This is a genomic window from Pseudomonas aphyarum (genome assembly GCF_028657055.1).
GTDB classification, from domain to species: Bacteria; Pseudomonadota; Gammaproteobacteria; order Pseudomonadales; family Pseudomonadaceae; genus Aquipseudomonas; species Aquipseudomonas aphyarum.
The window spans coordinates 113,906-155,353 of sequence record NZ_JAMDGS010000019.1; the positions used below are offsets into that span (position 1 = coordinate 113,906).

The following is a 41,448-nucleotide window of genomic DNA, read 5'->3' on the forward strand; positions in this document are numbered from 1 at the left end:
AGGCCCAACGGCCGAGCGCATCGGCAGTCACGCGGTAGCTGCGACGGGTGCCGGGCGGCATGTCGATGGTGTGTTTGCGCACCTGGAAGTCGCCGTTTTCGTCTTCCAGATCGCTCCACATGCCGTGCAGGTGGATGGGGTGGGTCATCATCGTGTCGTTGACCAGCACCAGGCGGATCCGCTCGCCGTACTTCAACAGCAGCGGCTCGGCGTCGGAGAACTTGATGCCGTTGAACGACCAGGCGAATTTCTCCATGTGACCGGTGAGGTGCAGTTCGATGGTGCGGCTCGGGTCGCGGCCGTCCGGGTCTTCGAAAGTGCTGCGCAGGTCGGCGTAGGTCAGCACCCGGCGACCGTTATTGCGCAGGCCGAGGCCAGGGTCATCGAGTTTCGCGGCGGTGGTCATGGCTTGCATGTCCACCAGCGGGTTGTCCTTTTCGCTGTCGGGGTGCGACTGCATCGGGCCCATGTTCATGCTCGAGTGATCCATGCTGCTCATGTCCATGGAACCATGATTCATTCCACCAGAGCCCATGCCGCCCATACCCATGTCGTCCATGGTCACCAGCGGGCGCGGATCCAGAGCCGGCACCGGGGCTGACAAACCGGCGCGGGTGGCGAGGGTACCTCGGGCGTAACCGGTGCGGTCCATGGCCTGGGCGAACAGTGTGTAGGCGTCAGCGGCGGGCTCGACGATCACGTCGTAGGTTTCCGCCACGGCGATGCGCAACTCGTCGACGCTGACCGGTTTGACGTGCAGGCCGTCAGCGGCGACCACGGTCATTTTCAAGCCGGGAATGCGCACGTCGAAGTAGGTCATGGCCGAACCGTTGATCAGCCGCAGACGCAGCTTTTCGCCGGGGCGGAACAGGCCGGTCCAGTTGTTATCCGGCGCGTGGCCGTTCATCAGGAAGGTGTACGTGGCGCCGCTGACGTCGGCGATGTCGGTGGGATTCATCTTCATCTGCGCCCACATCGTGCGATCGGCGACGGTGGCGCCCCAGCCTTTTTCGCCGACGTCGTGGATGAAGTCGCCGACGGTGCGTTTGTGGAAGTTGTAGTAGTCGGACTGTTTTTTCAGGGTCTTCATCAGGCTGGCCGGGTCTTCGTCGGACCAGTCGCTGAGCATCACCACGTAGTCGCGGTCGTACTGGAACGGCTCCGGTTCCCGGGCATCGATCACCAGCGGCCCGTAGACGCCGTCCTGTTCCTGCAACCCGGAATGGCTGTGATACCAGTAGGTGCCGTGCTGGCGAACCTTGAACTGATAGACGTAAACGCCACCCGGCTCGATGCCCTTGAAACTCAGCCCCGGCACGCCGTCCATGTTGGCCGGCAGCAGAATGCCGTGCCAGTGGATCGACGTGCTGTCCTTGAGCCGGTTGCGCACCCGCAGCGTCACGGTGTCGCCTTCGCGCCAGCGCAGTAGCGGGCCGGGCAGGCTGCCGTTGATGGTCAGTGCCGTGCGAGGTTGGCCGGTGAAGTTGACCGGTGTTTCGCCGATGAACAGCTCGAAGTCGGTGCCGCTTAACTCGTTCACTTGGCCGGGGCTGTTCAAGGCCCAGACCGGCGTGCGCCACAGGCCGAGGCCGCCGAGCAGACCGCTGGCGGCGAGGCCTTTGACGAAGGTGCGTCTTGAGGTGGTGGAAGGCATGCGCTGGAAGTCCCCGTTTGACCAATGACGGGGAGGCTAACCAGCGGCAGCTTTCAGCTGGCTGAGGGGCGGATTACAGTTGTGTCAGGTTCGGCCTACAAACCGAGTCCTTCCTGGACCACCAACAACAGGTTGTTTTCCGTCAACGCAATCGCATCCAGCTGTTGCCCGGTCTCAAGCGTCTGCAACCACCAATGGCTTTCGCCATGTTCATCGACCGTGCGCAGCAGCGATGCTTCGCGCCCCGGCAGGACGATTTGCACACGCCCCGAGCCGTCCTCGGTGAAACGGGCGATGGGGTCGAATGTCAGGCTGTGGTGGTTGGCTTCGATGATCAACTGGTCGATGGCGTAGTCGTGGGACTCGCCATCCGGTGAACTTTCGCAAACATGGGTAGGATTTCGCCGAATCTTCAAGCCGACTTCGGTGACCGGTTGCAACCAGCATTCGATTCGGTGATACAAGGCGTAGACCTGAGCCGGCCAGCAATCGATCTCCAGTTCGGCGCAGGTGATTTCGTCAGCATGGGTGTGCCGTGTTTGTTTGAGTTTCGCGGCGAGTTCGTCTGCTTTACTCATGTCGGTTCCCTGTGGTGATTTCAACTTCATCGTAGTCCTTTCAAAGTAATGCAGGTTTTGCCCTGCGTCATGCGCTTGCAACACGGGCATGACTCAATCAACGCCTGACCAGGTGACGGTCAGACCATAGAAACCACGGACGCACGCGTCCCAAGGAGCGGGAACATGAAAAAGCTTTTTACAATTATGGCGCTGATTGCGCTGACGGTCGGTAGCATCGGCCTGAGTTCGGCACGCCAGTCGTCTGCCAGCAAGGCGGAATCGGTGGCGGGGGTATTCGATTACTACCTGCTGACGTTGTCCTGGTCGCCGACCTTTTGCCTGACCCACAAGGACGACCCTCAATGCACCGGCAAGGGCTACGGTTTTGTCCTGCATGGCCTGTGGCCGCAATACGCCAAGGGCGGCTGGCCGGAATCCTGCCCGCCGCTGACCAACCTGTCGGCTGCCGAAACGGCCAAAGGACTGACGCTGTTCCCGACCAAAAAACTCCTTGATCACGAATGGAGCAAGCACGGCACCTGCAGCGGCCTCGGCGCGATGGGCTATCTGGACGAAGCGGACAAAGCCGTGGCCGCGGTGAAAATCCCGGAAGAGCTGCAACCGTTCAGTAGCTCTTATTACTTTGAAGCGCAGGAAATTGCCGACCTGTTCCGCAGGAGCAATCCGGGCATCCCGTCAGACGGCATCGCCGTGATCTGCAACGGCCCGGAACTCTCGGAAGTGCGCGTGTGCATGGGCAAGAACCTGCAATTCGGCGCCTGCGGCAAGGGCGTGAAAACCCAGTGCCGGGCGGGGGATATTCGAGTGCCGCCGTCGCGCTGACCGGAGCGGTTACCGCCCACAAAAACAGGCGCCTTTTCAGGCGCCTGTTTTTTTGTGTGCGGGTTTGAACAACGCCGCAACTTTGTTCATGCTTGCGCGCCAATGGATGATGACGCGACACCGCAAGGAGCTTTCATGAGCGGAAAACCCGCTGCCCGAGTGACCGACCCGACCGCCTGCCCGTTGCCGGGGCATGGCACCAACCCGATTGTCAGTGGTTCGCCGAATGTGAATTTCGACGGGCTGCCTGCTGCACGAATGACGGACAAGTCGGCGTGCGGCAGTCCGATTACCGGTGGCGTTGCCTCGACGGTTTTTATCAATGGCCTGAACGCCGCAACCCTGGACAGCACCGGTGGTCACGGGAATGTGGTGGTGGGCGGTTCCGGTACCGTCATCATCGGCGATACCGTGGTGAACGCTCCCTTCAGCGGCCTGCTGCCAATGCCGGTGCATTTCACTGACAAATTGCAGTTGGTGAATGACACGACCGGCGAACCGATGCCGAATCATCCGTACATGATTCAGCGCGCGGACGGTCGGATGGAGCATGGCGTGTCTGACTCCGCCGGTTTTACGCACACGATCAGTTCGCATCTTCCTGAAACAATCAAACTGTTTCTGGAGGAATGAAGCATGGGTGCGGAAACGGTTACGTGCGAGAAAGGCAACAATTACAAGCTGCACAAGGAACATGCGCTGACGGACAAGAAGGATGTCAGTGTGAAGGCTGTGCCGGTGGAGAGTACCAAGGCGGTTGTTGTGTTTGTGGGAGGCGCTGGGGATAAGGAGAGCTATTACTTTTCAGGGCCGTATGGAAACATTCAAGAAGCACGTAAGTACTTCGATCAGCGCGTTCAGGATTTGGCAACGGAGGGGAAATATAAATCGGATTGGTTGGGGTACAACGAAGTCAAAGGAAAGAAAGATATTCAGCGGTATGTTCTAAGCCTGATCCCTTACAAAAGCTGCCCCGTATATATCGTCGGTCACAGCCTCGGTGGTTGGAATGGCGCGCACCTGACGAAGATCATGTCCGAATGGGGATACCGGGTTCAGATGCTGGTTACCCTTGATCCGGTGGGTGAGGGCGCTTTGGTCTGGTTGGGCTCAGATATTTATTTTGACCGTCCTGATCCGGTTGCAGCCAACTGGGTCAATATCAAGGCAACGCCTAGCAACAGAGACCCTTCAGATGGGGTCGCCGACTTTGGCGAAAAATGGCTTATCACTTGTGGCCCATCACTGAACGTGAATGTGGATACCAATCATGCAAACGCTTTGGGTCTGTTTACCGCACGTATCGCGGGAAACAAGTCTGCTGGTGATCTGCTGTTTGACTCGATCATGGAGGAATTTTCCTGATGTATAGACTGTTCGTTTGCCTGCTTTTCGTGATTTGTTCTGGTTGTGCAAAAGACCATGTATGGCCTCCGGCGAATTTGAGCTACGTGTCTGTTGAGAGAGACAGGTCTCTATATGTAATCAGGTATCAGTCGAATGTTGATGTCTTGGATCTTTTTGGTCGGGGAGAGAGGGTAGGAATGGCTTCAGGCATGCTTCATTGTGCTTTGGCTGAAGATCAGGATTTCTCGGTTGGTAAAGCCATTCGGTTTTCAGCGTTTGGATTGATATCGCCGGATAAAAGAGACGGAGCCCCGGCGGGATACTCTTATCTGACCCATGCTTTCATTTCCGAGACCTCTAGCAACCGAAGCTCGGAAAGATACTTGTCAGTGGCAGAAATCAACCAACTCCTCTCAGGCAAACAACAAATCCCCTGCAAAGTCGTCGTCACCGCTTACGGCTACAAACCCTACTACTCAAACACCATGAACCTCCCGGTCGCAGACCTGCTGCGCGAAGTCAACAAGCCCTGAGCTCAGCGCCCATCGGGGGGATCAAGCAAATCCCCCCGCATCAACCCCCAATTCCCCCCGCAGAAACTCCACCAACCCCCGCTGCAATCCACTCAACACCCCCTCGCGACTGACCAGCGCCAGCTCCGTCGGCGGCAGCGGCGGCAAGTCCGTGCACACCCGATGCTCCGGCAGCACTGCCGACGCCGGCAGCACCGAAACCCCAAGCCCGGAGGCCACCGCCGCTTGAATGCCGGTCAGGCTATGGCTGCCGAAGGCCACGCGCCAGGGGCGTTGCGCCACGTCGAGCAGGCGGATCGCCCGTTGTCGGTAGAGGCAGCCCTGTGGAAACAGCGCCAGCGGCAATACGCCACTGGAGGCATCGAAATCCACGCCTTTGACCCACATCAGTCGCTCCGGCCAAGTCGCCCAGGCAGGGCCGCTGTCGGGTTCGCGTTTGATCAGGGCGATGTCGATTTCGCCGCTGTCGAGGCGTTGGCGCAGGTCGAGGCTCATGCCGCTGACGGTTTCCAGCCGCGCTTGCGGGTGGCTGCGGGTGAAGCCGGCGAGGATCAGCGCCATGCGTCGGGCGTCGAAGTCTTCCGGCATGCCGATGCGCAGGATTTCCAGATCCAGATCACTGGCCAGGGCTTCGCTGGCTTCGGCCGACAAGGCCAGCAGGCGGCGGGCGTAGTGGATCAGCAGTTCGCCGTGCTCGGTGACGCTGACGTTCAGGCCGGTGCGGTCGCGCAACAGCAGGGCGTGGCCGACCAGGTCTTCGAGTTTGCGCACCTGTTGGCTGACCGTGGATTGGGTACGGTGGACGCGTTCGGCGGCGCGGGTGAAGCTGCCTTCATCGACCACGCAGACGAAGGTTTTCAGCAGTTCCAGATCCAGCATGGCGGCGGTCTCGATATTTGTTTAGCAACTGACTGTCGTCTATTTATTTAATTTCACACTATCACCCCGAGTTCATAAGCTGAAGCCCTCACTTGCAGAGGAATGCCCCCATGACCTTGATCAACACACCGCGCCCGCAATGGCTGACCTTCGATTGCTACGGCACCTTGATTCAATGGGACGAAGGCCTGCGCGCCGTGGCCGAGCGGATCCTCAGCGAGAAGGGCGAACACCGGGTCGACGCCGGGCGCCTGATCGAGGTCTACGATCGCCACGAACATCGCCTGGAACAGACGCCGCCGCATCGCTCGTTTCGCGAACTGAGCACCCTCGGCCTGCAACTGGCCCTTGAGGAACTGGGCCTGGCGAGTGCCAGTCAAGACAGTCAGCGCCTGGCCGCTGCGATCCCGCAGATGCCGCCGTTCCCCGAAGTCGTCGAGACCCTCGCGCAGCTCAAGGCCAAGGGTTTCAAGCTGTGCATCGTCTCCAACACCGATGACGACATCATCGCCGGCAACGTCGCTCAACTCGGCGGCCACATCGACCGGGTGATCACCGCGCAACAGGCCGGCGCCTACAAACCGGCGCCGAGGCTGTTCGACTACGCTCATGAGCAATTGGGCGTCAGCCGCGATCAGGTGGTGCACATCTGCGCCAGCCCGATGCTCGACCACACGGCGGCCCGCGACATGCATTTTCGCTGTGTATGGATCGACCGTGGCACCGGTCGTCAGTTGCTGCCGGACTATCGGCCCGACGCGATCCTCAACACGCTGGACGAAGTGCTGCCGCTGTTCGCGTCCCTTGGCTGGTAATAGAGGAGTTTCGCCATGGCCCACACCCTGACCGGCAGCGCCCGACCCGCGCGTTCCGGGTCGTTGAACCTCGACAGCGAAGCCATCATCACTGCCCGTCACGAACTGGCGGCGTGCTTTCAACTGGCGGCGCTGCACGGGCTGGAGGAGGGGATCTGCAATCACTTTTCGGCGATGTTGCCGGGGCACGCTGACCTGTTTCTGGTAAATCCCTACGGCTATGCGTTTTCCGAAGTGACGGCGCACAACCTGCTGGTCTGCGACTTCGACGGCAACGTGGTGGACGGCGAGGGTCAGCCGGAGGCCACTGCTTTCTATATTCACGCACGCCTGCACCAGCGGCTGCCTCGGGTAAAAGTCGCATTTCACACGCACATGCCGAACGCGACGGCGTTGTGCCTGCTGGAGGGACCACCGCTGTTGTGGCTGAGCCAGACCGCGCTGAAGTTCTACGGGCGCACGGCGGTGGACGAGCATTACAACGGGCTGGCGCTGGATGAGCGTGAAGGCGACCGGATTGCCGGGGTCATGGGCGACGCCGACATTCTGTTCCTGAAGAATCACGGGGTGATTGTCGCGGCGCCGACCATCGCCGAGGCCTGGGACGACCTGTATTACCTGGAGCGTGCCGCGCAAGTGCAACTGCTGGCGATGGCCACGCAACGGGTGTTGAAATCGGTGCCGCACGCGGTTGCGCAACGGGCGTACGAGCAGATGCGCGAGGGCGATCCGGAAAGTGCGCGGGCGCATCTGCACAGTGCGATGCGGCGGTTGGCCCGTCAGGGTTGATGCAGGCAAAAACGGGCAGGTAAAAATAATTTGTGTCGCAGGTCATCCAATTGGCCTGCGCGCCGATAGCAACAGGGTCGGGATTGTCGCGGTGGCACTTGGTTGCCCCACACAATCCGGTGGGCTACGCTCACAAAAAACAAGGGTTTCGGGCCTTTGCCCCTGTCGTACCTGCCCAGGACACGCTTTTGCCTATCCCCATTCACGATCCGCATCAGGCCCCCGGCGGCACCCTCAAGCGTTTGCCCCTGCGCAAAGCGGCGGTGTTGTTCATCGTTGCCGTGTGTCTGTGCCTGTCCGGTCTGCTGTATTTGCAGATCGAACAGTCGCGGCGCCAGGATCTGGCGAGCGCGCAAGTCTCTTCGGCCAACCTGACCCGGGCGATGGCGCAGCAGGCTGAAGACACCTTTCTGGCTGCGGATCTGGTGATGACCAGCCTGGTCGACTGGGTTCAGGAAGATGGCTACGGTGCGGCGCAGAAGCCGCGATTGCAGAGAACCTTCGCGCGGCGGGTGCAACAACTCGAGCAGTTGCACGGCATGTTCCTGTTCGATCGCGAAGGGCAGTGGGTGATTACCTCGTTCCCGGATCTGCCGCGCGGCAATGGCGTGGCGGATCGCGAGTACTTCAAGTTTCACCAGCAGAACGTGTCGGGTGTGGCGCACATCGGCCCGGCGATCCGCAGCCGCGAGAACGGCGAGTGGATCATCCCGATCTCGAAACGGGTCAACGACCGCGCGGGCAATTTCCAGGGCGTGTTGCTGGCCGGGATCAAGATGTCGTACTTCGACAAGTTCTTCAAAAGCTTCAGCCTGGACGACAACGGCACCATGTTCCTTGGCCTGACCGACGGCACCTTGCTCGCCCGGCGGCCGTTCGACGAGGCCCTGATCGGCACCTCGCTGGCCAAGGGCGAGATCTATCAGAAGCTGCTGCCCAACGCCTCCGCCGGCACAGCGATGATCGATTCGGTGGTCGACGGCGTGACGCGTCTTTACGGTTACCGGCAGTTGGAAAGTTATCCGCTGGTGGTGTCCGCCTCTTCATCGCGGGACACGATTCTTCAGGGCTGGCATGACCGGGCGTTCCAGTCCAGCGTGATCGTGGCGCTGGTGATGCTCGGCGTGGGGCTGTTCGGCTGGGTGTTCATTCATCAGGTGCGCGATGGCGAGCGGATCGAGAAAAACCTGCGCAAGGCCCAGCGGGCGCTGGAGCAGATCGCGACTCACGACAGCCTGACCGGGTTGGCCAACCGGCGCCTGTTCGAGCGTTCGCTGGAAGTGGAGTTTGCCCGGGGCGCGCGGCAGTCGAGCCCGGTCAGCCTGATCATGCTCGATATCGATTTCTTCAAACGCTACAACGATGCCTACGGCCATGTGGCCGGCGACCATTGCCTGACGCAGGTCGCGCAGGTGGTGAAAAACTGCTGCCAGCGCAAATCCGATCTGGCGGTGCGCTATGGCGGTGAGGAGTTCGCGGTGTTGCTGCCGGACACCGACATCAACGGCGCGCTGGCGATTGCCGGGCAGATTCGCCGCAGCGTCATGGACAAACACATCACCCACAGCGGCTCTCCCACCGGTTATCTGACGGTGAGCCTGGGCTGCTATTCGTTTATTCCGCTGGGCAACGACAGCCCCGAGCTGTTCATTCAGCGCGCGGACGCGGCGCTGTATCAGGCCAAGAACGCCGGCCGCAATCGCGCGGCCGTGTTGTCAATGGACGTCGGCCTCGGCGAATTGCTGCGCTCGGATCGCTGACAAAAAGCGCGGTCGGGTTCAGACACAGGCCATGGTCTTCACCATGACCTGCTCTTGTTCGTTCAGCCGCCAGTGCCACCGCCGGCACCGCCCGTGCCGCCACCGGCCGAACCGGTGCCACCTCCCGCTCCCGAGCCCGAACCGCTGGCGCCGCCGTTGGTGCCGGTGCCGCCACCCGCACCGCTGCCACCGGACGGCGAGCCTGGCGTGTTGTCCGGTGGCATCTGCGAACCACTGGTGGAACCGGATTTGGTGCCCGTGGCATCGGCGCCGTCGTTGGCGGCGAACGTGGCGGCCGAGCCGCCGGCCAGCAGGCCGATCAGCAACAGCGAGGTGAGTTTGCGCGTCATCATGGTCTGTCTCCGGAAAGGGGATCTACCTGATATTGGTCTGACGCGCCGAACCCTTGGTGCCGGCCGGATGACGAGCGGTCAGAAATCCACGGTCGCCGACACCTTCAGCGTGCGCGGCGTGCCCTGGGTCAGGTAACCGCCGTTGGCCGAGGCCCAATAGGCTTCGTTGGCGACGTTCTCCAGATTGGCCCGCAGGGTGATCTGCTTTTCATCCAGTTTGAAGGCGTAGCGCGAGCCGAGGTCGAAGCGGTTCCACGCCGGAATGCTCTGGGTGTTGGCCGCGTTCAGGTACTGGCCGCCGGTGCGCAGCATGCGCGCGCTGAGGGCGGCGCCTTCGAGGCCTGGAATGTCCCAGTCCGCGCCAAGGTTGAACTGGAAGCGCGGCACCCCGACGGCGCGGTTGCCGTCATTCACGCCGTTGCTGCTGCCTTCCAGTTCAGTCTTCATCAGCGTTGCGCCGCTGAGCAGGCGCAGGCCGTCGAGCGGTTCACCGTAGACGTTGAGCTCCACGCCTTTGTTGGTCTGCTGGCCGTCGACCCGGAAGATTCCGTCCTGGGTGTAGCTCGACGGTTGCTCGATGCGATAGACCCCGAGGTTGGCGCCGTAGCTGCCCATGTCCAGGCGCACGCCGGCTTCGATCTGCTTGCTGCGCACCGGGGCGAAGGTTTCGTCGCGGTTGATCGCCGTGGTCGGCGGCGTCGGGCCCTTGGCCAGGCCTTCGATGCGGTTGGCGTAGAACGACACGTGTTCCCACGGCTTGATCACCAGACCGTAGACCGGGGTGGTGATCGACTCTTCATAACTTGAAGTGCGGGCGCCGGTGGCGGTGCTCCAGCCGTCGACTTTCAGTTCCTGGCGACGCACGCCGAGGGTCAGCAGGATGCGGTCATCGACGAAGCCGAGGGTGTCGGAAATCGCCTCGCTGCGCAGGATGTTCTTGCCGGTGATGCGCGGATCGTTGATGTCGCTGGCAAACGAGGTAGGCGCCGGGCGCGGCTTTTCGGTGACGTTGTACAGGTTGGTGCTGTAGCGCCCGGCGGCGCCGACGGTTTCGAACGCCGAGCGCTGCTCGCCCCAGATGCCCGCCCAGCCGAGGTTCAACTGGTGCGTGACGGGGCCGGTGTCGAAGCGGCCGTTGAGCCCGGCCATGGCGCTCTGGTTGTCTTCGTCGTGGGGCGAATAGAGCATGCCGCCACGGGCGTTGCCGTTGAGGTCGGTGACGGTCAGCGACGAGTACACGCCGTTCTCGCGGGTGTGCTTGGCGCCGCCGGACACGTAGGCCGTCCAGTTGTCGTTCAGGTCGTATTCGGCGCGGGCCATGCCGAAGGTGTCTTCGAGTTGCGAGTAGCTCCAGCTCTGGGCGTAGCTGGCATTGGCGTGCGGCACTTTGGGGGCTTTTGTCAGGCTCGAATCGACATAGATCACCGAGCGGCCCTGATTGATGACCTGCTTCTGATAGCCGAAATCGGTCGAGACCCGCAGGCGATCGCCGCGATAGTCCAGGCCGACGCTGAACAGCGACGAGCGCTGGTCTTCGTCATCGACCGCGGTGTCGCCTTCGCGCTGCATCAGGTTGACCCGCGCGCCGAAGCGGTTGTCCTCGCCAAAGCGCTGGCCCAGATCCAGATGCCCGCCGACCCGGCCGTCGGCGCTGTAATCGAGGGTGACGCTGCGCGTTGGCGTGTCCATCGCGCGTTTGGGTTGCAGGTTGATCCCGCCACCGATGCCGCTGCCGCTCGGGGTCACGCCGTTGACGAATGCGTTCGGACCCTTGAACAGTTCCACCCGATCCAGCGCTTCGACGGCGATGATCTGCCGGGGCAGCACGCCGTACAGGCCGTTATAGGAAATGTCATCGGAGGCCAGCGGCAGGCCACGGATCATGAACATCTGCGAGAAGTTGCCGAAGCCGTTGGACTGGCGCACCGAAGAGTCGTTGAGCAACACATCGCCGACGGTCTGGGCCTGCTGATCGGCCATGGTTTTGGCGGTGTAGCTGGTGACACTGAAGGGCAGGTCGTTGACGGCCTGGTTGCCGAGCATGCCGATCTGCGCGCGGCGGGCGACCTGTTCGCCGCCGTAGGTGTCGCCGCTGTCGTCGTGCAAGGCGCTGACATTGGTGGCGCCCAGTTCCAGCGCGCCGTCCGCCGCGACTTTCGGGGCCACGGTGTAACCGTTGTGGCCGGTGCTGATCAGCTCGAAACCGCTGCCTTCCAGTAACCGGGCAAAACCGCTCTGCGCGGTGTAACTGCCTTGCAGGCCGGGGCTCTGGCGATTGCCCAGTTGCGCCGGATCGAACGACAGCGGCACGCCGACGCTGACCGCAAATTGCGCCAGCACATGGCTGAGCAGGCCGGGGCCGATGTTGACGGCGCGGCTGGCGCTTTCACTGACGCTGTCGGCGGCGTGGGCGGCGGTCGGCAGCAGTGCGCTGAAGGCCAGGGCCAGGCTCAGGTTCAGGGCCTTGAGCGCAAACGTGGCGGGACGGGGCGATGGCATTGCGGTCATTCGGTGTTCCTGTCGGGGGCGTGGAATTGAAAGGTCTATCCACTCACCGGACGAGTCGCGAAAAGGTATCAGCAAATATCGAAAATATTTTTCGAGGGCTCAGACTCGCGGTTCCACCGACAGCCAATAGCGGGTCAGGCTGTTGATGTTCAGCGGCAACGTATCGCTGAGCAAACGCAGGCTGGCGTCGGTGTCGCGCAGGGAAAACGCCCCGGACACGCGCATCGCCGCCACATCCGGATGACAGCGCAGCACGCCCCGGCGATAGCGGCTCAACTCGCCGAGCAATTCGTCCAGACGCATGTTGCTGGCCAGCAGCATGCCTTTGTCCCAGGCCAGGGACGCGGTGTCGAAGGTTTCGGCGCTGTCGAAGCTGTTGAGCTTGAAGCGCTGGCGTTCGCCGGCCTGGAGAATCGCACTCTGCTTGAGCAGTTGCGGGGTGATCTGGACCTGGCCTTCGAGCACCGACACCTGGCTGCGCGAACCTTCGGTGCGCACGCAGAATCGCGTGCCCAGCGCGCGGGCCACACCCTGCGGGGTTTCGACAATGAACGGGCGGGCGCTGGCGTCTGCGGCGGTGTTGATCAGCACTTCGCCGTTGAGCAGCAGGACGCGGCGCTCCACCGGGCTGAAAGCGATGTCCACGGCGCTGTCGGTGTTGAGCACCAGTTGAGTGCCGTCCGGCAATTGCAGATTCTTTTGTTCGCCGACGGCGGTGCGCTGGTCGGCGGTCCATTGCTGCCACGGCACATGTTGCGAGGCGATGCCCAACGGCCCGGCCATCAACAGCAAGCCGAGGCGAGTGAGGGTCTGGCGACGGCTCAGGCCTTCTTTGCGGGACGCGCGTTTCAAGGTCTGGATCGCGACATTGGCCGGCACGCTGCGCAAATCCCCCAGCAGGGCTTCGGCCCGTTGCCAGGCGATGGCGTGCTCGGCGCTGCGGGTGCGCCATTGGGCGATGGCCTGATGGTCGGACGGGGTTGCGGTGCCGGAATGCAGTTGCACCAGCCAGTCGGCGGCTTCGCCGAGAATCTGCGGGTTGATCATCGACGAATTCATCAGGCGACACTCAGGCAGGCAATGAACGCGGCACGCATGTGCCGTTTGACGGTGATCAGCGAAACGCTCAGGCGCGTGGCGATCTGCGCGTAGGTCAGGCCTTCGATCTGCGACAGCATGAAAGTCTCGCGGGTCTGCTCGGGCAGTTCGCGCAACAGCGCTTCGATGCGCCACAGGGTTTCGAGAATCAGGTAGCGGGTTTCCGGCGACGGCACTTCGGCGGCGGGCAGGTGCGCGATGGTTTCCAGGTACGCGCGCTCCAGGTCCTGCCGACGCCAGCGGTCGATCACCAGACCTTTGGCGATGTGCGTCAGCAGCGCCCGGGGCTCGCTGCCCAGCGGCTTGATCACCTGACGGGTGAGCAGGCGCAGGAACGTATCGTGCGCCAGGTCGGCCGCATCGCAGCGATTGCCCAACTTGCGCTGAAGCCAGCCCTGCAGCCAGCCGTGGTGTTCGCTGTAGAGCGTCTGGACTTGCTGATTCAACGGCTGATCGAGGGACGACATGAAGGGCAGATACTCGTTTCGGGCGTCCGTTGCCAAGGGTGCGGTCGTGAGTGCGAAAACTATGCAATTAAGAATTGATCGCATTCTAGTGGCACAGAACGAGCGCTGGCAATTGCCCTTCTACACTTTCTTTTCTGACGCCAGAGGAGTGGCCTACCCGTCTTCCGGGAGATTGGCTATTTGCCTGGCCCGGCCCCGGGACTAACGTAGCCACACATTCACTTGCCCCGGAGAGTCGCCATGAAACCTCGTATCGATTTCTACACCGCGTCCCCAGATGCCCTGAAAGCGATGATCGCCCTGGAAACCGCCGTCTCGAAACTGCCGCTGGAAAAGACCCTGATCGAACTGGTCAAGCTGCGCGCTTCGCAGATCAACGGCTGCGCGTTCTGCATCGACATGCACACCGCCGACGCGATCAAGGGCGGCGAAACCCCGCGCCGGTTGTTCGCCGTGACCGCGTGGCGTGAAGCCCCGTTCTTCACCGAACGTGAACGCGCCGCGCTGCTGTGGACCGAAACCCTGACCCAACTGAGCCTGACCCACGCCCCGGACGAAGACTACGAAGTGGTCGCCGCCCAGTTCTCGCCCAAAGAAATGGTCGACCTGAGCGTCGCAATCAGCACCATCAACAGCTGGAACCGTCTGGCCGTGGGCTTTCGTAAAACCCCGCAAGCCTGATCGATCAATGTGCATCGGCACTCGGCGCGGCCGGTGGTTGCACCTTGCGCATCAAGGGCACCATCGCCGTGGCGATGCCGAAGCACACCATGATCATCAGGAACGTGTCGCCGTAGGTTTGCGTCTGCGCCTCACGGTAGGTCAGCAGCCATAGCTGACGCAGGCTGGCGGTGAGGCCGACATCGCCGCTCTGACCCAGCGCGGCAAAGTTGCCGCCAACCTGGGCCAGCCACTGATTCACCGCTTCGTTGCTGCTGTTCAGATGCTCCGCCAACCGGGTGAAGTGCAGGTTGGTACGGTCATTGAGAATGGTTGCGCACGCGGCAATCCCGATGGCACCGCCCAGATTGCGCATCAGGTTGAACAGGCCCGACGCATGCTTCAGCCGCGCCGGTGCCAAGCCACCCAACGTCAATGTCACCGCCGGTGGCACCGCCAGTTGCTGGGCAATCCCGCGCAAGGCTTGCGGCAGCATCAATTCTCCGGCACCCCAGTCGTGGGTGATCGGACTGAATTCCCACATCGACAACGCGAACAACGCCAGGCCCGCCATCATGATCCAGCGCAGATCGACGCGGTTGGCGAGAAAGGCGTACAGCGGAATCGCCATGATCTGGAACACCCCGGTGGAGAAAACCGCCAGACCAATGTCCAGCGCGCCGTAGCCGCGCACCCGGCCGAGAAACAGCGGCGTCAGGTAAATCGTCGCGAACAGGCCGATGCCGGTGACGAACGAAAAGAAGCAGCCGAGGGCGAAATTGCGATCCTTGAGCGCGCGCAGGTCGACGATCGGATTGGCTACATGCAACGTGCGGCCGATGAAGGCCAAGCCGGCGAGGCCACTGATCCACGCGGTGGTCAGGATGGTCTGGTCGCTGAACCAGTTCCAGCGCGGGCCTTCTTCGAGGGTGTATTCCAAGCAGCCGAGAAACAGCGCCAGAAACACCATGCTCAAATAGTCCGCGCCCTTGAGCAGCGACAGTTCCGGCTGATCGATCTTCACCAGCATTGGCACTGCCACGGCGACAAATATCCCCGGCACCAGATTGATGTAGAACAGCCAGTGCCAGGAGGAAATGTCGGTGATCCAGCCGCCGATCACCGGGCCCAACGTCGGTGCCAGCGAAGCCACGGCGCCGATAGTCGCGGCGGCAATCACCCGTTGTTTGCCGGTGAAGAAAAAGAACGCCGTGGTGAATACCAGCGGAATCATCGACCCGCCGAGAAAGCCTTGCAGCGCACGAAAGGCGATCATGCTCTGGATGTTCCAGGCGATGCCGCAGAGCAGGCTGGCGAGGGTGAAGCCGACCGCTGAAGCGCAGAACAGCCAGCGCGTGGAGAACACTCGCGACAGCCAGCCCGACAGCGGGATCACGATGATTTCGGCGATCAGGTAACTGGTCTGCACCCACGCCGTTTCATCAGTGCCGGCCGACAACCCGCCGCCGATATCGCGCAGTGAGGCCGAGACGATCTGGATGTCCAGCAGCGCGATGAACATGCCGATGCACATCGTGGCGAAGGCGAACACCTTGGTCGCCGTCGCCATCTCGGCGGCATTGAATGGCTGCGCGGAGGCGGTGAGGGCGGTGCTCATGGCGCGCTGGCCACGGCGGTGGTTTCAGGCTGGGCGCGGGTGTCGACTTCAGCGGTCACCGACAGGCCCGGACGCAGATGGCCGAGCACGCCGTCCACCGGGTCGAGCAGGATCCGCACCGGCACGCGCTGGACGATTTTGGTGAAGTTGCCGGTGGCATTTTCCGGCGGCAGCACGCTGAATTGTGAACCGGTGGCCGGGGCGAGGCTGTCGAGACGACCGTGGAATTCCTGGCCTGATAAAACATCGGCGCGGATGCTCACGCGCTGGCCGGGTTTCATCCGCGCCAGTTGGTCTTCCTTGAAGTTGGCATCGACCCACAGACCGCTGGCCGGCACCACCGACAGTTGCTGCGAACCGGCCTGCGCATAGGCGCCGACCCGTGCGCGGCGGTTGCCGATCACGCCGTCGACCGGGGCGCGCAGTTCGGTGTAGCCGAGGTTGAGCTGCGCCAGATCACGTTCGGCCCGGGCTTGCTGAAGGGCGGCGCGGGCCTGTTGTTTCTGGGTTGCGATCACGGTGAGCTGGCGTTGCGCGGCCAGCAGTTCGGCCTGGGCTTTGGCGCTCAAGGCTTGCGCGGTCTTGAAGGTGGCGTCGGCCCGTTGCGCGCTTTCCACCGAGACTGCGTTGGTGGTCACCAGGCGTTTGTAGCGTGCGTTGTCGTCCCTCGAACGGGCGGTTTCGGCGCTGGCGGCATCGATGCCGGCGCGGGCCTGACCGATCACCGCTTGTTGCAGTTGTTCGGTGGCGTCGAGGTTGGCCAGCAGCGCTTCTTCGGCGGCGACCGCGCCTTCGGCCTTGGCCAGATTGGCGCGGTAGTCGCGCGCGTCGAGGCGGATCAGCACGTCGCCGGCCTTCACCTTCTGGTTGTCGCTGACCAGCACTTCCTCGATGTAACCGGCGACTTTCGGCCCGATCACCGTCACGTCGCCACCGATGTAGGCATCGTCGGTCTCTTCGAGAAATCGCCCGGCGCCCCACCAATGCACGGCGTACAGTCCGGCGAACACCAGAGCAGCCAAGCCCGCAGTGGGCAACAGCAGGCGTTTGAGCAGGGGAGGTTTGCGAGCGCTGACCGGAACGGCGAGATCGGGTTCTACGGTGGGCATGCTGGTCATGGCGTAATACCTGGGAAAGCGGTTCGTTATTACGGCTGTAATATGACGCGAGTAATATTTTGTGGCAATTGATTTTTGTCGCCGGTCGTCAGTTGCCTTGGATGTCCGATTAATTGCGCAAGAGCCTCAGGGTTTGGAGCGTGTTCGAACCCACGGCGCGACTGCCGCGATCAATCAAGCGGGCAACGACGGCACGATGCCAGGGCGGTTTTATGACCTGCTGATCAATGCGTGATTGATGTTGGTGAAATGAACTCAGCCCCTCGGGGAAACCCTGATGATCTGCAACTTGCTGGCGTTATCGCTGGCGATCCGCGCTAAAAGGGCATTTGTTTAAGAAATGTAAGCAGCGTAGGAAGCGTCTTGCAATTGTGTAGGAAGGCTCTGACTATCACCGCTATTGATGGGGTGGCATTAAGCCAGTTGATTGCAAGGATGTTGAGTGCCGTATTCGCTTCGCGCTGTTTCTCGTAGTCGTTCCCTGCCTCGCCCGCTGTTGTCGGCCTTGTTGTTGAGTGTGTGTGCGCCCAGCGTTCTCGCCGCCGAAGCTCCAGCCCCTGGCCAGGAAGTGCTGCGCCAGCAACAACTGCAACAGCGCGATCTGCAACAACTGCAACTCGAACAGCGCAAGCGCCAACTGGAGCGCGGCGCGTTCGGCCCGGCGCCGGCCAATCCCGCCATTCCTGAATCGATCAAACCCGACGAACGCTGCTGGCCCTTGAGCGGTACGCGCATCGGCGGCGTCACGCTGATCGACAAAGACAAACTCAACGCCCGGATCAAGCCGCTGCTGGCGCCGTGCATGGGCGTCGGCCAGATCAACCATCTGCTGGCGACCATCACCGCGCTGTACGTGGAGAAGGGCTACATCGCCAGTCGGCCGTACCTGAGCAGCGCGCCGGCAGCGGGGCAATCGCTGGATATCCTGATCGACGAAGGTTACATCGAGTCCATCGAACTGGCGGACCAAAGCCTGCCAGTGTCACTCGGCGGGGCGTTCCCCGGCATGCTCGGCAAGCCGCTGAACCTGCGGGATCTGGAGCAGGGGCTGGATCAGTTGAACCGTCTGCGCTCAGTCGATTTGACCGCCGACATCGCTCCCGGCAGCCAGCCCGGTGCTTCAAAAATCATCCTGCGTTCGCGTACCTCCGGGCAGTCGCGCTGGAGCTTGGGCCTGGGCGTGGACAACCTCGGCAGCGCCAGCACCGGCCGGGATCGCGACACGCTGAGCCTGACCCTCGACAGTCCGCTCGAACTCAACGACCTGCTGAGCCTCAGCGCCAGCGACACCCTCAATCAGGGCGACCGCTACAGTCGCAACGCCAGCCTCTATTACGCGATTCCCTACGGTTACTGGACGTTCAGCACCTTCGCCAGCCACGCCGAATACCGCGCGCCGTTCAAGCTCAGCACGCTGACCTTTCACAGCACCGGCATCACCGATCAGCTCAGCCTGCGCGCCGACCGCGTGTTGTGGCGCGACCAGAGCCATCAGCTCAGCGCCAACCTGCAACTGGCGCACAAGGACGTCGACAGCTATCTGGAAAACGTCCGCCTCGGCATCCAGAGCCCGACCCTGACCGTGGCCGAGGCCGGGCTCAATCTGTTCTGGCTCGACCGCGCGGTGTGGAACCTCGACGTGAATTACGCCCAGGGTTTAAGCGGGTTCGGTGCCGACGACGATGCCGATCGCCAGGTCAAAAACCTGCCCAAGGCGCAGTTTCGCAAGTACCGCGCCGGCCTCAGCCAATGGCGCAACGGCCAGCTCGGCGCACAAGCCTGGCAATGGCAGAGCCAACTCAATTTGCAGTACAGCCCGGATCCGCTGCCAGCCATCGAACAGTTGCTCGGCACCGACGATTCCGCTGTGCGCGGTTACCGTGTCACCAGCGCGTCCGGCGCCAGTGGCGCGATCTGGCGCAACACCCTGCGCCTGCCGCTGCGCACCGATTTGCCGGTGCAGCTCACCCCGCGTATTGGCCTCGACCACGGCTGGATCAAGGCCGATCACGGCGCTCCGGTTCAACGCCTGAGCGGCGCCAGCATCGGCCTCAATCTGGGCTGGAAAAACCTGCAAGTGGACGTCGATTACCAACGCAGCCTGAACACCCCGACCGGCCTGCACCGCGAGCCTGAAACCTGGCTGATGCGGGTCGGAGTACAGATATGAACGTCAGTGAACAACAGCCATCGGACCTGAGCGCGACAGCCGTGGCCTTCAACTCAACGCGCGACGTGATGCCGCACTACATGGAGAGTTTTTTATGCCAATGAATACCTTTGCGTTTCATCTTTCCCCACGGGGCAAACTGCGCTGGGCCATCGCCAGCCTGTTCCTGGTCGCTCACCTGCCGGGCGCCATGGCCGGCGGTGTGGTGGTCGCGCCCGGCCCCGGCGGCACCGCGCAACTGCAAACCCAGGGCGGCGTCCCGATCGTCAATATCGTTGCGCCTAACGGCTCGGGCCTGTCGCACAACCAGTTCCTCGACTACAACGTCGACCGTCAGGGCCTGGTGCTGAACAACGCCCTTCAGGCCGGACAATCGCAGCTCGCCGGGCAACTGGCGGCCAACCCGCAATTGCAGGGCCAGGCCGCGAGCGTGATCCTCAACGAAGTGATCAGCCGCAATCCGACGGCCATCAACGGCGCCCAGGAAATCTTCGGTCGCGCCGCCGACTACGTGCTCGCCAACCCGAACGGCATTTCGGTGAATGGCGGCAGTTTCATCAACACGCCGAACGCCAATCTGGTGGTCGGCCGTCCCGAGCTGAACGACGGCAAGCTGCAAGCGCTGAGCACCCGCGACGCCACCGGCCAGTTGCAGATCCAGGGCGGCGGGCTGCGCAACGGCGAAGGCTCGATCAACCTGATCGCGCCGCGCATCGACAGCCAGGGTGCGATTACTGCGCGCGATCAACTGAACCTCACCGTCGGGCGCAATCAGATCGACTACGCCAGCGGCCAGGTGAAAACCGTGGATCCGGCAGGCAACACCACCGATCAACGGATCGACGCCAGCCTGTTCGGCGCGATGCAGGCCGGACGCATCAACATTGTCAGCACCGCTGAAGGCGCAGGCGTGAAAGTGGGCGCGGTGCAAGTCGCCGGGCGCGACGGTGTACAGATTCGTTCGGCGGGCGACTTGAGCGTCAGCGGTCAGGCGATTCCGGACAGCCTCGACGTGACCCGCGCCGGCATTCGCAGCAGCCAGGGTGACGTCGGCCTGCACAGCGGCAAGGACCTGACGCTGGCCGCCACCGATGTCAGTGGTCGTGACGTGAAGGTCGAGGCCAAACGCAATCTGACCCTGACCACCGTCGAAAGCCGCAAGCTCCAGGAGCAGCGCGAGAACTGGAACAACAGCACCATCGGCATCACTTGGGAAACTTACGAGCGCACCAAGACCGACAGCGATTCGCGCCAGCACGGCAGCCAGATCGTCGCCAGCCGCGACGTGCAACTTTCGTCCGGCAAAGACACCGAACTGAAAGCCGCCAAGGTCGACGCGAAGAACAACCTCAGCGTGCAAAGCGGCGGCGACCTGCGCCTGACCGCCGCCACTGAAAGCCACACCCAGACCGATCAGGGCAAGCACCGCAAACACCTGTGGAAAGCCGACTGGGACAGCAGCAGCGAAGAACAGCGCAGCATCACCAGCCAGCTGAAGGCCGGCAACATTGCCCTGCAAACCGCCGCACTGTTGCGCTCCGAAGGCGCTGAATTGAACAGCGCCGGCGATCTGCAACTGGCCGGCAAGCAAGTGGAAATCACCACCGCGACCCGCACCCATCGCAGCAGCGACAACCGCTATTCCGGTGATCTGGTTGGCGGCGGTTTCTTCGGCAAGACCGGCGACGCCGACAAGGGCCAGACCCAGCATCAGGGCAGCAAGGTCAACGCGGCCGGCAAACTGGTGGTCAAGGCTGACGACGTGCGCATCAGCGGCAGCCAGGTGCGCGGCGGCAAAGACGCCAGCGTGATCACCGACAACGGTTCGCTGACCATCGACGGCGTGCAGGACACCTCGCACAGCAACAACCACGACAAGGACAGCAAGTTCTTCGGCATCACCAAGGACGAGTCCCGGCAGAACAGCAAGGACAGCACCACGGTGCGCAGCGAGCTGGTGTCGGACAGTAACCTCAAGCTGAAAAGCGCCAAGGACATCGAAGTCGCCGGTTCCACGGTCAAGGCCGGTGGTTCGCTGACGGCGGAGGCGGCGGGTGATGTGAATGTGCATTCGACGCAGAACACCCACGACAGCAGCAACAGCACGCAGACCCGTGGTTTCGACGCCTACGCCAAGGAGCAATCGGCGGAGCAGTATCGCGCCGGCGTGCATTACGAAGACAAGGCGCAAACCGTCACCGCCAACGACGTCACCCAACAGGGTTCCAGCCTCAGCGGCGGCACTGTGCAGGTGAAGGCGGGCGGCGACGTGACGCTCAAGGGCGCTGAGGTGAAATCCACCGCCGGCGACACCAGCCTGAGCGGCAAGAACGTCTCGTTGCTGGCCGAGCAGGACAGCCACAGCACCTCGACCGAAACCCGCAGCACCGGCGGCGGTTTCTACTACACCGGCGGCCTCGACCGCGCGGGCAGCGGCGTGGACTTCTCGCACAGCACTTCGCAGGACACCACCGCTAAAACCACCGCGCAAACCACCGGCGTGCAGAGCAACGGCAGCCTGAACATCAACGCTGACAAACTCGCCACCGAAGGTGCGCAACTCAAGTCCGGCAACGGTCTGAACGTCGCCGCCAACGAAGTCGACAACCGTGCCGCCAGCAACACCGAAGGCAGCACTCACAGCGAGAGCAACTGGTCGGCGGACATCGGCGCCAACGTCGAGTACAAAGATATCGCCCGGCCGATTGCCGGCGCGGTGAAAGACGTGCTCGACGGCAAGGTGCCAGACAAGGATGCACTGACCAATCTCGGTCAGCCGAACGTCGGTATCGACGTGGCAATCGGTCATGCCAGCGCCGATAAAACCGAGCAGACCAGCAGCGCTGTGGTCAGCCGGTTCGACGGCAAGACCGTGGACGTGAAGGTCGGCGGCACGCTGCGCGACCAGGGCACCCAGTACAACGCCAGCGCCGGCAAAGTGAACATCAGCGCCGAAAAACTGGTGGCCGATGCGGCGAACAACACCCACAGCAGCACCGAAAAATCGGTGGATGCCAAGGTCGATGTGCGCGTCTACACCAAGACCGGTGAAGACGTGAACGTGGCCGGCAGCGGCGCGGGTGGCAGCAGCCAGTCGAGCAAAAACAACTCCACGGCGGTGGTCGGTGGTTACGCTGGCAATCAGGGTGTGAGCATCAATGTCGGCGGCGATGCCCGGTTCGAAGGCAGCCGCTTCGACGGCGGGCAGGGCGGTGTCAGCGTCAAGACCGGTGGTGACCTGGCCCTCAATCAAGCCAACGACCGTCAGAGAAGCGACAGCTCCAGCCTGCGCGGCAACGGCTCGCTGACCGTCGGCACCTTGCCGGGCACCGACGGCACCAACGTCGATCTCGGCGCCGGGTTCCAGCTCGATCACAAAGGCAACCAGACCACCGACACCCAGGCGCATGTCGCCAGTATCAGCGGCAACGGCCCGGTGCAACTGAGCAGCGGCGGCAATCAGGTTCAACAAGGCACGAAGATCGACAGCGCTGGCGCCATCGACCTGAAGGCCGACGGTAAGCTTGACCTGCAAGCGGCCACCGATTCGCACGTCGCCACCGGCAGCAATCTCGGTGGCGGCCTGAAGGCCGGCGGCAGCAAGACCAGCAGCGAGAAGAGCCGCGATCAGGGCGGCAATCTCAGCGGCAACTTCAACATCGGTCGGGTCAACGAGAACACCCAGACCCTCAGCGGTGGTCAGCTCAACAGCCAGACCGGCATCGCGTTGAGCGGCGATTCGGTGCACCTGCAAGGCACTCAGGTCAGCGCGCCAAACGTCAGCATCGACGCGCAGAAGGGCGGTTTCGTTCAGGAGTCTGCGCAGTCCACCGACAGCCGCAACAACTGGAACGTAGCGTTGAACGCCGGCGGCAATCTGAGCAAAAGCACACCGACCGCCGCCGATGAAAAAGTCAGCAGCGATCACGGCTTCAATGCCGGGGCCAAAGTCGGCGTGGACTACCTGCAAGGCACCACCCAGCAGAACAGCCAGATCAAGGCTGACACGGTGGTGTTGAACAGTGGCGGTGATGCGAGCCTGAACGGTGCGCGGATCGATGCGCGCAATGTCAGCGGCAACGTGGCGGGTGATCTGTCGGTCGAAAGCCGTCAGGACTCCAGCACTCACGCCAAGGTGGATGTGGATCTGGGCCTGACCGCCAAGAAGACCCCGGCCGACGACAAGGGCAAACTGGCTGGCACCGACTACAAACCAACGCTGAAAGTCGACGGCGAATACGCGCACAAGGACAGTGTGAAACAGGCGTCCGGCATCAACGCTGGTCAGGGTGTGAACCTCACTGTCGGCGGCGCTACGCAGCTGACTGGTGCGCGGATTTCCGCCACCGAAGGCAAGGTCGATCTGGGTGGTTCGAAGGTCAGCAGCAGCGATCTGAGCAACCTCGACTACGGCGTAAAAGCCGGCCTGGACCTGCCACACAAAACCGAAGAAAACGCACCGAAGGTTTCCCTTGAAAACGGCAACCTGAAAGTCGGGCCGGTGACCCTGAGCGGTCATCTGGACAGTCAGCCCCTGCAAGCGGGGATCGACGAAAAAGGTTGATTCACCGTCAGTGAAACCGGCGGGAGCGAGCCAGCTCGCTCCCGTTTCTGATGGATGCCCCGCTCAAAACGGCAGCCACTGTCGTTTCCCGTCAAGTCGATGAAAACACGCGCTCTACACTCGGATGAAACCGGGAGGCCGCGCCATGCACGACAACGTCCAACACCTGAGAATCCAGCTGGCCTGCGCCCTGCGCTGGGCCGCGCGCTTGAACCTGCACGAATCCATCGCCAATCACTTCAGCGTGGCCACTTCAGCGGATGGTCGCGAGTTTCTGATCAACCCTTACGGCAAACATTTTTCGCGGATCCGCGCCAGTGATCTGCTGCTTCTCAATGCTGACGATCCGTCCAGTCTCGACCGCCCGGATGCTCCGGACATCACCGCGTGGGCCTTGCACAGCGCCTTGCACCGCAACCAGCCCCAGGCCCGTTGCATCCTGCACACCCACAGCAAATACGCGACGACGCTGGCCTGCCTGAAGGACTCGCGGCTGCCACCGATCGAGCAGAACAGCATGCGGTTTTTCGAGCGGGTGGCGATTGATGACGGCTTTGACGGCATGGGTCTTGGGGAAGAGGCGGAGCGGGTGAGCAGGCTGCTCGGTGACAAGCCGATCCTGCTGATGGGCAATCACGGCTTGCTGGTCGCGGCGCCGAGCGTGGCTCAGGCATTTGATGATCTGTATTACTTCGAGCGGGCGTGCGAGGTGTACATCACCGCACTGGCGACCGGGCGGGAATTGCGGGTCGCGAGCGATGAAGTGGCGCGCAAGACTTGCCGGCAATGGCTGGATTATCCGGGGTTCGCCGACAAGCATTTCAACGCATTGATGGGCATTCTTGATGAGGAGGAGCCGCAGTATCTGCGGTGACTTCAGCCCCTTAGCCCTCACCCTAACCCTCTCCCAAAGGGAGAGGGGACTGACCGAGGTGTATCAGGCTATACGTCGACCTGAGACATCGAGTCGATTATGGATTCAATACAACTCGATCACGTCGGTGAGTTTCTCCAATTTTCCCCAATCAGTTCCCTCTCCTGAGGGAGAGGGCTAGGGTGAGGGGGCTTTTTTGCTCAACGGCTGGCGCATCACCGGAGCGCTCCACGCCTGACGCCGATCCTCGCTCGGCGGGCAGCCAAACCGCGCGCGGTAAGTGCGGGAGAAATGCTCCAGCGAGCCAAACCCTGAACACGCCGCCACCTGGGCCACGCTCATCTGCGTCTGTTGCAACAGGTTGTGCGCCCGGGCCAGGCGCAGGGTGATGTAGTACTTGAGCGGCGAGAGCCCGGTCTGATGTTTGAACTGGCGTTCGAGCTGTCGCCGCGACAGGCCGACTTCGCTGGCAATCGCCTCGCAGTCCAGCGGTTCTTCCAGAGCCTTTTCCATCAACTGCACGGCGCGGCGGATCTTGTTGCCGTACATCCCGCTGTTGCCCAGACCGCCGTCGAGCTGATTGTCCGCCGGCGCGCGCATCTGGCCCATCAACAAGTGCAGGCCGATTTCCCGGGCCAGATCAGGATCGATGCGCTGGCCGATCCAGCCCAGCAGCATGTCGAGAATGGTGGTCGCGCCGGCGCAGGTCAGGCGCTGGCGTTCGAGAGTGTAAAGCTGCGGTCGGGCGCAAACCTTGGGGTAGCTTTCCTGAAAACCCTGCAGGTTGTCCCAATGCACCGCCGCCTCGTAGCCGTCGAGCACGCCGGCGGCGGCCAGCAGTTCGGTGCCGGTTTCCACGCCGATCAATACCGCGCCAAACAGCGCCTGCTTGCGCAGCCAACTCTTGAGCGCCGGATTGCGGCTGTGTTGATGCACCTCGAAACTGGCCAGCACCACGCAGGCGTCGAAGGCCTGCTCGCTGTTCAAGCCGTCCTCGGCGATGCTCGCCAGACCGTTGCTGGCCGTCACCGGGCCCGGCTGCAATGACAGCAACGTCCACTCGAACAGCGTGCGCTGGCTCAGCCAGTTGGCGATGGCCAGCGGTTCCAGTACCGCCGCCAGACCGAAATTGGAAAACGCCGGCAGCAACAGCACCGCCACTCGCAGCGGTTCTTGATTGCGCGGTACAGCTTCAGCGGATCGGGTCATCGCCATCTCTGCTTTATCGTTGTTCGGTCTGCCAGTGCGGGTTGATCCACACCGGTACATCGAGGGCTGGCAACGGCGCGAGGTTGCGGATCAGGTCGCTGGCCTTTTCCGCGATCATCACCGTCGGTGCGTTGGTGTTGCCGCTGACGATCACCGGCATGATCGACGCGTCCACCACCCGCAAGCCGTCGAGGCCATGCACTCGCAGTTGCGGATCGACCACCGCTTCAGGGTCGCCCGCCGGGCCCATTTTGCAGGTGCCGCTGGCATGGTAGCCGGTTTCCGTGACTTGCCGCGCCCAGGCGTCGAGTTCGGCGTCGGTCTGCACCGAACGGCCCGGCACCAGTTCTTCGCCCTTGAACGGCGCCATTGCCGGCTGCTCGATGATTTCCCGCACCAGCCGTGCGCCGGCGCGCATGTCGGCGCGATCCTGCGCGGTCTTCAGGTAGTTGAACAGAATCCTTGGCGGCCGCCGGGGTTCGGCACTGTGCAGGGTCACGCTGCCGAGGCTGGTGGGGCGCATCAGGTCGATGTGGATCTGGAACGCATGAGTCGGCACCAGCTCGACGCTGCCCGGTTGCACGGCCAACGGCATGAAGGTCAGTTGCAGATCCGGGTGTTCGACGCCGGCCCGGGAGCGCAGGAACGCGCCGGCCTCGAAATGATTGCTCGCCGCCAGGCCATCGTGGCGCACGAACCAGCGCGCGCCGACCCACCATTTGCCTGGCGCGGTGGTCCAGCGATACAGCGACACCGGTTGCTTGCAGCGAAATTGCACCACGGCATCCGGGTGATCGTTGAGGCGTTTACCGACGCCGGGCAGGTCGTGAATCACGCTGATTCCGAGGTCGCGCAATTCCGCCGCCGGGCCCACGCCCGAGAGCAACAGCAACTGCGGGGAGTTGATCGCCCCGGCGGTCAGCAACACTTCCCGACGGGCGCGGACGGTGTTCGTTTCGCCGTTCTGTTCATAGTCAATTCCGACGGCTCGCCGACCCTCGAACAGGATGCGCAACACCAGCGCATCGGTGACCACGCGCACGTTGCCCCGAGCCAGCGCTTCGCTGAGATAGCCGCGTGAAGTGCTCCAGCGCCGACCGTTGCGCGTGGTGCGATCCACCGGGCCGAAGGCTTCCTGACGATAACCGTTCAAGTCCTCGCTGACGCCATAACCGGCCTCGGCCCCGGCCGCGATGAACGCCGCGCACAACGGTGTTTCGACATCGCCGGGAGTGACGTGCAAATGGCCGCCGCCGCCGCGATAGTCATCGCCACCGCTGGCGTGAGTCTGCGCTCGCTTGAAGTACGGCAGCACTTCACGATAGCTCCAGCCGGTGCAGCCCTGTTCGGCCCAGCCGTCGTAATCCCGGGCATGGCCACGGATGTAGACCATGCCGTTGATCGACGATGAACCACCGAGGGTTCGGCCTCTCGGCGTGCCGATTCGGCGGCCGTCGAGATACGGCTCGGGCTCCGACTGATAGCTCCAGTTATAGCGCGACCCGCCCACCACAAGGCCCACGGCGGACGGCATGTCGATCGTCCAGCTCTTGTCCTCGGGCCCGGCCTCCAGCAGCAGGATGCGCACGTTCGGGTCTTCGCTCAGGCGATTGGCCAACACGCAACCGGCCGAGCCGGCGCCCACGATCAGGTAATCAAACCCGGTGTCGTCCATGGTTTGCTCCGTTCTGACAAATGACGAGGGAAGGGCGGATCAGTCCACGCAATGGCCGTGAATACCGTTGAACACCAGGCGATGAAAGTGATGCACCAGATGCTCGCTTTCATTGCTGCGCTGGGCGTCGATCATGTAGCGACCCTGGTCGTAGCCGAGCGAGCGCAGGCCTTTTTGCACCGAGATGTTCAGGGCGATGTCTTCGGGGCCGAGGTCTTCGTTCATCCACTTCATGCACGCGGTGCTGACGGCAGCGGTTTCGGGGTTGCTGGAGTAGTAACCGAAGCGCAGCAACGAGCGTTCGGCATCCAGCGGAATCATGATGAACGAGCCGAGAAACTCGGAGAACGGGAAGGTGTAGAAGGTGTTGTTCGGCCACAGGCCGATGTTGAAAAAGCATTCCTGCGGGTTCAGCTCGCTTTTCAGCGGCACGCCATAGGCCTCGGTCGCCGACAGATTGGCCGGTGCGGCGTAGGTCCACCAGTTGTCGCGTTTGATCAACTGGTAACCCTTGAAATCAATCAGCCGGGCGAGGTCGATGTGGCACGGGCCCGACAGTTTGAAGTGATAGCCTTCGATGGAATTATCCATGATCACTTTCCAGTTGGCCGGCACGATCACGTCCTGTTCCTCGATCAGGCGCATGTCCGCCAGATCCGGAAACACCCGGCGCATTTCCTCGTCGGCGCCGGGGAACAGATCTCGCAGCGACGGTGCATTCGGGTCGAGGTTGAAGTAGATGAAACCGCCAAGTTCTTCGGTGCGCACCTGTGGAATGTTGAACTGCGCCAGCTCGAAATTCTTCATCCGCTCGCAACGCGGCGCACCGCGCAGGCTGCCGTCCATCTCGTAACACCACGAGTGGTAGGCGCAGCGAACCACGCCGCCTGTGGTGCCACGGCGTTCTTCGAGCAAGCGATTGCCGCGATGCTGGCAGACGTTGTGAAAACCATGGATCTGCCCCTGCCGATTCTTCGCCACCACCACGCTCTGGTCGAACAGATCGGTGACCACAAACTGCCCCGGCTCGGCGAACTCACTGACATGCCCGGCGACATGCCAGGCCTTCATGAAAATGTTGTCGCGCTCGGCACGGAACAGGCTGTCGTCGTAGAAATAACGCGAGGGCAGGGTGAAGGCCTGCTCCGGATCCTGCTGATCCCAGGCGTCGACCGGGCTGTGCTGCTTGCGGGTCTGGAAACTGTGCATGAGGCGATCTCCACGGCGTGTTGTTGTGGGATCTAATCTAGGGCGCAGCGCAGGTGTGGGGTTGATGGATTGCGACCAGTTGATGGGTGGAATGATCAATCTCAGGCTGTACCGGGGAGGTCTTGACAGCCCTGCGATAATGAAACTTCACCGTGATCATGATGCAGAGGAAGGTTTTCCATGGACAATCAAGCACTCAAGGCCCTGTTCGACCAGCAATCCGCTGTCTATGACAAACAGTGGAGCGGCATGGCGCCCCTTCGTGATGCCCTGTATCTGCTGCTGGATTCAGTGTTCGCGGGCCTGCCGGAGAATGCCCGGATACTCTGCGTCGGCGTGGGCACCGGTGTGGAAATGGCCCATCTGGCGCAGCAGTTTCCCGGCTGGCAGTTCACCGCAGTCGACCCTTCGGGTGCCATGCTCGACGTGTGCCGTCAGCGAGCGACAGAGGGCGGTTTTCTCTCCCGTTGCCGGTTTCACGAAGGCTACCTCGATACACTGACGGATGAATCCGGTTACGACGGCGCGACCTGTTTTCTTGTGTCGCAGTTTTTGCTCGATCCTCAGGTTCGTATCGACTTTTTCCGTGAGATTGCTCGTCGTCTGCTGCCGGGCGGGGTTCTGGCGAATGCTGATCTGGCCTCTGACACCGAATCACCGGCCTATGAAGCATTGCTGCGTCACTGGATGACGCTGATGGCATCGGCGCAGGTGCCTGCGGAAATGCTCGAGCGAGCGCGGTTGGCCTATTCCCGGGATGTGGCGATTCTGCCAGCGCCGCAGATCGCCAGTCTGATCGAGTCGGCCGGGTTCGAGACGCCGGTCCAGTTCTTTCAGGCGGGTTTGATGCACGGGTGGTTCTGCTCGCGCAAGGTAGAGATTGCCGCGGGTTAGAGCACTGGAATTATTGGGGAAAAACAGTTTGGTCGGCATTCCCGAGGAATCCATTGCTTCGGCTTAATAGGAAGCATTACTATTCACGCCCCTTTCCTCAGCACGCCGCAATGATCCCCATGCTGCCCCGCAGACCCGGCTTTCTCGAGCATTACGAAGAGTTGATCGGCACCTGGACCCGTCGCCTGCGCAATCGCGCGCAGGCCGAGGATCTTGCGCACGACACCTTTGTGCGGGTGCTCGAATCCGATTCGTCGGCGGTGCAGCAACCCCGGGCGTATTTGCACCAGACCGCGCGCAACATTGCGGTGGACGGCTATCGGCGTGAGGACCGGCGGGGCGCCATGGAGTCGGAGGCGATCGATCTCAGTGAGTCGCCGACCGGCGATCCGGAGCATTACATGCATGCGATCCAGCTGGCCGATTCCATCGAACGCGCGCTCACGGAGCTTCCCGTCAACTGCCGACGGATTTTCGTCTGGCAGAAGATCGAAGGCCTGACCCAGGCGGAAATCGCTGAACGCCTGGGCTTGTCCAAGAACATGGTGGAAAAGTATATGATCCGCACCCTGCGGCATCTGCGTGATCGCCTGGACGGGGCGCAATCATGAGCCGCGGCGTCTTTTCATCCCCAGCCAAACAGGACATTCCATGATGGATACTCGTGATTGCGCGTGCGGGCAAACAACGGTGCGCGATGACGCGGCACGCTGGTTTGTGCGTTTGCAGGAGCCGGCCGTCAGTGCCGACGAACAGCAGCGCTTCGACGCGTGGCTGAACGAACATCCCCAGCACCGTGACGAATTCCAGTTGCTGCAGGGCTTGTGGACGGCGGCGGATCTGCTGCCGGCGCCACGGCTTAAAGCTTTGTGCGAAACCCCGCCGGCGCGGCGCGAACGCCGTCCGTTATTGCGTTATGCCGTGGCGGCCAGCGTGGTCGCGGTGGCGCTTGGGCTCGGTCTGTTCAGTGGCTTGAATCATCCGGCGGGTTACAGCGCCGAATTCGCCACCGCGCTGGGCGAGCGCAAGCATGTCGCGTTGCCGGACGGTTCGGTGATCGACCTCAACAGCCGCAGCCGTCTGCAGGTGCGTTTCGAGAAGGATCGACGGCTCATCGAGCTGACTGAAGGCGAAGCGATGTTCAGCGTCGAGCACGACACTTCTCGCCCGTTCGTGGTCGAGGCCGGCAGCGGCAAGGTCACGGTGACTGGCACCCGTTTCGATGTGCGCCGCGATGTGACGCAGACTCGGGTCGCGGTGGAGCAGGGCACGGTCAAAGTGCAGGGCCGTGATGCGACCGATGCCGATTTCATCAGCCTCACTGCCGGCCTCGGCACACGGATCGATGCCCAGGGCAAAGTGGCGCCGGCCTATGCGGTCAACCCGGCGGAACTGACGGCCTGGCGCAGCGGCAAACTGGTGTTCAACAACGCCAGCCTCAGCGAAGTTGCCGAGGAAGTGTCGCGTTATCGCGACAAGCCGCTGAAAGTCGCCAACCCGGCGGTGGCCAATTTGCGTCTGACCAGCGTGTTCAAGTCCGACAACACCGATGCCTTGCTCAAGGCCTTGCCGAGCATCCTTCCGGTGGCCGTGCGCACCCTTGCCGACGGCAGCCAGGAAATAATTTCAAAATAAAATTCAGGTTTTTTTCGAGTTCGTCGTCTTCCTGTTCAACTGCAACTGGTTTGCATTAACAGCCGCACACTCTTGCGATCCACAGGACTCCGTTCGACGTGAAAAACTCCACCGCCAAAAACAAAAAATCCCCTTGGTTGCCGCTGGCGCTTGCGCTGGCGGTCAACGCCGCCGTGCCGATGGCCTTCGCCGCCGAAGCCATTCACATCCGCGCACAACCGCTGGGCCAGGCCCTGAGCGAACTGGGTCAGCAAACTTCATTGCAGGTGTTTTTCAGCCCGGACCTGGTCGCCGGCAAACAGGCACCGGCGGTGGACGGCAATCTTTCTCCGGAACAGGCCTTGCGCCAATTGCTGCAAGGCAGCGGTCTGGATTATCAGATCAATGAAGGTTCGGTGACCTTGTCCCCAGCCCCGACTTCCGCCGCCAACGGCCCGCTGGAACTGGGCGTGACCGACATCAAAGTGGTCGGCGACTGGCTCGGCGACGCCAACGCCGCCGTGGTGCAGAACCACCCCGGCGCGCGCACGGTGATCCGCCGCGAAGCGATGGTCGAGCAGGGCGCGATGAACGTCGGCGACGTGCTGCGACGCGTACCGGGCGTGCAGGTGCAGGAAGCCAACGGCACCGGCGGCAGCGATATTTCGCTGAACGTCGGCGTACGGGGTTTGACGTCGCGCCTGTCGCCACGCTCCACCGTATTGATCGACGGCGTGCCGGCCGCGTTTGCCCCGTATGGCCAGCCGCAACTGTCGATGGCGCCGATCTCTTCCGGCAACCTCGACAGCATCGATGTGGTTCGTGGTGCCGGCTCCGTGCGTTACGGGCCGCAGAACGTCGGCGGCGTGATCAACTTCGTGACCCGCGCGATCCCGGAAAAAACCACCGGTGAAATCGGCACGACCCTGGAAACCTCGCAGCACGGTGGCTGGAAACACATCGACACCGCGTTCCTCGGCGGCACGGCCGACAACGGCATCGGCATGGCGCTGTTGTACTCGGGCGTGAACGGCAACGGTTACCGCGAGCGCAACAACGGCAACGACATCGACGACGTGATCCTCAAGACCCACTGGGCGCCGACCGATCAGGACGATTTCAGCCTCAACTTCCACTACTACGACGCCAGCGCAGACATGCCCGGCGGCCTGACGCAAAAGCAGTACGACGACAAACCGTTCCAGTCCGACCGCGACTACGACGGCTTCAGCGGCCGCCGCAAGGACGTGTCGTTCAAGTGGATCCGGCAGATCGACGAGCGCACCCAGGCGGAAGTGCTGACCTACTATTCCGACAGCTTTCGCGGCAGCACCATTGCCGCCCGCGATCAGAAAACCCTCAGCTCGTTTCCGCGTTCTTACTACACGCTGGGCATCGAGCCGCGTGTTTCGCGTGTATTTGACGTCGGCCCGACCACTCAGGAAGTCAGCGTCGGTTACCGTTATTTGAAAGAGGCGATGCACGAGCAATCGAGTCGCCTGGCGCTGGTCAACAACGAGCCGGTGGTCACCAAGACCTCCGATGGTCATGTGTTCCAGGATCGCACCGGCGGCACCGAGGCCAACTCGGTCTACATCGACAACAAGATCGACGTCGGCAACTGGACCGTGACCCCGGGCATTCGCTTCGAACACATCAGCACCGACTGGCATGATCGCGCCGTGCTCGACACCGCTGGCAAACGCGTGCCGGAGAAAAACCGCAGCATCGAAAGCAACGAGCCGCTGCCGGCCCTGAGCGTGATGTACCACCTGTCCGATGCGTGGAAGCTGTTCGCCAACTACGAGACGTCGTTCGGCAGCCTGCAATACTTCCAGCTCGGCCAGGGCGGCTCGGGTGACCAGACCGCCAATGGCCTGGAACCGGAGAAAGCCAAGACCTACGAAATCGGCACGCGCTACAACGATGACGTGTGGGGCGGTGAAGTGACGCTGTTCTACATCGACTTTGATGACGAACTGCAATACATCAGCAACGAGGTGGGCTGGACCAACCTCGGTGCGACCAAGCACCAGGGCATCGAAGCTTCGGTGCATTACGACATGGCGGCGCTCGATCCACGCCTCGACGGCCTGACCGCCAACGCCGGTTTCACTTACACCCGCGCGACCTATGAAGGCGAGATCCCCGGCTTCAAGGGCCGCGATCTGCCGTTCTACTCGCGTCAGGTGGCGACCGTCGGCCTGCGTTACGACATCAACCGCTGGACCTACAACATCGACGGTTTCGCCCAGTCCAAACAGCGCTCGCCGGGCACCGGTGTAAATGCTGACGGCAGCTTCAACGGCAACTACATCACCGAAGGCACGGCGGACGGGCAGTACGGCGACATTCCGGGCTACGTGACCTGGAACGTGCGCGGCGGCTATGACTTCGGTTCGCAGCTGTCGAACCTGAAGCTCGGCGCCGGTGTGAAAAACATCTTCGACAAGCAGTACTTCACCCGCTCCAGCGACAACAACTCGGGGATCTACGTGGGCACGCCACGGACGTTCTTCGTGCAGGCCAGCGTCGGTTTCTGATCTGCACTGATTGTTCCCGCGTCTCGACGTGGGAACGATCCAGCTCAGACCTTCAGCGCTTTCCCGCCAATCGCCACCGCCACCAGCAACGTCGCCATCAACCCGAAGGCAAAACTCAAACTGCTGGCGTGGGCGACAAACCCGATCACCGCCGGTCCCGCCAGAATCCCTGCATAACCCAGCGTGGTGATTGCCGGCACGGCGATGGCTTCCGGCATCACCGTCTGCTTGCCCACCGCCGTGTACAGCACCGGCACGATGTTCGAACAGCCGGCACCGACCAGCGCATAACCGAGCAGCGCGGCTTGCCAGCTCGGAGCGAAGGTCGCCAGAAACAACCCCGCCGCCGCCAGCAAACCGCCAAACAGAATGATCCGGGTCGCACCCAATGCGCGGACGATCCGGTCACCGGTCAGCCGGCCGGCCGTCATGGTCAATGCGAACGCTGCGTAACCCAGCCCTGCATAGGCGGTGTCGATCCCGCGTTCCTGCGCCAGGAACACCGCGCTCCAGTCCAGCGCCGCGCCTTCGGTGAGGAACACGATGAAGCACATGCCGCCGATGAACAGCACAATCCCGTGGGGCACCGCGAATGCCGGGCCCGAACTTTCACTGCCGTAAGGCAACATGTGCGGCACCGCCTTGAACAGCGCCGCGATCAGCACCACGACCACCACCATCATCGCCGCCAGTGGCGACAACCCGAGACCGAGCAGGGCGCTCACGCCCGCTGCGCCGACGATCCCGCCGAGGCTGAACAGGCCGTGAAACCCCGACATCATGTTCTTGCCGCTGGCCCGCTCGACGATCACCGCTTGCAGGTTCACCGTCGAATCCACCGTGCCCAGTCCGGCACCGAACATGAACAACGTGGCGATCAGCGCCGGAATCGACGACACCGTCGCCAGCAACGGCAACGCTGCGCAGATCAGCAACGTGCCGCCGGTGGCCACCTTTCGGCAGCCAAACCGCGTGGCCAGAATCCCCGCCAGCGGCATCGCCAGAATCGAGCCAACGCCCAGGCACAGCAACAACAACCCCAACGTGCCTTCATCGAGCCCGGCCCGCGCCTTGGCGTACGGCACCAACGGCGCCCACGCGGCGATGCCGAGCCCGGCAATGAAAAAAGCGATGCGCGTGGACATCTGTTGCAGACGTCCGGGTGCAAGGGGCGGCGGGGTGTTGATGGCAGTCATGAAACGTCCTTGGTCTTGCGGTCAATGGCGTGATGCAGGGCAACATCGTTGCACATCAGTCCATGGGCCGCGACCTTGAGTTCCCGATTCGGCTGATCGGTGACAGCGTTTCACTGCTCGCGAATGCTTTGCGTCAACTTCAAAAAGCGCGGTACGACCGCCTCGGGCGGTGGCACCAGATCTTTCAGGCCGTCGGTGCCTTTCTGGAAAGTGAACATCTGCGCTGCGATCAGCGGGCTCGCCAGACCGCCAACATGGGCGATGGCGAACCAGGCGCGATCCTGTTCGGTGGTTTCCGGACGAGGGTCAAGACGCCAGCCTTCGAGGGTGGTCATGCGATCGCCGATGTAGAACTTCTCCATGATCTTCGACTTTTTCCAGATTTCGGCGTCGTAGCCGGGGCGGTAGTCGGTGTCGTAGGTGCCACGGGTTGGTTTGGTCGGATCGTTTTGCGAGGCATTGATCAAACTCATGATCACGTTCGGAGTGCTGGTAAAGCGCAGGCTGTTCTTGACACTGAAACCGGTTTTGCCGTCGTCATGGATAAAGCCGTAAGGCATACAGACGCCGGGGCCTTCGGGTACTTCATAGAGGTCGCGGGCTTCGAAGCGCGCGGCAAGGTCCTTGATCCGTTGTGCGGAGTTTTCGGCGGGTTTGTTCATGTTGAAGTAGAACACCCGGTTGTTGCGCCAGAGCAGGAATTCGTAGGGCGTTTCCTTGCTGCCCAGAACGTGGGAATCGGGGATGCCCAGGTCGTGTTCATAGGTTTTGGTCTGTCGTATCTGGTCTTCCAGTTTGGTGATTTCGTTTTCGTGGTTTTTGACGATGTCGGCGCTGTATTTCATTCGCTTGATCGTTTCCAGCAGACGCTTGTTGGTTTTGAGATCGTCCTGAAGGATTTTCTTATAGGCTTCGGTTTCGTGAATGATTGCGTTCCGTTGTCGATCAAAGTTTTCGCGTGTAGTGACATCGCTGACTCTGATCGTCATTTCGTCATAGTTGTAGCTGACGTAGTCCCCAACAGCGTGAACGTTCTTCGAAAAAACATGGCCTCCGGCTGATGCAATCTTGCTGCGTTCAACCGCGAAGGTTGCCCATTCAAATGATTCTGGCGACTCGAATCTGGTGCGTCCCAGGCATTCGTTGAAGGCGGGCTCAGCAAGGGCTGATTGGTTGCATAGCAGCAGGCTGGCAAAAGAGAAGATGATTCGTTTCATGAACTGTGCTCATTTCGATGGGACGTCTCGCTCACACTTGCGATTTGCACGTCGTTCTTTTTGTCTTGGGTGTGAGCAATGATTGTCAGGTTCAAGCCCGAGTCATTGTTTTCGCCCTTGGTCCAGTAAATGGGTAGAGCAGTGATAAACCCTTCAACCCCGATAGGTGCTGGATATGTCTTTACACCAGCCAAGGTTTTACTTTCCCAAAAGCCTTGCTCATGGGGCAGTGGATCTGAAATCTGACCACCAAGATTCAAATCGCGAGTTGAGCGGTAGGTCCAGGTAGGCCATATGGGGGCTGGAAAACCGTTCTTGAATTTGCTGGCAGTGGACGATTCGATCACTTGTGAGCGATTGAAATTCCGGGGAATGAAATTGAATGACTTTTCATAGGCCTTCGAATTGTTAGTGGCTTGCTCCTGAATTTTCTTCCACGTGTTTTCTGACGCAGGCTCATCCAGCAAGTCTTTCAAACCTGTATAAGCTGGCACAGAGCCTTTTTTGGTCTGGCTCATTCCGAAATGCTTTTTCCACAGGTCTTTACGTAGCTGATTGATGGTTTTTCCAACTTTTTGAGTGTGTTTTCCGTCCAGTTTTGCGTCAGTTGATTCACTGTCCCGGATAATTACCGCCAGCTCAGAATCGCGCGTACCGCACTGGCTGCGGTCGTTGATATTGGCGCTGCCCAGAATCGCCACCCTGTCGTCCGCAATCAACAGTTTGCTGTGTACATAAATCTGCTCCGTGACGACTCTATCATCGAGGGTATCCCAGGTCCGAAGGTTCAGCAGGGTCAAATATTTCGACCAGTCCTGCTGCGAGTAGACTGGCTCCTCGTTAATGTCCAATCGCTCAATAATCTTCCCGGCCTCTTCCTTGCTCGCCCCGCGATCCATCATGTCCTTCATCGCCATGTGCCGTTGAATGCGTTTGACCAGACTCTGTTCGCCAAACACCAGACTTTGCATGGTCAGGTGAACCTGGTGCATGAGGTTCAGCACATTCAGCGCGCCTTCCGGGTGCACCGGCAAAATCAGGTACACGTGGAACGGACGGTTTTCGGCAATCGCCCGGCCGATGCGGTCGGCCAGCGCCTTGCCGATGGTGTTGGTGAGTTTCTGTTCTTTCCCCAGTTTCTGCGTCAGCCAGCCCTGTGCGTTGGTCTGCCAGATCGTGAGGAAACTTTTGAGAAAGGTGCGGGCCTCTTCGCCGGGTTCCTTGCTGATGGCGTTGACTTCTTTCCAGTCGATCTGGGTGAAGTCCTGGTCTTCCATTGCTTCACGCAGTTTGATCCGGGCGACGAAATTCTCGTTCAAGGTGGACGGGTCGCGCAGGCTGGCCATCGGGCCGGACAGCGGCCGGCCTTCCGCCAGTTCGGCCTCGTCACCGAAGTCGGTCTGGAAAAACTGGTTCTCGATGTAGATGAAGTGCTGGGCACTGGAAATGGTCTGCAGCATGGCGCGCAGGCAGTTGTCCTGGACGCCGCCCACGTTGAAACCCTCGGGCAGCGGCAGGTTGACCTTGGCCAGGTTTCGCCCCTTGGCTTCCTGAGTGGTCATCGCGGCTGAAGCGCTGCGCAACACTTGCACGCTGACCCCGCCTTGCGCGGTCTGTGGCGGTGTCGGCAGGGTCGGTGCCTGATCGATCCAGACCGGTTTGGGCATGGGCAGCTTCAGGTTGATCTGATTGTTGAGATCCAGGTGATGGGGCAGGCCGGCGTCCCTGACCAGGGTATTGACCCACTCCATCAGGGCGACGATGACCGTGGTTTTTTCCAGGCTCTTGATCTCGGCGATGTAAGCCTGTTGGCCGTTCCAGCGGTCGATGAAGTTGCGCGACAGGTCATACACCGACGGCCCTTCGATGCGGCTATGAACGTCCTGCCACGGCATGCGCGGCTGGTCCTTGTCCAGCCGGCTGTAATCTGCCGAAGCCAGTGGCTGCGGTTGGTGTTTGAGATATTCGAAGGGCTCCCGGTGATTGGCCACGCGGTCTTGCAGCAATGCGTAAAAATGCCCGAGCAATGAAGTGGTCAATTGGCCGATGTTGTTCAGCCAGCCCATTTTCTCTGCGGGCATGGCGTCGTAACCCTTGTCGCAGAACATCGCGACAAGGCGGCCGAGATCGGTCGAGTTCGTCCAGTTGTTGATCAGCTCGTAACTCTTCAGACGCAGCGAAGCCTGCAAATTGCCGGCACTGGTTTCGACTTCGCGAATCCACACTTGAGCCTGGCCCTTGAGCGGTTCGGCAAGCGGCAGGCGCGTCCAGTTGTGTTTGATCAGCGCGGTGATATTGCGGATGGCCGCGTCGGTCAGATACTCCCTGGGCCTGGCCAAAGGATCGATGGAGGACACGGACTCCTTCAGACTTTTACCGGCCTTCATTGCCCGGTCCAGAACGGGTAGTGGAGGACTTGCGAAGAAGTTCTGAATCGCCGCGATGGCGTTGATCACGCTGGCGCGACGGGGCAACGCCAGTTTGACGTTGGTGTTTTCTGTGCCGATGGTCGTTTCGGCCAGCGGTTTGGACAGGTCGAACAGCGTGCCCAGCAGCAGGCCGGCTCGACTGACGTGCTTGTTCATGTCCATCCAGCCCAGGTGCGGAATCCCCGGGTTATACGCATCGTTACCCTGACGGTCGACGGCGCTGAGGCTGAAGTTGTTGTCATCCCGACGACCGTAGGCCAGGTCGATACCGCCGACATAGCCGATCTTGTTGTCGATCACCACGCACTTTTGGTGATGGGAAAATGTCGAGCCCAGACCCTTCATGTCGCTTTGCTGGATGGCCGGGGTGCAGAAGGCGCGCGGCACTTTCAGGCCGGCGTTGAGCTGGAAAACCGCGAGCATGGTTTCGAAGTCATGAGTGCCGACGCTTGCCGCCGGGCTCAGCCACGGCATGACAAACACTTTCAGTGTCGGGTGCGCCTGGAGGGAGTTGTACAAGCACTCCCACAAGGTCTGCTTGCCGTCCAGGGTCACATCGTAGTTGACCTGCCAGCCAGTGATGAAAATCGAGGTTTCGGCCTTGGCGATTTTCTTGGCCAGATCCTTGTAGTAATCCTCGCCGGTGGTGAAAAAAAGTACCTGGTTGCCACTGCGCTTTGGCGCGAAGGCGGACTTGTCCTGTATGAAAAAGTCCGGCGCGTTGACGGCGGGCAGCGCTTTGCCGGCGGCCGTGTTGATCTGGCTGACTTCCTTGTGGCGAACGCCGTTGTAGGGGGTAGCGGAATCCGTCATGGTCATTCGTCCGTGCTGTGCAGGCGGCTGTACAAGTCGCCGTCGGTGAGCAAGTCCTGCTTGCTGCGTTCGTTGCTGGCGGTGTTGATGGTGCGGTGGTGGGTGCTGTCATGAAAGTCGAGGGCGGCGAGAGCGAAGCGCTCCTTGTCCGCATCCGCCGGTTCGTCATGCAGGGCCACGGGCACGCGTTGCCCCGGATAGCACAGCCACAACGGGCCGGCTTCGGCATAAGCTTTTGAGAGTTTCAGGCGTTGCGGTTCGTCGATATTGACGCGTCCGTTCTCGTCGGTCTGACCTTCGAGCAACGGTTCATCCACGCCGTCCTGGACGATCTGCCACAGGGTGTGGGCCAGCGGGAAACCTTCATCGCCGGGCACATCGGTCAGGGTAATGTCGAAGAAGTATTCCCGTGGCTCGTGTTTGGTCGGCAATACGCCCGGTTGTGCGGGCGCCATGAGATTGCCGGCCTTGGCTGACGGTGCGGGGATTGGCAACAGCGGCATGAGGATCGCAATCCCGGAACCCGTTCCCGCCGAACCACCTGCGTTGATCTTCACCACAGGCCCGACCACCGTGACGCCGCCGCCATCGAGTTTGATGAAGCTGCCGCCCGCCTGGAGGGTCAGTTCGCTGCCGGCCTCGATGACCATTTTGTTCCCGGCCTTGAGGTGGATTTCCTTGCCAGCGCTGGTCAACTGAGCGGTGCCGAGTTTGATGTGCTGGTCCTGGTTAACGGTCAGGTGATCGCTGGCTTTCACTTCCACTTTGCGGTCGGAAATCGTGGTGCGGTGCTCTTCAGCCTTGAGCTCGGTGTAGGTGTTCTTCACCACCGTGTCGTGACGTTCATTGCCGACCCGAATCTTCTGATCGTGCTCAACGTTTTCATCCCAGTCGCGCTGGGCGTGGATGAAGATTTGTTCGGCGCCTTTTTTGTCTTCGATGCGCAGCTCGTTGTAGCCACCGCCGCCCGGGGAGCTGAGGGTTTTGAAGACGCTGCGGGTTTTGTTCGCCGGCAGGGCGTACGGCACCGGGTTTTCCTTGTGGTACAAGCAGCCGGTGACGAGGGGCTGGTCGGGGTCGCCTTCGAGAAAGGTGACGAGGACTTCCATGCCGATGCGCGGGATGGAGATGGCGCCGTAGCGGTCGCCGGCCCAGGAGCTGGAGACGCGCAGCCAGCAGCTGGTTTTGTCGTCGGCCTGGCCTTCGCGGTCCCAGTGGAATTGCACCTTGATGCGGCCGTACTGGTCGCAGTGGATTTCTTCACCTTTGGGGCCGGTGACCATGGCGGTCTGGCTGCCGAGCACGCGGGGTTTCGGGTGCTCCAGCGCGGGGCGGTAGAACACGTCCCACGGGGTGGCGAGGAAGGTGTTGCGGTAGCCCTGGTGGAAGTCGTCCTTGTTGTCGGTGGTGTCGCTGGTCACCGACTCTTCGAGGACTTGCGGCTGTTTGCCTTCGTGGAAAATTTCGGTGAGCAGCCACAGGTCGTTCCACTCGCTGCGCGGGTGGTCGGACATTTCCATGAAGTGGCCGCTGACCAGTTTCGTCTGGTCGCCGCGACCTTCGGCCTGGCGATAGTCGGCGCGATGGCGTTCGAGGGCGCGCTGGCTGAGGAACTTGCCGCGCGCGCGGTCGATGAAGCGGCCGGGGTAGTCGTAGTCTTCGAGATCCGGTTCAGTGCTCTCGCCGTCCGGTTTGTAGGCCGCTTCCATTTGCAGGCGTGGTTTTTCGAAGTCGTAGTCACGGCGAGTGGTGCGGCTGGTGCGGGTTTCCAGACGCAGCTTGAAGCCTTTGATCACCGGTTCTTCGGCGACCATGCCGCTGCCCTGCACATACGCGGTCGGTTGGCCGAGGTTCGGGAACACGGTCTGGTCATCGCCGAACACCAGCAGGTGGCCTTTCTTGCTGTGCTGGAAGTGGTAGTGAATGCCTTCTTCTTCGCACAGACGCTGGACGAAGTGCAGGTCGGTTTCGTCGTACTGCACGCAGTAGTCGCGATCCGGGCACGGCTGGCTCAACTGGAAGCTGTAGGCGTTGCCCTT

31 protein-coding genes (1 of these 31 running past the window's edge) are annotated in these 41,448 nt (G+C 61.7%); 15 read left to right on the forward strand and 16 right to left on the reverse strand.

Features of this window, described 5'->3' with window-relative positions; all coding sequences use genetic code 11:
• Positions 1-1,654: the 5' portion of a copper resistance system multicopper oxidase gene (locus tag M5G18_RS27235; RefSeq protein ID WP_273900273.1), read on the reverse strand. Its footprint begins 65 nt before the window's first position; only the first 1,654 of its 1,719 coding nucleotides appear in the window; the start codon lies at positions 1,652-1,654; its stop codon lies off the left edge, out of view.
• Between the two features lie 95 nt (positions 1,655-1,749).
• Positions 1,750-2,232 (reverse strand): hypothetical protein, encoded by a 483-nt coding sequence (locus M5G18_RS27240; RefSeq protein WP_273900272.1) that lies wholly within the window; start codon positions 2,230-2,232, stop codon positions 1,750-1,752.
• Between the two features lie 165 nt (positions 2,233-2,397).
• Here M5G18_RS27240 and M5G18_RS27245 point away from each other — a divergent pair, with 165 nt between their 5' ends.
• The 4 genes from M5G18_RS27245 (at position 2,398) to M5G18_RS27260 (ending at position 4,937) form a co-directional block, all read left to right on the forward strand.
• Positions 2,398-3,057 (forward strand): ribonuclease T2, encoded by a 660-nt coding sequence (locus M5G18_RS27245; RefSeq protein ID WP_273900271.1) that lies wholly within the window; start codon positions 2,398-2,400, stop codon positions 3,055-3,057.
• Between the two features lie 135 nt (positions 3,058-3,192).
• Positions 3,193-3,690, forward strand: coding sequence for a PAAR domain-containing protein (locus M5G18_RS27250; protein WP_273900270.1), 498 nt, complete (start codon positions 3,193-3,195; stop codon positions 3,688-3,690).
• Between the two features lie 3 nt (positions 3,691-3,693).
• The gene (locus tag M5G18_RS27255; protein WP_273900267.1) at positions 3,694-4,422 is read left to right on the forward strand and encodes an alpha/beta fold hydrolase; all 729 of its coding nucleotides are present in this window, start codon (positions 3,694-3,696) and stop codon (positions 4,420-4,422) included.
• A 179-nt stretch (positions 4,423-4,601) separates the two neighbouring features.
• Positions 4,602-4,937, forward strand: coding sequence for a hypothetical protein (locus M5G18_RS27260; RefSeq protein ID WP_007955877.1), 336 nt, complete (start codon positions 4,602-4,604; stop codon positions 4,935-4,937).
• A gap of 21 nt (positions 4,938-4,958) precedes the next feature.
• Here M5G18_RS27260 and M5G18_RS27265 read toward each other — a convergent pair whose 3' ends face one another.
• On the reverse strand, positions 4,959-5,816 hold the full coding sequence (locus M5G18_RS27265) for a LysR substrate-binding domain-containing protein (protein WP_273900266.1): 858 nt from the start codon (positions 5,814-5,816) through the stop codon (positions 4,959-4,961).
• A 110-nt stretch (positions 5,817-5,926) separates the two neighbouring features.
• Between M5G18_RS27265 and M5G18_RS27270 the strand changes: the two genes are divergently transcribed.
• From M5G18_RS27270 to M5G18_RS27280, 3 genes are all read left to right on the forward strand, one after another.
• Complete coding sequence (locus M5G18_RS27270) at positions 5,927-6,631, forward strand: haloacid dehalogenase type II (RefSeq protein ID WP_273900265.1); 705 nt, start codon at positions 5,927-5,929, stop codon at positions 6,629-6,631.
• 15 nt (positions 6,632-6,646) lie between these two features.
• A complete protein-coding gene (locus M5G18_RS27275; protein ID WP_273900264.1) occupies positions 6,647-7,420 on the forward strand; it encodes an aldolase in 774 nt (257 codons plus the stop codon).
• Between the two features lie 188 nt (positions 7,421-7,608).
• Positions 7,609-9,180 carry a sensor domain-containing diguanylate cyclase gene (locus M5G18_RS27280; protein ID WP_273900263.1) on the forward strand — a complete coding sequence of 524 codons (1,572 nt, stop codon included), beginning with the start codon at positions 7,609-7,611 and terminating at the stop codon, positions 9,178-9,180.
• A gap of 62 nt (positions 9,181-9,242) precedes the next feature.
• Here M5G18_RS27280 and M5G18_RS27285 read toward each other — a convergent pair whose 3' ends face one another.
• The 4 genes from M5G18_RS27285 to M5G18_RS27300 form a co-directional block, all read right to left on the reverse strand.
• On the reverse strand, positions 9,243-9,533 hold the full coding sequence (locus M5G18_RS27285; RefSeq protein WP_273900262.1) for a hypothetical protein: 291 nt from the start codon (positions 9,531-9,533) through the stop codon (positions 9,243-9,245).
• A gap of 78 nt (positions 9,534-9,611) precedes the next feature.
• Entirely contained in the window at positions 9,612-12,041 is a 2,430-nt protein-coding gene (locus M5G18_RS27290) for a TonB-dependent receptor (RefSeq protein WP_273900261.1), read from the reverse strand.
• Positions 12,042-12,140: 99 nt separating this feature from the next.
• Positions 12,141-13,100, reverse strand: coding sequence for a FecR domain-containing protein (locus M5G18_RS27295; RefSeq protein ID WP_262160402.1), 960 nt, complete (start codon positions 13,098-13,100; stop codon positions 12,141-12,143).
• Positions 13,100-13,606 carry a sigma-70 family RNA polymerase sigma factor gene (locus M5G18_RS27300; RefSeq protein WP_273900260.1) on the reverse strand — a complete coding sequence of 169 codons (507 nt, stop codon included), beginning with the start codon at positions 13,604-13,606 and terminating at the stop codon, positions 13,100-13,102. Before M5G18_RS27300 ends, M5G18_RS27295 begins: the two co-directional genes overlap by 1 nt.
• A 240-nt stretch (positions 13,607-13,846) precedes the next feature.
• On the opposite strand from M5G18_RS27300, the gene M5G18_RS27305 reads away from it, so the two are divergent.
• Positions 13,847-14,287 (forward strand): carboxymuconolactone decarboxylase family protein, encoded by a 441-nt coding sequence (locus tag M5G18_RS27305; protein WP_007955895.1) that lies wholly within the window; start codon positions 13,847-13,849, stop codon positions 14,285-14,287.
• A 4-nt stretch (positions 14,288-14,291) separates the two neighbouring features.
• Here M5G18_RS27305 and M5G18_RS27310 read toward each other — a convergent pair whose 3' ends face one another.
• Entirely contained in the window at positions 14,292-15,884 is a 1,593-nt protein-coding gene (locus M5G18_RS27310; RefSeq protein WP_115078605.1) for a DHA2 family efflux MFS transporter permease subunit, read from the reverse strand.
• The gene (locus M5G18_RS27315) at positions 15,881-17,002 is read right to left on the reverse strand and encodes an HlyD family secretion protein (RefSeq protein ID WP_273900259.1); all 1,122 of its coding nucleotides are present in this window, start codon (positions 17,000-17,002) and stop codon (positions 15,881-15,883) included. Before M5G18_RS27315 ends, M5G18_RS27310 begins: the two co-directional genes overlap by 4 nt.
• Before the next feature lie 442 nt (positions 17,003-17,444).
• Between M5G18_RS27315 and M5G18_RS27320 the strand changes: the two genes are divergently transcribed.
• The 3 genes from M5G18_RS27320 (at position 17,445) to M5G18_RS27330 (ending at position 24,610) form a co-directional block, all read left to right on the forward strand.
• The gene (locus M5G18_RS27320; protein ID WP_273900258.1) at positions 17,445-19,172 is read left to right on the forward strand and encodes a ShlB/FhaC/HecB family hemolysin secretion/activation protein; all 1,728 of its coding nucleotides are present in this window, start codon (positions 17,445-17,447) and stop codon (positions 19,170-19,172) included.
• 94 nt (positions 19,173-19,266) lie between these two features.
• Positions 19,267-23,736, forward strand: a complete 4,470-nt coding sequence (locus tag M5G18_RS27325) for a hemagglutinin repeat-containing protein (RefSeq protein ID WP_273900257.1) — start codon at positions 19,267-19,269, stop codon at positions 23,734-23,736.
• A 145-nt stretch (positions 23,737-23,881) separates the two neighbouring features.
• Positions 23,882-24,610 carry a class II aldolase and adducin N-terminal domain-containing protein gene (locus tag M5G18_RS27330; protein ID WP_273900256.1) on the forward strand — a complete coding sequence of 243 codons (729 nt, stop codon included), beginning with the start codon at positions 23,882-23,884 and terminating at the stop codon, positions 24,608-24,610.
• A gap of 177 nt (positions 24,611-24,787) precedes the next feature.
• On the opposite strand, the gene M5G18_RS27335 is transcribed toward M5G18_RS27330, so the two are convergent.
• From M5G18_RS27335 to M5G18_RS27345, 3 genes are read right to left on the reverse strand one after another with little or no spacing between them, the layout of a single operon-like run.
• Positions 24,788-25,819, reverse strand: a complete 1,032-nt coding sequence (locus M5G18_RS27335; protein WP_273900255.1) for a GlxA family transcriptional regulator — start codon at positions 25,817-25,819, stop codon at positions 24,788-24,790.
• A 13-nt stretch (positions 25,820-25,832) separates the two neighbouring features.
• Positions 25,833-27,494, reverse strand: coding sequence for a choline dehydrogenase (locus M5G18_RS27340; protein WP_273900254.1), 1,662 nt, complete (start codon positions 27,492-27,494; stop codon positions 25,833-25,835).
• Between the two features lie 39 nt (positions 27,495-27,533).
• On the reverse strand, positions 27,534-28,703 hold the full coding sequence (locus M5G18_RS27345) for an aromatic ring-hydroxylating oxygenase subunit alpha (RefSeq protein WP_273900253.1): 1,170 nt from the start codon (positions 28,701-28,703) through the stop codon (positions 27,534-27,536).
• A gap of 180 nt (positions 28,704-28,883) precedes the next feature.
• Between M5G18_RS27345 and M5G18_RS27350 the strand changes: the two genes are divergently transcribed.
• The 4 genes from M5G18_RS27350 to M5G18_RS27365 all read left to right on the forward strand — a co-directional run bounded on the left by M5G18_RS27350 (position 28,884) and on the right by M5G18_RS27365 (position 33,754).
• Complete coding sequence (locus M5G18_RS27350) at positions 28,884-29,597, forward strand: class I SAM-dependent methyltransferase (RefSeq protein ID WP_273900252.1); 714 nt, start codon at positions 28,884-28,886, stop codon at positions 29,595-29,597.
• Positions 29,598-29,707: 110 nt separating this feature from the next.
• Complete coding sequence (locus tag M5G18_RS27355; protein ID WP_273900251.1) at positions 29,708-30,208, forward strand: sigma-70 family RNA polymerase sigma factor; 501 nt, start codon at positions 29,708-29,710, stop codon at positions 30,206-30,208.
• Between the two features lie 40 nt (positions 30,209-30,248).
• Complete coding sequence (locus tag M5G18_RS27360; protein WP_273900250.1) at positions 30,249-31,232, forward strand: FecR family protein; 984 nt, start codon at positions 30,249-30,251, stop codon at positions 31,230-31,232.
• A gap of 98 nt (positions 31,233-31,330) precedes the next feature.
• A complete protein-coding gene (locus M5G18_RS27365; RefSeq protein ID WP_273900249.1) occupies positions 31,331-33,754 on the forward strand; it encodes a TonB-dependent siderophore receptor in 2,424 nt (807 codons plus the stop codon).
• Positions 33,755-33,798: 44 nt separating this feature from the next.
• Here the strand turns inward: M5G18_RS27365 and M5G18_RS27370 are convergent, their stop codons facing one another.
• The 4 genes from M5G18_RS27370 to tssI all read right to left on the reverse strand — a co-directional run.
• Positions 33,799-34,950, reverse strand: a complete 1,152-nt coding sequence (locus M5G18_RS27370; protein WP_273900248.1) for an MFS transporter — start codon at positions 34,948-34,950, stop codon at positions 33,799-33,801.
• A gap of 110 nt (positions 34,951-35,060) precedes the next feature.
• The gene (locus M5G18_RS27375; RefSeq protein WP_273900247.1) at positions 35,061-35,939 is read right to left on the reverse strand and encodes a hypothetical protein; all 879 of its coding nucleotides are present in this window, start codon (positions 35,937-35,939) and stop codon (positions 35,061-35,063) included.
• Between the two features lie 224 nt (positions 35,940-36,163).
• Positions 36,164-39,409 carry a phospholipase D-like domain-containing protein gene (locus tag M5G18_RS27380; protein ID WP_273900246.1) on the reverse strand — a complete coding sequence of 1,082 codons (3,246 nt, stop codon included), beginning with the start codon at positions 39,407-39,409 and terminating at the stop codon, positions 36,164-36,166.
• A gap of 2 nt (positions 39,410-39,411) precedes the next feature.
• The coding region (gene tssI / locus M5G18_RS27385; protein WP_273900245.1) for a type VI secretion system tip protein TssI/VgrG at positions 39,412-41,448 on the reverse strand (2,037 nt) is incomplete at its 5' end.

Excerpts from the sequence above, each read along its gene's own strand:
- M5G18_RS27375 (WP_273900247.1), bottom strand. The coding sequence starts at position 35,939 with ATGACGATCAGAGTCAGCGATGTCACTACACGCGAAAACTTTGATCGA.
- M5G18_RS27305 (WP_007955895.1), top strand. The coding sequence starts at position 13,847 with ATGAAACCTCGTATCGATTTCTACACCGCGTCCCCAGATGCCCTGAAA.
- M5G18_RS27360 (WP_273900250.1), top strand. The coding sequence starts at position 30,249 with ATGATGGATACTCGTGATTGCGCGTGCGGGCAAACAACGGTGCGCGAT.
- M5G18_RS27270 (WP_273900265.1), top strand. The coding sequence starts at position 5,927 with ATGACCTTGATCAACACACCGCGCCCGCAATGGCTGACCTTCGATTGC.
- M5G18_RS27325 (WP_273900257.1), top strand. The coding sequence starts at position 19,267 with ATGCCAATGAATACCTTTGCGTTTCATCTTTCCCCACGGGGCAAACTG.
- M5G18_RS27290 (WP_273900261.1), bottom strand. The coding sequence starts at position 12,041 with ATGACCGCAATGCCATCGCCCCGTCCCGCCACGTTTGCGCTCAAGGCC.
- M5G18_RS27315 (WP_273900259.1), bottom strand. The coding sequence starts at position 17,002 with ATGACCAGCATGCCCACCGTAGAACCCGATCTCGCCGTTCCGGTCAGC.
- M5G18_RS27265 (WP_273900266.1), bottom strand. The coding sequence starts at position 5,816 with ATGCTGGATCTGGAACTGCTGAAAACCTTCGTCTGCGTGGTCGATGAA.
- M5G18_RS27275 (WP_273900264.1), top strand. The coding sequence starts at position 6,647 with ATGGCCCACACCCTGACCGGCAGCGCCCGACCCGCGCGTTCCGGGTCG.
- M5G18_RS27300 (WP_273900260.1), bottom strand. The coding sequence starts at position 13,606 with ATGTCGTCCCTCGATCAGCCGTTGAATCAGCAAGTCCAGACGCTCTAC.
- M5G18_RS27310 (WP_115078605.1), bottom strand. The coding sequence starts at position 15,884 with ATGAGCACCGCCCTCACCGCCTCCGCGCAGCCATTCAATGCCGCCGAG.
- M5G18_RS27340 (WP_273900254.1), bottom strand. The coding sequence starts at position 27,494 with ATGGACGACACCGGGTTTGATTACCTGATCGTGGGCGCCGGCTCGGCC.
- M5G18_RS27285 (WP_273900262.1), bottom strand. The coding sequence starts at position 9,533 with ATGATGACGCGCAAACTCACCTCGCTGTTGCTGATCGGCCTGCTGGCC.
- M5G18_RS27250 (WP_273900270.1), top strand. The coding sequence starts at position 3,193 with ATGAGCGGAAAACCCGCTGCCCGAGTGACCGACCCGACCGCCTGCCCG.
- M5G18_RS27330 (WP_273900256.1), top strand. The coding sequence starts at position 23,882 with ATGCACGACAACGTCCAACACCTGAGAATCCAGCTGGCCTGCGCCCTG.
- M5G18_RS27245 (WP_273900271.1), top strand. The coding sequence starts at position 2,398 with ATGAAAAAGCTTTTTACAATTATGGCGCTGATTGCGCTGACGGTCGGT.
- M5G18_RS27350 (WP_273900252.1), top strand. The coding sequence starts at position 28,884 with ATGGACAATCAAGCACTCAAGGCCCTGTTCGACCAGCAATCCGCTGTC.
- M5G18_RS27355 (WP_273900251.1), top strand. The coding sequence starts at position 29,708 with ATGATCCCCATGCTGCCCCGCAGACCCGGCTTTCTCGAGCATTACGAA.
- M5G18_RS27345 (WP_273900253.1), bottom strand. The coding sequence starts at position 28,703 with ATGCACAGTTTCCAGACCCGCAAGCAGCACAGCCCGGTCGACGCCTGG.
- M5G18_RS27335 (WP_273900255.1), bottom strand. The coding sequence starts at position 25,819 with ATGACCCGATCCGCTGAAGCTGTACCGCGCAATCAAGAACCGCTGCGA.
- M5G18_RS27260 (WP_007955877.1), top strand. The coding sequence starts at position 4,602 with ATGGCTTCAGGCATGCTTCATTGTGCTTTGGCTGAAGATCAGGATTTC.
- M5G18_RS27380 (WP_273900246.1), bottom strand. The coding sequence starts at position 39,409 with ATGACGGATTCCGCTACCCCCTACAACGGCGTTCGCCACAAGGAAGTC.
- M5G18_RS27255 (WP_273900267.1), top strand. The coding sequence starts at position 3,694 with ATGGGTGCGGAAACGGTTACGTGCGAGAAAGGCAACAATTACAAGCTG.
- M5G18_RS27370 (WP_273900248.1), bottom strand. The coding sequence starts at position 34,950 with ATGACTGCCATCAACACCCCGCCGCCCCTTGCACCCGGACGTCTGCAA.
- M5G18_RS27295 (WP_262160402.1), bottom strand. The coding sequence starts at position 13,100 with ATGAATTCGTCGATGATCAACCCGCAGATTCTCGGCGAAGCCGCCGAC.
- M5G18_RS27240 (WP_273900272.1), bottom strand. The coding sequence starts at position 2,232 with ATGAGTAAAGCAGACGAACTCGCCGCGAAACTCAAACAAACACGGCAC.